Genomic DNA, 57,671 nt, shown 5'->3' on the forward strand with positions numbered 1-57,671 from the left:
CTAACTGGATGCCGACTGTCAAAACCTTATGAACAACTTTGCCGTTTTCATCGTAATAATAACCGAATGCCTCTCCTACAGCATTTCCATCTAACAGCTTCTTTAACATTTCTGGCGAAGAATTTCTTCTCTCTGCCATGGCCATGGCATCACCGATTCCATGAATGATCATATCGGCAGATTTAATTTGGGAAATCACTTCTTTAATTGCAGGTTCCTTCTGAAACGAAGCATAAACCTCACCGCTTAATTGATCGGGTACATATAACACTCTGTATGAGGCCTGTGCTTTCTGTGCCATTTTTTCGACAATCGTATTGGCCTGATTCTGCACTGCTTCACCAATTCCCCCGCGGGCAGGGACAAATATCAATTTCTTCGACGCTTCATCAGGTGACAACGAATTAGCCACTTCGGCCATTGTCGATCCGCCAGTAACCGCAATGATATTCTTTGAGTTCCATTCCCGTTTCATACGGTTTGCACAAGCTTTACCCAATTCTTTTTTCACCCATGGGGTCTCATCACAATTTCCTGAGACAATAATGACCTCATCCACTTGTAACAAATCCTGCAATTGCCGTTCCATTATGTCAATACCCATTACTTCACGCATTATTCCTTCTAACTTATCCAGGATTTCAATCCCTTCATCAGTCAGCGTCATACCAGAGCTGAATATGTTAACCAGGTTCTGACTTTTCAGAAAATCAACCTCGCCTCTAAGCGTCCGTTCTGTCAAATTAAGGCTCACGGACAGACTGCGCCTTCCAACCGGCTGCATCATTTTGATATAACGCAGGATATCATACCTTTTTTGCATAACCAGAAGGAAATCTGGTAATAATTTTCTTTGTACCTCGAGTAATGTACGCATATTTAAAACTCCTAAAAAGTTAAGTTGGACATTTAATGTCCCGCGTAGTCATTTTATGTCCCACTTAAAACAAAAAAATATTCCTGCTACATATTTTATTCTAGCAGGAACGGAATGTTTCTTCAAATGATTTGAAAAATTATTTTTCCAAAAGCCTATTTAGAGCTGACTTATCAACATTTCCGAATTGAACGATATCATCTTTCCATTCTACGACAGGAATCATCAGCCCGAATTTTTCTAGCAAATCATCATCGGTATGGATATCGATTTCCTTATAGCCTATGCCCGACTCCGCCTTCACTTCTTCAAGTACCTGCTTGGCTTTATCACATAACGGGCATTTATCCCTACTATATAAAACAAACGCATTTGATTCCAAACCACTCATCCTTTTCAATCATATCTTTTTCGTTTAGATGAAGAAGGGATCCCTAATTGTTCCCGGTATTTGGCAACGGTTCGGCGTGCCAAGATAATTCCATGCTCCTCTTTCAACCGTTCTGCCAGGTCTTGATCCGAAAGCGGCTTTTGTTTATTTTCCCCATTGATGGCTGCCTGCAGGCTCTTTTTTGCTTGCATGCCCGACATATCCTCATCAAGGCCGACTGACTGTAAAGAAGTAGTGAAAAATATCCGCATCTCTATCGTGCCAAATGGTGTCTGCACGTATTTCCCTTTAACCGCCCTGCTTACTGTGGACTCATGTATACCAATTTCATCAGCTATTTCTTTCATCGTCATCGGCTTCAAAAAGTTCAGGCCATGATGAAAGCACGCCGGCTGTTTTTCGACGATGCACTGAATGACCTTCAATATAGTTTCTTTTCTTTGTTGAATCCCTCTGGAGATCCATTGGTATTCCTGCCACTTATCCTGGATAAACCGTTGAACTCCCTGATCCTTATGGCTCTTCATTCGGTTTAAATACCCTTTATCCACATTAAGATTGGGTGTGTTACCATCATAATTCCCAACAAGCAGCATGCCATCCCGAACTTCCACGACCACATCCGGCACTATATAAGAAGGCTTTTCCTGAAAAAAGAGTGAAGCCGGACGCGGGTTCAACGTCTGGATATAATCAAAGACTTCTTGAATCTCCTTCATTGTAACACCGATTTTCTTACTTAGGTCTTTCCAACGCTTTTCAGCAAAATCGAGGAAATGATTTTCTATGATCGATTCTGCAAGCAGGTTCTCCGCTTCTGCTTTCACCTGAAGCAAAAGGCACTCTTGAAGGTTTCTCGCTCCAATGCCATGCGGCTCGAGTTCCTGTAATATCGAGAGACTCTCTTCCAAAACGGCCGGAGATATGCTTGGGACGCATATATCATCCAGTTGAGTCCTCAAGTAACCGTTTTCATCAAGGTTATGAATTAATAGAAGCATTGCCTTCTGCTGCTCACCTGAAAACTGCTGGTGATTCACCTGGGACATAATATGCTGTTCAAGCGATAAAGTATCTTCACTGATCTGTTCAATCCAATAGTTGGCATCATACGTATTTTTAAGAGTCCGTTTACCCTTTTTCCGGTCAAAAGTTGGCTGAAATATAGAAGATGTTGGCTGATCTATGGACAGTAATGGATTCTCCACCATTTTATTTTCTAGAAAAGCCGATAGCTCCTGCGAGGAGTATTGCAGCAATGTAATAGCTTGCATAAGCTCCTGGGTCATTGCCATCTTTAATGTTTGCTGTTGAAAAAGTCCTGCTTTCATATTCATACTCATCGATTCATCCCTCCCCCACTCCATTTTACATTATCAGGAGAAAATTCTACACAAAAACCCATGAAAACGCTTACGATTTTTTTCTGAATAGTTTATTTGTTTTAAATACTATATGTTAGAAACGCAAATTTAACAACTACTTTTATTGAAAAATCACCATTTTTCAATAGTATTGGCGATTATTTCCAAGAAAGGAATGACATAACAGGATTCGATGGAATATTACGGAAAACGAGTAAATTCACCAAAAATCTTATGGAACCTCTTAAAAATGCCCAATAAAAAATCCCCCACTTTATTAAGCAGAAGATTGGTAATGCCCTCGGCAGGAATCGAACCTGCATTTCAAGCTTCGGAGGCTTGCGTTCTATCCGTTGCACTACGAGGGCGTAATAGAAAATATTTTTTTAACAGACTTCATTATATGATAGAATCCCCTTCTTTGCAAGGGTTATCAGGTTTAAAACTTTGTCTTTTGGGTATTATGGGTAATGTGGAAATTCATCCCTGTGCGGCATAATATATAAAGTAATCTATCAGGAAGGAGCCTTAGCCAGAAAATTGTCGAACAAATTATCCATTATAGGGTTTGTTTTGTTTGACCTAAATTGACCAAAAAGTGTATCATACATACATAAAGAATTTAAATGATTCTCTTAATCGAAGGAGGAAATGAACATGAATTTAATTCCTACAGTTATCGAACAAACAAGTCGTGGGGAGCGTGCCTACGATATTTACTCCCGTTTATTAAAAGACCGGATCATTATGCTAGGAAGTGCAATTGACGATAATGTTTCCAACTCCATTGTTGCTCAATTACTATTTTTAGAAGCGGAAAATCCTGAAAAAGATATCACTCTATACATCAACAGCCCTGGTGGAAGCATCACTTCCGGTATGGCCATTTATGATACTATGCAATATATCAAACCTAATGTATCCACAGTTTGCATCGGTATGGCCGCTTCCATGGGCGCTTTCCTATTGGCTGCTGGCGAAAAAGGCAAACGTTATGCATTGCCAAACAGTGAAGTCATGATTCACCAACCGCTTGGAGGAGCTCAAGGTCAAGCTACGGAAATTGAAATTGCTGCCCGCCGTATCCTTCACTTGAAAGATAAACTGAACCAAATCCTGGCAGAACGTACTGGTCAACCTATTGAAGTCCTTCAAAGAGATACGGAACGTGATAACTTCATGACTTCCGAAAGAGCTCTTGAATATGGCTTGATTGACAAAGTCATCACGCGCAGCATCCTTGATGACAAAAAAGACTCTAAATAATTATGCAACAAAAGGCTCCGGAGATCGCCTTAAGCGACTTCCGGAGCCTTTTTTACATTATAAAAGAAAAGGATGCACTTTTAGGCATCCTTTTCTTTTAACCCTCTTGCTGAACGAACTCTTCCAATGCCTCTAACGCTTCTTTTTCATCGCGTCCTTCGACGATTAACTTCACGGACACGCCAGAACTGATGGCAAGGCTCATTAACCCCATTATACTTTTTGCATTCACTTTCTTTCCTTCTTTTTCAAGAAAAACATCTGAATGAAAGCGGTTAGCTTCTTGTACAAAAAGAGCCGCCGGCCGCGCTTGCAAACCCGTCTTCAATTTTACCTCAACTTGTTTTTCCACCATCTTGATCTCCCCTGTTAGCTTTATTTTTTCGCAGCAATAGCCTCTCCCCCACGGAGCCTGTCAGCTATTTCATCAATCTTTCGTAATCGGTGATTAATCCCGGACTTACTGATGGTTCCTCCGGATACCATTTCCCCAAGTTCCTTTAAGGTTATATCCTGAAACGCTATCCTAAGCTCCGCAATTTCCCGAAGCTTATCCGGTAAAATGCTTAGTCCTACCGTATCCCCGATATAATGGATATTTTCAACCTGGCGCAATGAGGCCCCGATCGTCTTGTTCAAATTGGCTGTTTCACAATTCACAAGCCGATTCACTGAATTACGCATATCACGGACAATCCGTACATCCTCAAACCTTAATAAAGCTGAATGGGCGCCAACTATACTTAAAAACTCGGCAATTTTTTCGGCTTCTTTCAAATAAATGATGTACCCTTTCTTGCGTTCAAGCGTCTTGGCCTTCAAGCCAAACTTATTCATTAGCTCACACAGGGCATCATTGTGCTCTTTATAAAGTGAGAAAATCTCGAGGTGATAGGAAGACGTTTCCGGATTATTTACCGAACCACCTGCAAGAAATGCACCTCTCAGGTAAGAACGCTTACAGCATTTCTTCCCAACAATAGTATCGGATATATCATGGAGAATTTCAAAGCCATCGCCTAAAATTTCCAAATCGGTTAAAACCCGCTGCCCTCCGGATGACATCCTGACAATATATACATTATTCTTTTTTAGCTTCATCTTTTTTCGGACCAACAGCTCGACCTGGACCTCATAACTTTTTTTCAGCAGCGTATAAATCCTTCTGGCAATCGCAGCATTCTCAGTTTGAATATCCACAACAAGCTTCCGATTAGAAAATGAAAGGGATCCGTTCATCCGGATAAGCGCACATAATTCCGCCCTACCGCAGCAATCCTTTCCCTCTAATGTAGTAAGCTCTTTTTTCGTTTCTGAAGCAAAAGACATCCATTTCACCCCCAATCGAACGCAAGTAATCTATTTTTATCAATCAAAAAAACGTCCCCGCTTATATCTACGGTATTATGGGGCTTTTAGTTTCATTTACAAGCATATTATAAAGCAAATCTGCCACCTTTTTCGTGTCATGGCGTATTACATTCCCCTCATAGCTGAAAATGCGTTCTTGTATGATTTCAAGACCCATCCGTTTTAAACTTTCCACATCATACATGACCGGTTTGGCATATTCAGCTTGATAGCGTTGCTGAATCTCGGTTGGTATTTCCTCATTATTAACAAGTATCCTGTCAATATATGCATTTCCCATATGGTCATATATCGCTTTTATATGATCGCTCGCACTATAATCCAGCGTCTCGCCGGCTTGTGTCATCAAATTGCAAATGTACACCTTCTTAGCCTTGGAACGGGCAACCTCTTCTCCTAGGCCAGGGACAAGTAAGTTAGGCAGAATGCTAGTATATAGACTTCCTGGACCTATGACAATAAGATCTGCCTGCTTGATTTCCTGGAGAGTTTCACTGAGCGGCTTTATATGATGAGGAGACAGAAAAACTTTTTTTATTTTCTTTCCTGAGAAGGGGATCTTGGATTCTCCTGTAACAATCGTTCCGTCATCCATCTCCGCATGGAGAACCACACTTTGGTTCGCAGCCGGAAGCACTTTACCGCGGACATTAAGAAATTTACTCATTTCCTGGATCGCATGGACGAAATCGCCTGTCAACGAAGTCATTGCCGCCAATATCAAATTCCCCAGCGAATGCCCGGACAACTCATTTTTACTCTGAAAGCGATGTTGAAACATTTGTTCAACAAGAGGCTCTACATCCGATAACGCAGCCAGCACGTTACGAATATCACCCGGAGCGGGGATATCCATATCCTCGCGAAGGCGGCCAGAACTGCCACCATCATCAGCTACCGTAACGATTGCCGTAATATCCACTGGATGCTTCTTTAACCCTCTCAACAAAACGGGAAGGCCGGTTCCCCCTCCAATGATCACAACCTTAGGTTGTTTCTTATTATTTAACATCTGCTTTCCCCTTACTTTTTTCGATATCGCGATGTGATACTTGAACCCTGTAATCCTTTTTGAAGTGGTTTGAAATATACTCCGTCAACGCTACTGAACGGTGCTGACCGCCTGTACATCCAATCGCAACAACAAGCTGTGCCTTCCCTTCACGTTTATAATATGGAAGCATGAATGCAAGCAGATCGGTCACTTTTTCCAAGAATTTTTGCGTCTCACTCCATTTTAAAACGTAACTCGACACTTCCTGTTCCAAGCCAGTCCTTGGCCTCATATGGTCAATATAATATGGATTTGGCAGGAAACGTACATCAAACACAAGGTCGGCATCTATGGGCAGGCCATGTTTGAACCCGAACGACATGACATTGACTGTAAAGCCGACACTTTTATCGGCAGAAAATTCCGAAGCGATTTTCTCCCTTAATTCGCGCGGTTTCAGTTGGGAAGTATTAAAGATCAATTGAGCCCTTCCCTTCAATTCGTCCAAAAGTTCCCGCTCCATTTTAATGCCTTCCAATGGCCGGCCTAATGGAGCAAGGGGGTGGGTCCTTCTCGTTTCCTTATATCTGCGTACCAAGGAATCATCATCAGCTTCAAGAAAAAGGATTCTTGGTGATACTGCAGCTGTATCCGTTAAATTATCCAGTGCAAGAAATAAGGAATCAAAAAACTCCCTCCCCCTTAAATCCATGACAAGGGCCACTTTATTCATCTTATTCCCGGAGTCCTTCATTAACTCCAAAAACTTTGGCAATAGCGTGGGCGGCAAATTATCGACGCAAAAAAAGCCGAGGTCTTCAAAACTTTGAACCGCCACTGTCTTACCTGCTCCGGACATTCCGGTAATGATGACCAATTGCGTTTCACTCATCTGCCCTGTACTCATAGTTTCTCCGCCCCCATTTATATCTTTTTTATATTTAAAAATTAACCTGGATCCAATCGGTAAGAAAGCAGCTTAAATTCAGGCGTATAGGTAAATGTTCCATAGATGATCCCACTTCCATGAACCATATAGTCCAGGATGTGAAAATCACCTTCAGCCATCATCAGCTTTTTAACATCTTCAACCGGATGCCAGCTAAGTTCCCCTTCTTCACAAACATCCACATTTACACCATCGGAATCCGTTGCAAAGAAAGTGAACATCATCCATTCTGACAAAACTTTATCCCCGTCCTTCATAATGAAGGTGAAAATACCTTTGATGGAGGGGTTTTTTAAATAAACGCCCGTTTCTTCGCGATATTCCCTAATGCAAGCATCGCGTACAGATTCCCCAGGTTCCATCTTGCCGCCTGGAGCTACCCACCATCCGCGTCTAGGCTTTTTCAATAAGAGGATTTGATTATCTTTTATCAATACACAGTTTGTGACACGTTGCACGTTCTTCACCTCAATTGGATCTGCTCGACTATAGAAACCTTCCCCCCATGTTGAAGAGGTTCAGTTTATATCCTTAAACCGCCGCTAGATATCCGTTTGGCGATTTCCAAATGCTAATAGTTCAAACAAGTTGTATTTTTCATCTTCTTACCATTATGAAAGATTATGTTTAGTATATCTTATCATTATACTATTTTTGAAATGAGCTAACAATAAAGTAAACTTCCTGCATTGGGGGAATATTCATTCGCAAGGAATCACATAGGTAAGCCTTTATCCTGCTTAACTCCTATTCTTCTCCGCTTTCGCTGCATAAATGCAAAGGGCTGGCTTACTTCACATTAAAAACCATTTAAAAAACACCCTAAAAATTGGAACCAAAGATATAGTCTCAAAGCCGGAAAACAAAAAAAAGACACAGAAACTCAATCTGTGTCCTTAAACGTTTATAATTAAAGGGGGTCAACTTCTACCCATACTATACCCAATTAATATTTCACGCGTGTTACAACGTCGTTAAAACGGAATTACGATTGTATATTCTTGAAATCAAGCCTTTGGCTGCAATTTTTCTTGAAGTTCCTCAACAAAATGCTGAGCGGATTGAGCGGCAATGCTTCCATCGCCTGTAGCTGTAACGATTTGGCGCAATGTTTTTTCACGAACGTCACCAGCAGCAAAAATACCAGGGACGCGTGTTTCCATCCGATCATTCGTTTCAATATAGCCTGTGGAATTCAAGATGCCCAAGTTCTCAAATGGTGTAGTTAGCGGAAGCATTCCGATATAAATGAATACACCGTCTGCGTCCATCACTGTCTCTTCTCCGTTTTCAGTGGACACTAGAGTGACACCGCCGACTTTGCCGCCTTTTTCATTGATTTCCTTCAAAGTATGATTCCAGATGAAGTTAATTTTCTCATTGGCAAATGCACGATCTTGAAGAATCTTTTGAGCACGAAGTTCGTCACGTCTGTGAACGATCGTCACTTTTGAAGCAAAACGGGTTAAGTACACACCCTCTTCAACTGCAGAGTCTCCGCCGCCGATAACGAACAGTTCTTTTTGCTTGAAGAAAGCACCATCACAAACTGCACAATACGATACACCGCGGCCGCCCAATTCTTTTTCGCCAGGAACGCCGATTTTCTTGTATTCGGCACCAGATGAAATGATGATTGAACGTGCTTTGAATTCCTTGGAACCGGCTTTGATCGTTTTATACTCTTCACCGTCAATGATTTCCTTAACATCCCCATAGGCATACTCTGCACCGAATTTCTTTGCATGGTCAAACATTTTCGTTGAAAGTTCAGGTCCGAGTATTGTATCGAATCCAGGATAATTTTCTACTTCCTCAGTATTGGCCATTTGCCCGCCCGGTACTCCGCGTTCTAACATCAATGTTGAAAGGTTCGCACGTGATGTATAGACAGCCGCCGTCATCCCTGCAGGACCAGCTCCAATAATAACAACGTCATAAATTTTTTCAGACATGTTTTCACTCCTCCATATTCCATTACAAATGGAACCTTCACTACGGTTAGTGTTCCCTACCTATTATCCTATATAACAAATAATTTTTCGTCCAAATATCTGCTCATCCCAGTAAGTTTTCAACCAACTTTACGTACTTCGATAAGGTGGACACCGATATGAAATGTTTGTCTGCGATTGCCTGTTTGCTCGCCTTCTCATTTTTAAGCTGATTCCACACGTACTCCACCGCAGATGCCCAGCCTGCTGGATTATTTAACTTCTGCTCGGATTTCACCGCTTCGATGAAGACGGAAAACCACATTAAATAGAGCCCGGCTTCATTTAATTGTATCGGTTGGAAATGCCGATATATTAACTCAGCTGTACGATCGGCAAAATCGATCGGTGTTAATTGGCGATCTTTAGCAGGAACTTGAACAAGTTCGGCATAATCACGTTCCAAATCAGTGAAATTCTGATTTAGGTTGAGGACCTGGTTTTTCAATAGCTTCTGTTTATGAACCGAATGTTTCAGAAGGAAAATGGCAAACAGCCTTTCTTCGATGAATTCACTTTCCAGTCTTTTTATAATAGAAGGAAAATGATGCTCAAAACCATCTGAAGTTGCATTCATATCTCCCCAAGGCTCCATGCCTTCCTTTTCCGGGTTCATTTCCACGACCTTTTTCCATGCCTTTTTGGCAGCCTGTTCATGGCCTAAGTGGTGAGCGGAAATGGTAAGCCAATAATAGAAGGTTCCATCTCCCTCGAACCCTTGCTTTTGGAGTCCTTTCAGCCATTTAAATGCAGAAGCATAGTTTCCGATCAAAGCAAAGGTCGCTCCAAGCTTGAAACGATGTTCAGATAGCATCGGCCGAATTTTCTCCAGCATCTGTATGAGCTCTTCAACCTTCGCTTCATCCTGTTGATAATGATGAAAAACAACAAGGTTACAAAGCGCATGCAGGTTTCCCGGACTTTTTTCCAGTACCTCATCAAGTGTTTCAAAAGCTTCATTTACTTGACCAAGATAGAAATAGGCAAGTGCCAGGTTATTATAAGCAGACCAGTAATCCTCGTACTCGGCAATCGTTTCTTTCAGGACTTCGATTGCCTTCGGGAAATTGCCTGATTCCAAGTACTCACGGGCTTGTTCCTGTTTGGTAATGAGCCCATCATGCTTAAAGGGGTTTTCTTCTGACTCATCCGACTCAAAAGTTATCAGTTCAAGCAGATCCTCTGCGTCATCGCTGAACTCCCCGTCTTCTTCTTTATCAAGATAAGCACTGGCGTGACGATAAGCCTCCTTGAACATGCCTAAGTGGGCATAATTATTCGCCAGGAAGTAATGACATTCCGACATATAGGGATCCATTACATCCAAGATGTTTTCCAATAGGTTGTTTGAATAATTATATTCACCGATTTCCGAGCAGGTGATTGCCAATTGACAGGCTATCATCGGTTCAGCCGGTTCAAGTTCCAGCGCACGTTCCAGGTATTTTTTTGATTTAGGTAATTCTCGTCTATGATAAGCTTTTAAACCCTTGGTGAAATAATACTCACCTGTTGGGTGAAAAGTTAGAATTTTTGCCTGTTGGCCAAATTTAGAGTCTTTACTCATGTAATCCTCCATCTACAAGTTGATTAACCATAGTATTATAACATATTGGAGAATATTTGCCGAACAATTCAAGAAAATGGAAAACGGTAATTACCATGCTTTCTTTAAGAAAAAATCGAATTATATCCCTAGCCAAATGGGGATTCAAGATTATTCGTAAATACAAAAAAGCCCTCCTATTGACGGAGGGCACAGTTAGTAGATAAAAGGGGGTGGAAAATATCTCTTTCATCAATGATGGTCCCGAACAAAGCAACACCTTCAAAATCTCAGGTATGGTATTCACCAAAATTTTGTAGCAGAAGTTGATTGGAGAGGAAGGTGCGAGATTCCTGCGGGAAAAGCGTCTAGGGGAGACCCCGCAGGCACAAGCCCTCCCGGATCGCCCGCGGAAAGCGAGTGCCTGGAGCGGAAATCAACGTCCAAATTGAACAAGCCATTAAAAAACTGAAGACAAACTTGATTTTCATCGAGTTTGTCTTCAGTCTGAGCACGGAGGGCGATCACCATTCATTCGGTTTCTTTCGGTTCGTCCTTATCGGCATGTCTAGCTTTCAATACATCAAGCACTGCTTGGAAAGGCAACTCCTGCTCCCGAAGAAGAACGAATAAGTGATAGAGGAGATCGGCGCTTTCCATCGACAGTTCCTCTGCATCCCGGTTCTTAGCAGCAATGATCACTTCTGCCGCTTCTTCACCGACTTTTTTCAGGATCTTATCAACGCCCTTATCGAATAGGTAGGTAGTATATGAACCTTCAGGCATTTCCGATTTTCTTTTTTCAATCAATCTTTCCAATTCCGTCAAGAAAGTCACATTCGCCTTCACATCTTGTCCGGCTTCACTGTTTCGGTAAATCGTTTCACTAAAACAGCTTGTTGCCCCTGTATGGCAAGCAGGACCTGCAGGAGCGACCCGAACGACCAATGCATCTTGATCGCAGTCATACTTCATTTCGATGATTTTCTGGGTATTGCCGCTGGTCGCCCCTTTATGCCATAATTCATTGCGCGAACGGCTGAAGAAGACCGTTTCACCTTTTTCAATCGACAATTGCAGCGATTCTTGGTTCATGTAAGCAAGTGTCAGCACTTCGCCGGTTCCTGCATCTTGAATAATTGCCGGTACCAGGCCTTTTTCGTCGTATTTAATTGTTTCAAGATTCATCGTACAACCACTCCTTGTTGTTTGAGAAACGCTTTGACTTCTTTGACGGATGTTTCTTTATAATGAAAAATCGATGCGGCTAATGCTGCGTCGGCTTTTCCTTCTTGGAAGGCTTCCTGGAAATGCTCGGCGTTACCAGCCCCACCTGAGGCGATGACCGGCACTGAAACGGCTTCAGATACCGCTTTTGTCAAAGCGATATTAAACCCTTTTTTCTCGCCGTCACAATCCATGCTTGTCAATAAAATTTCACCTGCACCGCGGATTACGGCTTCCTTCGCCCACTCGACCACTTCCCATTCAGTCGGTTTCCGACCGCCGTGGGTATAGACGCGCCATGACCCAAGCTCTTCATCATATCGGGCATCTATGGCGACAACGATACATTGGGAACCAAAATAATCAGCACCTTCATTTATTAAATCAGGGCGCAGAATGGCTGCTGTATTTAAGGATACCTTATCGGCGCCGGCTCGTAAGATCTTCTTCATATCCGCCAATGAATTTATGCCGCCGCCCACTGTGAACGGGATTGCCAAGCTGCCCGCTACCGCTTGAACGACGTCGACGATCGTTTCCCTGCCTTCATGTGATGCGGAAATATCCAGGAAAACAAGCTCATCGGCACCTTCTTGGTCGTAAAAGGATGCAAGTTCGACCGGATCTCCAGCATCCCTAAGGGAAACAAATTGTATACCTTTGACTACGCGCCCATCCTTTACATCGAGACATGGAATTATTCGTTTAGTGAGCATTTAACCACGCACCTTTTCTAGTGCTTCTTCTACAGTAAAGCGATTGGTATAAATTGCTTTGCCTATGATTGCCCCTGCAATGCCTTGGGCTTCATACTCTTTGAGGGTGACAAGGTCTTCGAGTGAACCAATGCCTCCTGAAGCGATCACGTTTTTACCAGTTGCCTCCGCCATGGCCAATATACCTTTCACATTTGGACCTGAAAGCATGCCATCCGTCGCGATATCAGTCACGATAAAGGTCTCTGCACCAGCATCGGCCAGTAATTTGCCAAGATCTATCGCAAGGGTTCCAGAAGTTTGAAGCCAACCATGAGTGGCTACCTTGCCATCTTTCGCATCTATCCCGATTGCGATATGGCTTCCATATTTCCTAATCATATCTTTAGTGAAATCAGGGTCTGAAACGGCCGTGCTGCCTAGAATGACACGTTCCACTCCATTATCCAGGTAATGGGCTATATCCCGTTCCGTACGGATGCCGCCGCCGATTTGAATGCGGGCCCCTAACTCACTTGCCGCTTTAATTACGTATGAATCATTGATGCGCACTCCCTCTTTAGCTCCGTCAAGGTCGACCATATGTATCCAATCGGCTCCTTGGTCTGCAAAGCTTTTAGCCATATCGAAGGGGGAGTCGCCATAAACGGTTTCCTGATTGTAATCCCCCTGGATTAAGCGGACGCATTTGCCTCCGCGCATATCAATCGCCGGGTAAATAGTAAAGTTGCTCATGCTTCTTCCTTCCCTTCTACTAATGACAGATAATTTCTCAAGAGTGACATGCCCATCTTCCCGCTTTTTTCCGGATGGAACTGCATGCCGAATACATTCCCTTTACCGACGATCGCCGGCACTTCCACATCATACGTCGCCGAAGCGGTAACGAATGATTCATCCGTATCGACGTAGTAAGAATGGACGAAATAAACATGTTCCTCTTCCAGTCCCTCATTCACTTGTGACGCCTGTTTAAATTCAAGGCGATTCCAGCCCATGTGCGGCACTTTATAAACCTGGTCATTCGCATCCACACCTTTAAAACGAACGACTTTACCCGGGATGAGGGATAATCCTTTTGCAGGTCCATTTTCCTCACTTTCATCAAAGAGAAGCTGCATACCAAGGCAGATGCCTAAAAGATACCCTCCATCGGCTACATATTCCTTCAGGAATTCATCCAGCTTTTGTTTTTCCAAGAGACTCATGGCATCCCTGAAAGAGCCAACGCCGGGAAGTATGATCCCATTCGACTTAGAAAGTTCTTTTGGGTCATCGGAAATGAATGAATCGGCACCAAGGCGCTCCAGCCCTTTGCTTACGGAAAATAAATTCCCCATGCCATAATCGACGATCCCGATCATTTACAACATTCCTTTCGTCGAAGGGATGCCTTTGACACGCGGATCGATGGTCGTAGCTTCATCCAATGCACGTCCAAGCGCTTTGAATATTGCTTCGATCATATGGTGTGTGTTGTGTCCATAATGTACGACTACATGCAGATTCATCCTGGCTTCAAGAGCGAATTTCCAAAGAAACTCATGCACCAGTTCAGTATCGAAGGTACCGACCTTTTGCGAAGGAAATTCAGCCCGGAACTCCAGGTGCGGACGATTGCTTAAATCGATGACAACCTGGGCGAGTGCTTCATCCATAGGTACGAAAGCATTTCCGTAACGCTTTATCCCGCGCTTGTCTCCAAGGGCCTCCAATAACGTCTGCCCCAAGCAAATGCCAATATCTTCAGTTGTATGATGATCATCCACGTCTGTATCCCCGTTTGCATCTACAGTCAAATCAAACTTCCCGTGTTTCGTGAACAAATCCAGCATATGCGTCATAAACGGAACGCCCGTCTTAATGGAGGAATTACCTTCCCCATCAACACCAAACTTCAAGCTTATTTCCGTTTCATTCGTCTTTCGCTCCACACTAGCAAAACGTTCCATTACAACTCCTCCTCAATTCCCAAGATGTAAAAGCATGTTCAAAAGTCTTTATATCAGTGGTTTCACTTATTTTTCAGGACTTTTTCCCGGATTCATTCACACCACGTGATTCAATGGCACGGGCGTGAGCCTCGAGTCCTTCCATCCGGGCAAATGCTGCGATTTTTTCTGCATTTTTGCGGAAGGCTGTTTCACTATACATGATGACGCTCGATTTCTTTTGGAAATCATCCACATTCAGCGGGCTGGAAAAACGGGCAGTTCCATTTGTAGGCAACACATGGTTGGGACCTGCAAAATAATCCCCGACGGGCTCCGAACTAAAGCGGCCAATGAAGATTGCCCCGGCATGGCGTATTTTAGCCATGATTTCAAGTGCATCTTTAGCCACAATTTCCAAATGTTCCGGTGCAAGTTCATTAATCGCTTCAACAGCTTCTGCCATATTCCCGCATACAACGATTCGTCCGTAATCCCTTATGGATGCTGCAGCAATATCATGGCGTGGAAGTAACGCCACCTGCTTGGTCACTTCTGCTGCCACTTCTTCTGCAAGTGACGTTGACGTCGTCACCAAAACACTGCATGCCCGGGCATCATGCTCCGCCTGTGATAGCAAGTCTGCCGCAACTTCTGCAGCGATGGCCGATTCGTCAGCCAATATCGCTATTTCACTTGGACCTGCTATCATATCAATGGCAACATCACCGAATACTTCGCGCTTCGCTAACGCCACATATATATTTCCCGGACCCACTATTTTATCCACTTTCTTAATTGTTTCCGTCCCATAAGCGAGAGCAGCTATGGCCTGGGCCCCGCCAACTTTATAGATTTCCTTCACCCCGGCAATTTTGGCAGCTGCCAAAACCGCTGGCGATAATTTCCCTTCTTTTCCTGGAGGGGAAACCATAACGATCCGTTCCACCCCCGCGGCCTTCGCAGGCAGCACATTCATCAATACTGACGAAGGATATGCCGCTGTGCCTCCAGGTACATAAACACCTACAGCATCAAGAGGTGTCAATTTTTGTCCTAGCATCGTTCCCGTATCATCAGTCGTAAACCATGAATTCCGAATTTGTTTCTCGTGAAACATTCGAATATTATTTGCAGCTTCTTGAATAATATCAAGTTGCTCAGCAGTTAAGGCCGCCGTCGCTTCTTCCATTTCCTGTTCCGATACAAGTAATTCCCCTGGGCTGACACCATCGAAACGTTCGGTATAGGTATGTAAAGCGGCGTTTCCGCTTTTCCTGACATCATAAATAATATCCTGAACTGCTTTTCTTTGATCGGCAGTACCTGCCTCAACCGAGCGTTTCAGTGAAATCCCTTCAGCAAACCGTTCTATTTTCATACCTTCACCTCATTAGCGATTCTTTACTATTCAATAATTTCTGCTAGCCGTTCCACGATTTCGGTAATCCTTGCTTCTTTAATTCGATAGCTGACAGGGTTTGCTACCAGCCTCGAAGTCACATTGGCGATTTTTGCATATTCCACAAGACCGTTTTCCTTCAATGTCCGCCCCGTTGAAACGATATCGACGATTCGTTCAGCTAAACCGATTAACGGTGCTAACTCAATTGACCCATTCAACTTTATAATCTCAACTTGCTCCCCCTGCTCGCGAAAATAACTGGAAGCAACGTTCGGGTATTTACTGGCAATTTTGGGGGCGATGTCACTTATTTTCGTACCAGGCAAACCAGCTACAGCCAAGTAGCAGGCACTGATTTTCAAATCAAGTAACTCATAGACATCACGTTCTTCTTCTAACATGACATCCTTCCCTGCAATTCCAATGTCAGCGACGCCGTGTTCCACATATGTTACGACATCCATCGGTTTTGCTAAAATGAACCGCAGATTCTCCTCTTCCACTTCTAGGATCAATTTCCGGGAATCATCAAACTCGGGAGGGAGACGAAAACCGGCCCTTCTTAACAGCTCTGCCGCTTCTTCAAAAATTCTCCCTTTCGGCATGGCAATCGTTAAAAAGCTATTATTCATCTTTTCCATTCCCCCCATTCCCTACGAATAAATGAACTTCAGAAAATGTCCGTGTAAAAGCATCGACATTCTGGACGACCGTAATATCTTGAATCGTTATCAATTTTCCTTCGGAGCGTCTTTTTCTTGCAAATTGTACTGCTTCCAATCTCCGTTCGGGACTGAATAAAATGCATTCTGGCGCGACAGGCTGGATCGGCTCCCCAAGAGCTTCCGCAAGACGATCCACCCGGATTGCAAAACCTGTGGCCGAAGCATTCCAGCCGAACTTCGCAAGCAGATTATCATACCGACCGCCATTGCCGATTGGCGAACCCACTTGCCCGGCATACACTTCAAATAAAGTTCCCGTGTAATAACTCATATGACTGACCAATGTTAAGTCGAAGCTCACATATTGTTCAACGTCAAATTCTTTCAGCTGCGCAGACAATTCCTTCAGTTCAGCCAAAGAATCTTGCCCTTTATTATTTTCAACCAACCCTAGCGCCTTGTTCAGGGTTCCTTCACTGCCCCTTAATGAGGTAAATTCGATAAGCCGTTGTTTATCAATGGATGAAAGCGGCAGTGATTTAACATGCTCGCGATAACCGACATAATTTTTTTCATACAAAAACTTCCTTAATATAGAGGCTCTTTCCTCCGTACCTAGAATGCTTAAGAAAAATTCTTGCAAAAATCCGATATGTCCAATGGAAATCTTAAATTCCTGAAGCCCTGCAGCCTTTAGAGCATCCGCAAGCAGGGCAATCATTTCAGCATCGGCACTTATAGACTTATTTCCGATACATTCAATGCCAATCTGTTCGAATTCTGCCGGCCTGCCTCCTTCACGCTGCTGTGCGCGGTATACATTCGCGGAATAGGCCAGACGAAGCGGAATTTGCTGTTTTAACAGTTTGGATGCTGCGACCCGTGCAATGGGAGCTGTCATCTCGGGACGGAGTACGAGCGTATGTCCCTGGGAATCAAGAAGTTTAAACAACTGTTGATCCAAGATTGCCGAAGCATCGCCAATTGTTTCATAATATTCCAAAGCAGGCGTTTCAATAAATTGATAGCCCCACTTCTTGATTTCATCACTCATTTTATTTCTGGCCGACACTTTCGTTTCATACAGCACCGGCAATGTATCTCTCATGCCTAATGGTTTTTCAAACATAAATGGCTTTGTCACGACTGCACATCCTTTTGAAATTTTGATTACTATCTATATCCAATCGGTCCGCCTATGGGCAAAAACCGATGCACCCATTCCTAATTTTGTTTATCCCTTTATCTTTCCAAGGTTTCACGCTTAAATCCAAATTTCGGACAACATATAAAAATAGTATCAAATAAACTGACATAATAATATAAATAATCGCAATAATCTATCAAAACGCTTTAGTTCGCTAATATGGTAGTAGGTTGAAGTTATTAATAGTTTACCCCTGCCCCCACCTTACGTCAAGGAAAATATGCCTAATCCCATTACTTCAATACAATGGCAATCTTGGATATTCTTCATGATCGGTTTAAGTCCAACCGGAAGGAGTTGTACCTTTTTACCCGAATATATCTTCTTATTTTTAGCCATTCATTGTTATTAATGTATACCTTTTGGTTTAGCTGTTTTATAATGTTTAGGAGTTTGGTAATATTAGAAAATTTTAGGGGTAAATGGGAGTGAAGAAATTTTTTTCATTTTTTGTGGCACTTATCGTTCTTTTTTCACTGGGTATAAGCGGAACGAAGGGTTTTGCGGCAACTAAGATCAACCAGGATGAGCTTAATGCATACCTTTCTGAAGTTTGAATGACGCAAGAAGAATTGGAAGAGTATTTATCCTATTACGGCTTATCATTAAATGAACTGAAATCGGTAGAAGAGTTGCGTGATACATTAGGACCGACCGTCACTCCTGAGACCATACAGAATCTACTTAAGCAATATGAAATGACAGAAGCTGAACTTACGGAATTATTAATAGAATACGGTGAACTGGAAGAGGGGGATTCCATCATCGATACCTTCCAGTTCATTTACGACATTGAGGATATCATCGATTTAGAAATGGATTATGATGAGGAAGAGATGGAATATGATGATGAAGAGATCATCGATTTAATGGATGGTCTCTTTACTGAGATTGGCCTTACAGACGAAGAGCTGAACATAAAACGGAAAAAGGCGGAGTGCTTCCTAAAACGGCTGGTAATTACTTATTCGGTGCTTTAATCGGTTTAGTGTTGATGGGTATCGCTTTCGGATTAATCAGAAAAGCGAGACTCACTAATTAAGATGACCAAAAATAGGCAATCCAGGCATAAGAAAAAAACGTTGCTTATCACTGCTTTTTGCATTTTAACCTTAGGTTTTTATTTTACAACGACAAATGCCTATACGCTGTTAAAAGGCTATGCCCTATATAAATGGAATAAATCTGACACAACGGAAGCGACGGCTAAGCTACCCGAACCGAAGACGAAAGCTGATATTCCCGTTGGGCTTGAACTATATGAAGAACGACCGGAGACAGGTGATTTGATGGGTGAGCTTTATGTTCCAAAAATCGAGGCAACACTTCCAATTTATCACGGAACGGACGAAGATGAACTCGAAAAGGGCGTCGGTCATTATGCGGGGTCCGTCCTCCCCGGTGAAAAGGATAATTCCGTTTTATCCGGTCACCGAGATACAATTTTCAGAGATTTAGGTGAAGTCGGCGAAGGTGACTTGCTGATTGCCAAGACAGAAGCCGGTACGTTTACATATAAAGTGAGGAAGGTTCGTATCGTCGATGCAGATGACCGTACCGTGATCGTTCCCAAGCCTAAAGCCACACTTACAGTAACAACCTGTTATCCTTTTTCATATATTGGTAGTGCACCGGAACGATACTTATTGGTTGCCGATTTATTGAAATCGGAGATAGGTAAATGAGATACGGGGCTGAAGTTGTTCTGCCCCCTCTTCATAAATCTTTAATAGATGATAGGAGGACAAGCTCAACATGGATGAACAGGCACAGCAAAGGTTTTTTCAAATTTTAAAAGAAACGTATGAAGCAACGGTGAACCAGGAAAATGTATCAATCAACGAAGTGATAGAGCATCTAAAGAATGAACTGACTCCGTTATACCCAAAATGCCATTAAAAAGGACTTGCCGCATATATGGGCAAGTCCTTTTTTTCATAAGGAAGTTTGCTGCTCTCTCTCAAGCATTTCCTCTTTAGTATATATGATTTTCATTGGATTTCCCCCGACGAAAGCTCCCTCCGGAACATCCTTATGGACAAGCGTCCCCGCAGAGACAATCGCCCCATTACCAATTGAAAGTCCTGGAAGAATGGTCGAATTGGCTCCAATCAACACTTCATCACCAATGACTACATCTCCTAAACGATATTCATGAATCAAATATTCATGAGCAAGGATTGTCGTATTATAGCCAATGACAGTATTCATTCCAACCGATATTTTTTCCGGAAACATCACATCCGGCATGACCATCAAGGCAAACGAAGTATGCTTTCCTACTTTCATATGTAAAAAAGTCTTGTATAGCCAATTCTTCATGCCCAGAAAAGGCGTATAACGCGCTAGCTGTATCACCACAAAATTCTTTACGACTTTCCAGAATGGAACGGTCTTATATACATGCCATAGTGAATTAGCCCCTTCAACTGGATAGCGGGACGTGCGTCTCATTTTCTTGCCTCCGTGAGTTTTTCAACCTCAACGATATTCAATATATCCGCCATCTGCTCAAGCATATAATCAGGGTGATAACTTTCCAAGAACTCACGGCCTTTAATGGACCATGAGACCCCTGCCGTTTTTGTACCTGTATTTTTACCGCCCATAATATCATGATAACTGTCGCCAATCATGATCGCTTCTTCAGGAACCGAACCGAGTTGATTTAAAGCTTTTACCAAAGGCTCTGGGTCCGGCTTTGCCTTTTCCACTTCATCCAGTGTGACCACCACTTCAAAGAATTGATCCAGTTTGCTTAAACGCAGGCCCTTTTCGACGACATCACGCTTCTTTGTCGTAACGACTGCCAATTTATAACCGCTCTGCTTCAACGTTTGAACAGTTTCAAACACCCCGTCAAATTGTGTGACAAGCAAATCATGGTTCCTCCAATTATGCTCCCGATAGTAAGCGATCATTTCATCCACTCGTTTTGGATCAATGGAAGAAAAAGTATCGACCAAAGTCGGTCCGATAAATGGAATGATATCTTCCCGATTGAACTTTCCAGGACAAAAGTGGTTTAAAGTTTCCGTAAAAGAGGCAATGATCAATTCATTTGTATTGATCAACGTCCCATCGAGGTCAAATAATAATGTAGTTATGTTACTGTTCATATACAGCTTCCTTTCTCTGTACCCTGTCAGTCCGATTCCATATATACGCAACGGCCATCGTTAAAACAATGGCAGTGAGTAGCCGAATAAGCAACAACGGCAAGACTGGAATCCCCAGCGGAATAAAAATCAGTGTGTCTTCTACAACAGCATGGCAGGCAACTAAAAAGATGAATGCAATCGTCATATCCTTCTTCGAAACATTATCTTCTTTAGCGGCTTGAATCATTACGCCCGCCCCATATGCCAAACCGAGAGTCAGGCCTGTAACGAAAGGCATGGAAGCATTCGGCTTCATCCCCAGGACCTTCATGAAGGGAGCAAGGGCTTTCGAGAAAGCTTCCAGCCATTTTAAATCTTTCATGATTTGAACCGCCACCATGAGCGGAATAACGATGACCGCCAGCTGACCGATTCCTGAAAGGGCCTTGATGACCCCATGTAAGAGGATGGCACCTGCTCCGTTAATCTCTGCAGCCTCCCCGATAGCCACTCCTTGGGCCATTTCAGATCCGCCCTGCCAGACAAGATTGATGACGATCGCTGATAAAAGGGCAAGCCCGATCCGTACTGTTAAGATGATCCACAGCTTGACGCCGGTTTTCATCGCCACACCTGACTCGATCAATAAATTATGTGAAAAAGATAGCATCATAGCGATAATAAAAACTTCTTTCACAGTCAAATCAAGTGTTAATATGCCAGCGATCGCCGCGTATAAATTCAGGAAATTCCCTAACACAAGCGGAATTGCCGCATCCCCTGGAAGACCGATGAGATTCATCAAAGGAGCTATCAAGTTAATGATGAATGGCAATACAGGCGTATATTGAAGCACAGTGACGATCAAAGTGACTGGAAATATCACTTTCCCCAAAGACCAAGTTGTATTCAAGCCTGAAAGAAGTCCCTTTTTAATCGAATCTACTATCACTATGCCCTCTCCCTTTACACATATTACCTATGCATCTAAATATCGTTTGTTTGCATGCCCGCGGACCCTTCTATAGACCACTAAAGCAATGGCTACAGCTACCAACACAATCGAGATCACTTGTGCGATACGCAGCGATTCCGTCAGCATCAAACTATCCGTCCGCAATCCTTCAATGTAATAACGGCCGATGGAATACCATATTACATAGGTTAAAAATAGTTCACCCCTGCGCAAGTTCACTTTCCGTAAACTTAAGAGGATAATGACACCGGCGATATTCCAAATCGATTCATACAAAAAGGTCGGGTGATAATACGCACCGTTTATGTACATTTGATTGATGATGAATTCAGGCAAATGCATATTTTCCAGGAATGACCTTGTTATTTCTCCCCCATGTGCTTCCTGATTCATGAAATTACCCCAACGGCCAATTGCCTGCCCCAACAATAAGCTCGGTGCAGCAATATCAACCAGCTTCCAGAATGAGACCTTCTTGACCTTGGCAAAGACGATCGCAGTCAGCACCGATCCAATCAACGCACCATGTATGGCAATTCCGCCATTCCATATTTTTATGATATCCCCCGGGTTTTGTGAATAGTACTCCCATTGGAAGATCACATAATAAATACGGGCACTAATGATCGCGATTGGGACAGCAAACAAAATCATATCCGTAAATATTTCCTTATCAAGACCTCTTCGCTCAGATTCTCTCAAAGCGATAATAAGACCCAATAACACACCGAAACCGATGATCAGTCCATACCAATGTACCTGGATGGGCCCTAGATCTATCGCGATTGGATTCAGCGGCTGTATTCCTTGTTCCATTTTGTCCCCTCTTTTCCTATAACCTTTTAAAATTCATCATGTTCCGGATCTGCAATGGCATGGTTCAAGCGATCTGAAAACTGTTCCGCAGCATTTACACCCATTCGTTTCAGTCGGTAATTCATGGCTGCCACTTCAATGATAACAGCTAAATTTCGCCCTGGACGGACAGGTACGGTAATTTTCGTCACTTCCGTATCGATGATTTTCATTTTTTCTTCATCAAGACCAACCCGGTCATACTGCTTGTTTTTTTCCCATAGTTCCAGATTGATGACGATTGAGATCTTTTTATTGCTCCGGACTGCACCAGCTCCAAAAAGTGTCATTACATTAATGATTCCCAATCCCCTTATTTCAAGAAGATGTTCGATTAAATCCGGGGCATTCCCTACTAGCGTATCTTGGTCTTCCTGCCTGATTTCGACGCAGTCATCGGCTACGAGACGATGCCCCCGTTTCACCAATTCCAGGGCTGTCTCACTTTTACCGACTCCGCTTTTCCCGGTGATCAACACCCCTAACCCATAGATATCCACCAATACACCATGAACAGCAGTAGTTGGTGCCAACCTGCTTTCAAGGAAATTGGTCAGACGGCTGTATAACCTTGTTGTCTTCATATTAGATCTCATCACAGGAACGGATTCCCGCTCAGAAGCTTCGATCAATTCTATCGGCACTTCCTGACCACGCGTAATGATGATGCCTGGAGTAAAGTCCCTGCACAACTCTTCCATCCTCTGTATTCTCTCCGGTTCATTCAACCGATTAAAAAAGGACATCTCCGTCATACCTAAAAGCTGTACTCGATCCGCGGGATAATAATCAAAAAAACCGGCTATTTCAAGTCCGGGACGAGATAAATCACTCGTGACTATTGGTCGGTTAATTCCTTCTTCCCCACTGATAAGTTCTAGACCGAACGCATCTACTATATCCTTTGTACGGACTTTTGCCATATATCTTTCCTCCTTTTGGAGCGTTGCTATTTTTCGAGATACTTTTTCTATTTTAGCATTTTTCTGTTAATAACCAAACAAAGCATTATCGATTTATTGTTTTTTTATTCACTGCACCCGGATGATGAAGCGCGAAGGTCTCCGTGAACAGGAAAGAGATGAGATGAAACTGCATGAATCCTGAGAAAGCCCGCAAGTTTATACTGGCGGGGTCACTTTGTACACAAAAGGGATCAGAAAACGTATCTTTCATCAAATGATATTCCTGAACCAACTCCAAAGCAACACCTTCAACTCCTTAGATATAGTTTCTACCCAAATTGTACAAGCCCTAAAAAAAATGTAGGCAAACTCGATTTTCTCCGAGTTTGCCTACATTCTGAGCCCGCCAGTTATATCAGCGGGCTTTCTTTTTCTTCAGGAAACCGTTATCGCTGCAGTCTTGGTTTCTGCAAAAACATGAAGCACAGGAACCTCTTCCTTAACCGTCTTAAATTTAAGGACCTTCTGAACCACATCACTTTTCTCTTCGATGATGGTCATCCCTTCCAAAGTTACATTAAAGCTTCCTAAATTTGATTTCAACTCTCCTTCAATCGCCTTACCTGTTGGAAGGTTCAACTGGACTTTTCCAGTGATTGACTTAGCATGGATCGAATCGCAATCCATCCCCGAATTCGTACAGATGATTTCCCCATTGAAAGTTTGGACATCCAATTTCTTGAAGTATCCATCGGCATTAATCGCTCCATTCAGGGTCTCGGCTTCCAAGTCATTAAAGTTGGTATCCGCAATGGTGATCATCCCGTTGGCTGTTTCAAGCTCACACGAATCACCCGTACCCTGCATGATATGAATGGCACCATTCGCCGTCTTCGCTTTAAGGTTCTCTGATTTCAATGATTCAGTCGTGATTGCGCCATTGAACATCCTTATATGGATATCCTCATATTCCTTCCTTGGAATGTACATGATCGTATCAACCTTTATGGATTTTTCACGAACCTTGAACCTCAATTTTCCATTTTCAATCGTGAAATCGACTTCTTCCAAAAAGTTCTTCCTGGCTTCTTCTATATCTTCCACACGATATACCTTAGCTTCGCATTCAACCCGGACATCATTATGGTCCCATGCGGCGATTTTTATTTTCCCATTTGCTATATCCACATCAACTTCATTCAGGAAATCATGATCATGCTGGAAAATATGACTGACCTCCACAGATTTCCCAAAATTGAAATCAAGGTCCGTTTCTTTGATTTTCTTAAAAGCACTTTCAACGAAATCAATAATCTTTTCTTTCGATGACTGGATATTCTTCTTAAACGTATCCTGAGTGCTTCCCTCACTTTTCTTATCCACGACTACCGTCGATAATTCATTTTGCAATTTCTGCTCTTTAGCTTCACTTTCCTGACTGGCTTTATCTAATTCTTCCAATAAGCCCATGGCTTCTTCCGCTGATAACTTTCCATCCTGAATCATTTCTAAGATTTTCTTTCTTTCCTCCTGCATGAACATTCCTCGCTTTCTTCTATCATTTTATTCATACATACGCCCAGATATCTAAAAAGTTTCATAAATACCGTTTTTCCCATCATTCGACAAAGGGAAATGACAATTTCCGAAACGGAAGATGTATGATTTCCCCGGAAATATCTTGTTTTCCTATTCATTAATCAAATGATTGATTAAATGCGCACCGTCATTTTTCTACAAAAAAACAAGCCTGATGGCTTGTTCTTTTAAGCATGTTCATGCTGAGTTTCTTTTTCTTCAATCCAATTTTCCATACGAATTTGATCACGGGTAAGTACAGGTTTTAAGTATTTTCCCGTATACGATTCGGAAACTTCACATATTTTTTCAGGTGTTCCATAAGTGACGATTGTTCCGCCCTTATCTCCGCCTTCCGGTCCCAGGTCAATAATATGGTCCGCCGTCTTGATGACATCCAGATTATGCTCGATCACCAGAACTGTATCCCCATTGTCAACCAGCCGCTGCAGAACCTGGAGCAGCCTTGCTATATCGTGGACATGAAGTCCGGTAGTTGGTTCATCCAAGATATAAAAGGAGCGCCCAGTGGAACGGCGATGCAATTCAGAAGCAAGTTTCACCCTTTGCGCTTCACCGCCTGATAAAGTGGTAGCAGGCTGCCCAAGCTTGATATAACCCAAACCAACATCATAAATCGTTTGTAGCTTCCGTTTGATTTTTGGGATATTTTCAAAGAAACTAACGCCTTCCTCAACTGTCATATCGAGGATGTCGGAAATGTTTTTCCCTTTATATTTCACTTCAAGAGTTTCCCGGTTATAACGTTTCCCATGACAGATTTCACATGGGACATAGACATCTGGAAGAAAATGCATTTCAATCTTGATAATGCCATCACCTCGGCATGCTTCACAGCGACCGCCCTTCACATTGAAACTGAACCTTCCTTTTTTATAACCGCGGATCTTCGCTTCATTAGTCGAGGCAAATACGTCACGAACATCATCGAATACACCCGTGTAGGTAGCTGGATTCGATCGTGGGGTTCTGCCGATCGGTGATTGATCAATATCAATGACTTTATCTAAATGCTCAATTCCCTTGATCTCACGGAAATCGCCTGGTCTGGCTTTTGCCCGATTCAGCTTTTGAGCCAACGATTTATGGAGGATCTCATTCACTAATGTACTTTTCCCTGATCCAGAGACTCCTGTAACGGCTGTAAAGACCCCCAGTGGGAATTTCACATTAACGTTTTTCAAATTATTTTCCTTGGCACCTTTTATTTCAATGACACGGCCATCATTTTTCCGGCGTTCCAATGGCAATGGAATGAATTTCTTCCCTGCTAAATATTGGCCCGTTAAGGATTTAGGGTTATTCATGACCTCTTCCGGAGTACCAGCGGCCACTATTTCCCCTCCATGCGCTCCTGCTCCAGGACCAACATCGATCAAATAGTCCGCAGCAATCATCGTATCTTCATCATGCTCGACAACAATCAGGGTGTTCCCGATTTCTCGCATATTCTTCAATGTTTCGATCAATCGATCGTTATCCCTCTGATGCAGCCCTATTGAAGGTTCATCCAAAATATAGAGTACTCCCGTCAATCGGGAACCGATCTGCGTAGCCAATCGTATACGCTGCGCTTCACCGCCTGATAATGTTCCCGCTGCCCTGCTCAACGTCAAATATTCCAAACCTACATTAGCCAGGAAACCGAGCCGCTCACGAATTTCACGTAAAATCAATCTCGCAATTGCAGCTTCCTTTTCAGTCAAATCAAGCTCATCGAAAAATACTAACGCATCTTCTACTGATAAAGCTGTCGTTTCACTTATATGGACCCCTTGAATGAGCACGGAAAGACTCTCTTTTTTTAATCGATGACCCTTACAGGTCGGACAGTGATGTTCTGACATATATTTCTGCATTTGCTCACGAATATAGTCTGAACTCGTCTCCTTGAAGCGCCTTTCGATGTTTCTTAAAACTCCTTCAAAAGGAATATATCCTTCTTGCACTCTTCCAAAATCATTTTTATAACGGAAATATATCTTATCTTTACCTGAACCAAGCAAGACCTTATCCATCTTTTCTTCCGGTAAATCTTTAACGGGCACATCCATATCTATCCCATAATGGTTGGCTACCGCTTCAAGGAGCTGCGGATAATATTGAGAACTCGTCGGCTCCCATGGCGCAATCGCATGTTGGCGGAGGCTTAATTCGTTATTCGGGATGACCAGATCACGGTCCACCTCAAGCCTCGCCCCCAAGCCATCACAATCCGGGCATGCCCCAAATGGGCTATTGAAGGAGAACATTCTCGGCTCTAACTCTTCAATCGAAAATCCGCAGTATGGACAAGCATGATGTTCACTGAACAGCAGCTCTTCCTCACCCATGACGTCGATGATGACTTTGCCTTCGCCAAGCTGCAAAGCACTTTCCAATGAATCTGCGAGCCTCGCCATGATACCCTCTTTAATGACGATCCGGTCTATGATGACTTCAATTGAATGCTTTTTATTTTTTTCGAGAGTGATCTCCTCGCTGAGATCATGCATTTCCCCATTCACACGAATGCGGACATATCCTTGTTTCTTAACTTCCTCCAAGACTTTTGCATGTGTCCCTTTTCTGCCCGAGACAAGCGGCGCCAATACCTGAAGCTTGGTTCGCTCAGGGTAATTAAGAATACGGTCCACCATTTGCTCAATCGTTTGTGAGGTGATTTCAATATTATGGATCGGACAGGTCGGCCTGCCGACCCGTGCAAATAACAGCCTTAAATAATCATAGATCTCCGTAACAGTCCCAACGGTTGAACGAGGATTTCGACTGGTCGTCTTCTGGTCTATGGAAATGGCTGGTGACAAACCTTCGATCGCATCGACATCCGGTTTATCCACTTGGCCTAAGAATTGACGAGCATAAGCGGACAGTGATTCTACATAACGTCTTTGCCCTTCTGCATAAATCGTATCAAAAGCCAAGGAAGACTTTCCAGATCCGGATAATCCGGTCAGCACAACAAGTTTGTCTCTCGGTATCGTGATATCAATATTCTTTAAATTGTTGGCCCTGGCGCCTTTTATCACAATTTTATCCATTGCCATGTTTCGTCACCCTTCCGCTTTCAACTCTAGTAATAAATCACGCAGCTCGGCAGCTCGCTCGAAATCCAGTGCCTTTGCCGCTTCCTTCATTTCTTTTTCCATGCTCTCCATCACTTTTAAACGCTCTTTTTTAGGGAGCTTCGCGAGGCTTGGTGCAAGGTCTTCTTTATACTCTTCGCCTTCTTCGGCAACATGAGTTGCCCTTATGGAGTCACGGATATCCTTTTGAATGGTTTGAGGCATTATTCCATGCTCTTTATTATAATCTTCCTGGATTTCACGGCGCCGCCTCGTTTCATTGATGGCAAGTTCCATCGAATTCGTGATGCGGTCTGCATACATGATGACGTGACCGTTTGCATTACGGGCTGCACGGCCCATCGTTTGAATAAGCGAACGTTCCGAGCGAAGGAACCCTTCCTTATCGGCATCCAGAATGGTCACCAACGACACTTCCGGTATATCCAGGCCTTCCCTTAAAAGGTTGATTCCAACGAGTACATCATATTTGCCCATTCGAAGTTCCCGGATGATTTCTATCCTTTCCAAGGTCTTCACTTCAGAATGAAGATATTGGACCTTGATGCCGATTTCCTTTAAATAATCAGTTAAATCCTCGGACATCTTTTTCGTCAAGGTCGTAATGAGCACACGCTCGTTCTTTTTGACGCGCTCCTGTATTTCACCGATCATGTCATCTATCTGCCCTTCAATCGGCCGCACTTCTACCGTCGGATCCAGCAATCCGGTAGGACGGATGATCTGCTGAACCATTTCTGGCGTATGTTCGAGTTCAAATGGTCCCGGAGTTGCCGAAACGAATATGGATTGATGTACCTTTTTTTCAAATTCTTCAAATCTTAGCGGGCGGTTATCTTTTGCAGACGGCAGACGGAAGCCATGATCGACGAGCACTTGCTTCCGCGCCTGATCTCCATTGAACATTCCGCGGATTTGCGAAAGGGTTACGTGTGATTCGTCCACGACCAATAGGAAGTCCTCTGGAAAATAATCCATTAAAGTGTATGGTGTCGCACCTGAGGGACGAAGGGTTAAATGGCGGGAATAGTTCTCGATCCCTGAACAAAAGCCCATTTCCCGCATCATTTCCAAATCATAACGGGTCCGCTGCTCCAAGCGCTGTGCTTCAAGGAGTTTTTCATCTTCCCTTAATTCCTTCAATCGCTCTTCCAGTTCCGTTTCGATATTTTGAATGGCTATCCGCATTTTCTCTTCGCGGGTTACGAAGTGGGAAGCCGGGAAAATAGCAATATGTTCCCGTTCACCAGTAATTTCACCAGTCAGGGCATTGACTTCACGGATGCGGTCAATCTCATCCCCAAAAAACTCGACCCGTACGCAATGTTCATCACGTGAAGCCGGGAAAATTTCGACCACGTCGCCGCGAACGCGGAAGGTCCCCCGTTGGAAAGCAATATCATTCCTCTCATATTGAATATCCACGAGTCTGTGCAGCAAGGCATTCCGGTCTATTTCCATGCCTGTTCGGAGGGAAACAACCATCTCCCGGTACTCTTCAGGGGAACCGAGTCCATATATGCACGAAACGCTGGCAATGATGATGACATCTTTCCTTTCGAACAAAGATGAGGTTGCCGAGTGACGCAGTTTATCGATTTCATCATTGATGCTTGCATCTTTTTCGATGAATGTATCCGTGGATGGAACATAAGCCTCTGGCTGGTAGTAATCATAATAGCTAACGAAGTATTCAACGGCATTATTAGGGAAGAACTCTTTGAACTCACTGTAAAGCTGCCCCGCCAACGTTTTATTGTGGGCAATGACAAGAGTCGGTTTATTGATTCTTTGAATCACATTGGAAACGGTGAACGTTTTCCCTGTCCCCGTTGCCCCCAATAACGTCTGCATTTCCTTGCCTTCCTTAATCCCTTCGACCAGCATTTCAATCGCTGCCGGTTGATCTCCTTGAGGAGAGTATTTTGAGACTAACTCAAACTTATCCTTCACCAAGCATAGCCTCCTATTGAAATATTTTTATATGAAAACGGGACATGCCAATATCCCTTATATTTATTCCGGTTTAATAAAGCATATATACACATTCTACCACATTAGCCTTAAAACAAACCAGCAATAAGCGAACATCCATTCTATTTTTGTTTTATGGACTTCATGATGTGTTGAGGGGAAATGACATGTTTGAGTACAAAAAAAGCACCTTTAGTGTCAGGCGCTCTTGGATGTACGTTTCATCATTCTTTTTGATAACCAAAATCCCACTGTCAGGGATAAGGCATCGACGATGATCAATAAGTTTGTATGCGTATAACCTTTATATGCGGAAGCTGTAATCAAGGCAACAGTTAAAACAAGGCCCACGACATTGTTATAGGTGACTCTTGAAAATAGCATGACAAGTAGGCAAGGAAGGAAAAGGGCAGAAAGAATTTTAATCATTTTTTCATCTCCTTTATAAGAGAAAAATAGAGTAGTTTCAGTTTAAATGATTATCAAGTTTTTTGCCAATCAATTTCCTACTTGATTTTCAAGGCATCATCAGAATATCATTCCACACATCCTCCAATTATGCCCATAAAAAAAAGAGGCAAACCCCTTAAAGAGAAGTTTGCTTCTTTTCATCCCACTCAATATGGATCCGCTTCATGTCCTTTTCTAACGGCGTCCTCAGGGTTATCCGTCCCGCCCAGAGGTTTTGAAGAGTCCGTATGTTCAGAAGCCGCAGCCAGTCCCTCTTTCAATCTGCGGCCATACTCTTCATCGGCCTCTTCGGCAAGAGCTATCATTTTTTCCTGAATGCGCTTGTCGGCAGGAGCCAATGCCGCCACTAAATTGGAAATTAAATCGTCTTTTTCCCAATCCTCGAATTCACGGAATGTTTCACCAGCCTGTTTCGTATTGTTTTGGCGATCGATTGTCTCACGAACAAGTTTCCCTTCCACCATAGGTGTATACTCCTTGCCCGTTTGCTTGGCTTCTTTCAAGCCGCCGACAGTTGATGGTTCGTAGTTGATGTGGGGGTTTTGGCTGCCTCTGCCAACTTCATATTGCATCTGTCCGCCAGTCTGATTCGTGGCAGTTGGTTTCTTTGGCGCATTAATCGGCAATTGCAGATAATTCGCACCAACACGGTGACGCTGTGTATCGGAATAAGAGAATGTACGTCCCTGTAACATCTTGTCATCAGAAAAGTCCAGTCCATCCACTAGGACACCGGTGCCGAAAGCAGCCTGTTCGACTTCAGTGAAATAGTCTTCAGGGTTTTTATTCAAAACCATCGTACCTACATGCAGCCATGGGAACTCATCTTTCGGCCAGATTTTCGTATCATCCAGCGGATCAAAATCCAACTCAGGATGCTCATCATCACTCATGATCTGTACGTTGAGATCCCATTCAGGATAGTCCCCGCGTTCGATCGCTTCAAATAGATCCTGTGTGGCATGATTGAAATTCGTAGCTTGAATTTCATTTGCCTCTTGCTGTGTCAGGTTCTTGATCCCTTGTTTCGGTTCCCAATGATACTTGACAAGCACCGCTTTCCCTTCCTCATTCACCCATTTATAAGTATTGACCCCTGACCCTTGCATCATGCGGTAGTTAGCTGGAATGCCCCATGGGGAAAACACAAAGGTAATCATATGGAATGTTTCAGGTGAGCTCGAGCAAAAATCGAAAATCCTCCTGCCGTCCTGAATGTTCGTGACCGGATCGGGTTTAAAGGCATGAATCAAATCCGGGAATTTCATGGCATCACGGATAAAGAAAATTTTCAGGTTATTGCCTACAAGATCCCAGTTCCCATCCTCCGTATAAAATTTAACCGCGAATCCCCTGGGATCACGTAACGTTTCCGGGGACGTCCCTCCATGAATAACAGATGAAAATCTCACGAATACCGGGGTTTTTTTACCTTCTTCCTGAAAAACCTTTGCTCTCGTATATTTTGAAATAGGCTCGTCCCCCGCTTTACCGGTCGGAACGAAATAACCATGTGCACCTGCACCACGGGCGTGCACCACCCGTTCAGGGATACGCTCCCTATCGAAGTGGCTGATCTTTTCCAGGAAATCATAGTTCTCAAGTGTACTAGGTCCTCTGTTTCCTACAGTTCTAAGACTCTGGTTATTCGTTACCGGGTGCCCTTGCCTGTTCGTTAATGTTTCTTTCGATTCATCATTTGGTTTTTTGGATTTATCAGACAAAATATCCCTCCTCTGTTAATAAAAGCCACAATACTACTATACTTTCCCCTATTCCCTATATTTCACTCTTCAATCTTCAAATTTAATTGAAATTAGTTAAATTTCCCCTATATATCGCTGATCATATGTTAATGCCATTAACAACTGGTGTAAATCATATAATGATAAGAAAGCTTTGAAGCATTTAGTAGAAGCATGGAGGAAGCATACCCATTTTTGTATATGACAACAGCGCTCCATTATAATGAACTAAGGATAAAAAATTCAAAAAGCGGGGTGCCTTCATTGGACGAATCAATATTAGGAAGACTTGGCAGGATGATGACTGGAAAATCCGGTCGTTGGGTTGTCATTGCTGTATGGATAATTGCAGCAATCGCATTAACCTTCACATTGCCTGCCGTAAATGATCGAACAGCAAATAATGCCGCAGACTTGCCCGAAGACTCACCTTCTGTCGTGGCTGATGAACTTATTAAAGAAGAGTTTCCAAAATCCTCTGGATTACCTGCCCTCCTTACATGGCATCGGGAAAGTGGACTGACAGAGGCCGACTTGGCTGAAATCCAGTACCTTTCCAAAGAACTGACAGATAACCCATTGACACAGCAATCTTTTTTACCGCCGCTTCATGAAACTCCGTTGCCTGCTCTTCAAGGATCGGTTTCAGAAGATGGAACGACTTTCGTACAGCCGATTTTCTTTAAGGAAAAGACCGAGACTGAAATTCTCGAAAAAAATCTTGAAAGCATTAATGAGCAAGTCTCGGAACGCATTGGATCGGACCCATTCAAGGTCCCGACAGATTCAAATGAATTATCCCTTCGAGTGACAGGCCCTGTAGGGATATCCGTCGATGCAACGGGTTTATTTTCAGGTGCTGATTTCAAATTGCTATTAGCGACAGTAATACTTGTACTTGTCGTCTTATTACTCATTTACCGCTCCCCGCTTTTAGCCCTCATTCCTCTAATCGGAGTAGGCTTCGCCTATATTGTCACGAGCCCTATCCTTGGATTCATGGCAGACCATGGTTGGATTACAGTCGATTCACAGGCAATTTCAATCATGACCGTATTATTATTCGGTGCCGGAACGGATTATTGTCTATTTTTAATTTCTCACTACAGAAGTGAATTAAGGAATCATAAAAGCAAACGGAAAGCCATGATCGCCGCATTTAAAGATTCATCAGGCGCCATTGCGATGAGCGGACTTACTATCGTCATCTCCCTGCTTACATTGCTTGTAGCCAAATACGGAGCCTACCACCGTTTCGCTGTCCCATTCAGCTTGTCCATTTTAATCATGATGCTGGCAGCTTTAATACTTGTACCGGCATTGCTTTCTATATTCGGAAGGGCTTCCTTCTTCCCGATCGTTCCGCGTACTCCTGAAATGGAAGAAGCACGGGCTAAGAAAAAGGGAAAAGCCGTCAAAAAGCATAAAGATGGCCGCATCGGTATATGGATTGGTCATATCGTCACGACCAAGCCATGGACTGTCATTCTTACATGCCTGATCATCTTCAGTGTTTTAGCTGGCTATTCTTCACAAATAAAATATTCATATGATATTCTCTCTTCCTTCCCTAAAGATATGAACTCCCGTGAAGGCTATTCTGTCATTTCCGACTCGTACTCACCGGGCGAACTGGCACCAGCCACAATGGTTATCGATACGAATGGTGAAGATATCGATTTAGCGCTGGCATTAGAGAGGATGAATATTGTTGAAAGTGTGGCCGATCCAGTCACAAGTAAATCCAATAAAGATCTGCAATCCTATGAGGTCACATTCAACTTGAACCCATATGCTATCGAGGCCATTGATTCCATTCCGGAAATCCGCACAATGGCGGAGAAAGAATTGAAGGCCGCCAATATATCTTCCGTTGATGAAAAGGTTTGGATTGGCGGGCAAACTGCAACGCAATTCGATAAAAGGGATACCGTAAAATCCGATGAGTTCATAATCATCCCGATCATCATCGTCCTGATTTCCCTGCTCCTCTTAGCCTACTTGCGATCTGTGACAGCCATGGTGTATTTAATGGGGACAGTCATTCTCTCATTCTTTGCAGCAATGGGCTTAGGTTGGATAATCCTGCACTATTTCATGGGTGTCGATGCCATAGAGGGGACAATTCCACTTTATTCTTTCATATTCCTGGTTGCGCTTGGAGAGGATTATAACATTTTCATGGTTTCGAGCATTTGGCGTAAGAAAGAAACGATGCCAATCAAGCAGGCCATCAGAAAGGGCGTTGCCGAAACAAGCGGTGTCATCACTTCCGCAGGAATAATCTTGGCAGCGACTTTTTCCGTTCTAGCCACACTTCCGATTCAAGTATTGGTTCAATTCGGGCTCATTACTGCTCTTGGTGTGTTAATGGACACATTCATTGTGCGCCCGTTCCTTGTTCCTGCAATCACCACCCTACTTGGCCGCCGTGCTTTTTGGCCGAGTAAAGTGACCAATCAAGAAGAGAAAGAGCATGCCAATTAATATAGGATATTCTTCATGAGAAAAAACCCTGTGCCCAATAAATGCACAGGGTTTTTCATGTTTTCAAAATTAAGGAAAACTTTCAGTTGACACTATTGCTTCCACCTCTTATAATTACATTAAGTTAAAACATCTCAAATTAAAGATATATAAATTCAAGATTAATAATTAGGAGGAATAACCATGACAAATACAAAATGGACAGTCGACCCGACTCACAGTGCTATTGAATTTTCCGTAAAACATATGATGATTGCTAAAGTAAAAGGAAGTTTCAATAAGTTCGAAGCAAGCATTCTAGCAAACCCATTGGATTTAACAACTGCAGAAATCGATTTTACCGTTGATGTGGCCAGTATTGACACACGCAATGCAGACCGGGATAATCACTTGCGTTCCGCTGATTTTTTTGATGTAGAAAACAATCCTACATTAACATTCAAATCAACAAAAATTGTGAAAACGGATGAAGATGAATACGATGTAACTGGAAATGTGACTCTTAATGGAATCACACAAGAAGAAACTTTCAGCATCACCTTCGAAGGCCAAGGGAAAGATCCATGGGGAAATGAAAAAGCTGGATTTAGCGGAAAAGGGAAAGTCAAACGCAGTGATTATGGGCTAACCTATAACGCGGCATTAGAAACAGGCGGCGTACTGATCGGCGATCAAATCACGCTTACCATCGAAATCGAAGCAGCTAAAGAAGCTTAACGAAAAGAAGCAGCAGCCATCCATAGGATGACTGCTGCTTTCTACATTTATCGGATTTACGAATTCCTCGTTTTATATAGTAAATAAATGAAGTATGGTGCCCCGATGCTCGCTGTGAAGACACCAGCCGGTATTTCCAAAGGTGAGAATAAGGTCCGTCCAATTAAATCCGCCACCATAACCAGGATGCCGCCAAGCAAAGCTGAAGTGGGCAGTAACACTCCAAAACTCGAACCAACCAGCCTTCTGGCCATATGGGGTGCCATTAATCCCACAAACCCTATTCCGCCGGCAAATGCCGTGGAACCACCAATCAAGGCCGTGCTGATCATCAATAATGCAAACCGCTGTTTTTGGACATGTCCCCCAAGCCCCGTTGCAAGGTCATCGCCTAGCTCCTGTAAATTAATATTCCTGGCATAAAGGAAGGCGATTAACAGGAATAGTATCGTCCATGGTGCCAGTACAGCGATATTATTCCAGGTGGAGTTAGACACTGACCCCGTGATCCAAAGGTTGGCCTGGCTCGCTTGATAGACTGGGCCAAGAATCATCATCATTGTAGTGAGTGCCTTCATTAAAGCCATCACCCCAATCCCGATCAACACAAGCCTTATCGGGGGAACTCCATTTTTCCAGGCTAATGAATAAACAAGAAAGGCCACGACCGTCGCACCAATGAATGCAGCTAACGGCAGCCAATTGATGCTCACCGTTAAAGAATGATTCTTATCGCTAAAAATGGCCAGGAATCCAACGACCGCCACTGTCGCTCCTCCTGTTATCCCCAAGATATCCGGGGAAGCAAGCGGATTCCGAATCATCCCTTGAAGGATCCCTCCAGCTACAGCAAGGCCCATCCCTACCAGCAGGGCAACAATTATTCTAGGCAGTCGGAAAGATTGGATAATAAGCCGATCGCTCTCCGTCCCCCCTCCGATAAAGACCTGGAGGACACTTAACGGATTTATATTCATTTCACCCACTCCAGTACTGATCACAAACACTAGTGAAGTGACTAAAAATAATATGAAAACCACGATCATAGCTTTTTTATCCATCAAGAATGATATTTTTTCATTAAACAAACGAAAGCTCTTATATGACTTCATCGACCGCTGAACCCCTTTCTAGCTATATAAATAAAGAATGGGGTCCCGATTATGGCTGTCATGACTCCAACCGGAACTTCTCGAGGCATCAGGATATACCTGGATATGACATCGGCCGCAATCAAAAGCACCGCCCCGAAAAGTCCAGAGAAGGGAATCAACCAGCGATGATCGATTCCTACTATTGAACGGGTAAGATGCGGAACGACGATTCCTATAAAGCCAATCGGACCCGCAACCGCCACTGATCCGCCAGCGAGCAGTATGATTGCCAGTCCCAGGACCAGTTTAAGGAAAACTATATTCAGTCCAAGGCCCTTCGCAACATCTTCACCCATTGATAACACATTCATTTTACCGGACATGATCAAGGCAAGGCCCCATCCTGCGACAAGATAAGGCAGGACGGCAACTAAATTATCTAGACTTCTACCGGAAACGGATCCGGCAAGCCAGAATAGGACTTGATCTAAAAGAGCCTCATTAGAAACAAGAAGACCTTGTGTAAGTGAAGCTACCATGGCCGTCATGGCTGCACCTGCCAATGTCAGCTTCATCGGTGTCAAGCCGCCGCGTCCCATGCTTCCAATCATATATATGCTTATCGCGGCTATGGCCGCCCCTATGAATGAGAGCCATGTGAATACTTGAAGATTGCTTATCCCAAACACGGTGACCCCAGTGACAACCGCCAATCCCGCCCCGGCGTTGACCCCGAAGATATCTGGAGAGGCCAGGGGGTTTTTAGTTAGCGTTTGCATCAAAACCCCCGAGATGGCTAAACTTGCACCAATTGCCGAAGCAATCAGGGCACGCGGAAGTCTTACTGATTGAATGACAATGTGTTCATTCGTCCCATTGAAATGGGTAAAAGCATCGATGGCCATTTTCCATGTTGTATCTGTATAACCGTATACAATGCTTGAGCACAGTAAAAACAGCAGCAAAAGAATGGTAATGAACAGCCCCATCCATTTCTGCCATGTATATTTTAATAACATATCCAGTTACCTTTCCAATCACGTTTGTATAGTAATATTTTACTGGTGGTAATGGGATTATGTCAACGAATTTGAGAATCATTTTCATTTATATATTGACAGAAAAGTATATTCATTTTATGATGATGCTGTTAAGTGCGAATGATTATCATTTGCTGAAAAATCGGGAGGGGTACATAGATGTTTAGATTTAAGTCATTATTAACGATTTTTACAATATTTGCAGTCTTTCTTCTAGCAGCTTGCGGGAATTCGGATGATAAAGCCGATGGAAATAAAGCTGAAGACAAGAAAGAAGATAAAAGCTACACAATTGAGCATGCCATGGGCACTACCGAGTTGAAAGAAACGCCTAAAAGAGTGGTCGTTTTAACGAATGAAGGTACTGAGGCATTGCTTGCTTTAGGAATTAAACCTGTTGGTGCCGTTCAATCATGGCTTGGTGACCCTTGGTACGACCATATTAAAGATGATATGGATGGGGTCGAAGTTGTTGGTGTTGAACATGAAGTTAACTTAGAAAAAATCGCATCACTGAAGCCTGACTTGATTATCGGAAGCAAGATACGCCAAGAGGCTGTTTATGATAAATTATCTGCGATCGCCCCTACCGTTTTCTCGGAAACGCTAAGAGGAGATTGGAAAGAAAACTTTAAACTATATGCAAAAGCCTTGAACCTTGAAGAAAAAGGTAACGATGTAATTGCAGAATTCGATAAAAAAACAGCAGATCTTAAAGCTAAATTGGGTGATAAAGTAAATCAAGAAGTTTCCATTGTTCGTTTCATGGCTGGAACTACTCGTATTTATTACACAGATTCATTCTCTGGAGTGATTTTCGATCAATTAGGATTTAAACGTGCAGAACAACAGAAGGAACTTTTCACTGCAGATAATAAATTAGGTAACCTTGCCATTGAGGTTGGGAAAGAAGTCATCCCTAAAATGGATGGAGATATTCTCTTCTACTTCACGTACGCTCCTGAAGGGGACAAACAGGCCCTAAGCACAGCAAAAGAATGGACTAATGATCCACTTTGGAAAAACCTTGATGCAGTCAAAAATGGAAATGCCCATGAGGTTAGCGACGCAACATGGAATACAGCTGGCGGAGTAATTGCAGCTAATAAAATGCTGGACGATATAGAAAAGATCATGCTTGAAAAGTAATATTTTAAAAAAGGCCTTTCTCGATACAAATCGAGAAAGGCCTTTTTATTTTATATTAATGTGTCATTAACCCACTTGTCCGCTTTCCTTTAATTGATCGTCTACGAACAAGATGCCCAATTCGTAATGCTCCCCGTCAAAAAGAGCTCTTTGCACAAAACGTATCTGTTCATTGTTATCGATGACCTCAAGCTTGCAATGTGCCCGGTTTATTTGGAGCGCCCTGTATAACTCTCCTTCTTCCCTGACGACGACCCCATTTATTTTCGAAATGACCTCGCCTTTTTGCAACCCCATTTTATCTGCCGGAGATTGAGGGATAACGCCTAAGATCTGGACACCCAGCTTACTTTTCGAAAAATAAAAAGGAAGCCTTTGATCCATTGCCTTCTGGGTATAGTGCAGGAATTCACGACCAAGGATTGCTAAAACAGCCGTTATGATTGCAAATGGGGGGTACCAGTAACCAACTGCCGCCAATATCGTAATCACAATTCCCAATGCTCCTACCTTTTTGCCTTGCGCCCTAATGGCCAGTTCCGGAAGCGTCCCATGAACTTTTTGCTTAAAGCCGATTAAAATGGGCAGTACGATCGGCGATAGGGACATGTCCCCGATTGAAAAAACTGGATACCATTCGAAAGGCACTGGAAGTTGTCCGCCAGGAATCATAACGAACATGGGAATTAGCCAGATTCGCTGTGAAACATACACACCTATCGGCTGCCCCCTCTTGGATACCTCCAACTGAGGAGAGACCTTTTCACTTCCATTGCCAGCAATCAAAAACCCTTCAGCAATCAGTAATAATCCTATCAAAATAACAAGTGTCGGATATACGGACCGATCCAGCTGATTAAAGGCATCCTGAAATAAAGTCAGCTGGATATCACTATCATATAAAAAGAAAAGGATAAAGAAGGTGAGTCCCACTGTATAAACGGGGGAAACAAACCTCTTTTTCATGGATAGCATGGACAAAACCGTAACCACTGCCATGATGAACAGAGCCGCCAAAGGAATGGCTAGTCCAGTAGCCAGCGTGACGAAGGAAAGGATCAATCCCCATATCAATCCTTGAGGTAACATGGAACGCAGCTCCATGGAAAAACTGTAAATCTTCGTATTGAAATCATGGCGTTCCCGTTTAACGCGAAGATAGCCGATGAATAAACAATAGGCAATCGAAACATAAAGCAAAGGATGAAGGAAGAGTTTTCCTAATCCCATTAAGCATGCAGTCAGCCAATCCGTTGTCAATTTCTTTCCACCATCCTCAAAAGTAATCAAAATTTTGTCAAATTTCGTTCTGGTCAGTTACCTCCTATTCTATCAAAAATGTAACCTTCATGCCTATTAAGATGCAGAAAAAGTAGCTTTATCTTAAGTTTCCCCTATACTGCCTTCATGTTCGCAGGCGGGGCTCGATCAAATGCAAAAGAGGCACCGCTCCAAGGGGAACGGTGCCATCAATTTATTTCACTAAATAATTCAAAGCCGTGCGTAACTGAATATCATTATCTTCATCCTGGATCTTATCCAGAATGGCGGACTCCAGATGTGCTGCGGTTTTAGCGTCCAGTTTACCAGTCACATCCAGGCCAAATTGTTTTTGGAATGCTTTTACTGCGATTTCTGTACTCCAATCATAATATCCATCCTCACGACCCGGTTCAAATCCAAGTCCTTTCAGAATGCTTTGGGCATACTGGATTTGTTCATCATTCATATCCCGTTGCAATACCTTCTCAACGGCCAGCTGATGTGCATCAAAATACTCCGGTTGTTTCACTTTGATTGTCGGTTCGATCCCTTTTTTATGGATCCAGTTCCCTGAAGGCGTCAGCCACTTATATAACGTAAGTTTAATCTTACTGCCATCACCCATTGGTACAGCTTGCTGTACTGTACCTTTCCCGAAGGTCTTCTCACCGACCAATGGATAGTCTCCCGCCTCATGCATCGCGCCAGCCAGGATTTCCGAGGCTGAGGCGCTGCCTTTATCCGTCAAGACGGCAATGGGATAACTTTTCGCTTTCTTTAGGCTTGTAAAAAACGATTGTGTTTCTCCTGTTCTTTCCGCAATTTGCAAATAGGGTTTGTCTTTCGTGATAAACTCGCCAAGAATCATTTCCACACTGGAAAGAAGACCTCCTGGATTGCCGCGTACATCTATGACCAAGCCCTTGATTCCCTGCTTTTCCAGCTCCTTCAACTGCCTTTTGAAATCAGTCGCAGTATTTTCCGAGAATGTGGTCAACTCGATATAACCGATTTGTTCTCCGGTGACTTCCTTAATTGATGAAAATACGGTATCCAACGGGATTTCGGCACGTACCATACTGAATTCTAGAGGATTGTCCACACCGGCCCGCTTTATTTCCATTTTGACGGGTGATCCTTTTTCGCCACGGATTTTCAGGCGTGTCTCATACAGATCCAAACCTTCTACACTCTCGCCATTCACCTTAAGGATTTGATCTTTCGGCTTTAATCCTGCTTTTTCAGCAGGTGAATCTTTGTAAGGAGAAACGATGATGACCTTACCATCTTCCATTCCGATTTCAGTCCCAATCCCTTCAAAAGAAGAGTCCAGGGTTTCATTGAATTGCTTAGCGGTCTCCTTGTCCATATATACGGAGTAAGGATCTTTCAACGCTGACAGCATGCCTTGGATGGCACCCTCGACCAGTTTGGAACCGTCGACCTGTTCTACATACTGACTTACGATCAAACCGTAGGCTTGTTCAACTTTTGCCCATTCCTTATCCTTTGATATTTCTTGGCTTTCATCCTTTGCTTCATTCTTGGCCGGAAGGCTTGTCCAATATATGCCCCCCACTGCTCCAATGGCTAGTGACATGATGATTGCTAGAGGAAGTACCCATTTTTTGACCATATTTATCCCCATTTCTGACCTGATATGTATTTCACTATATGAAGGGAATGGTAAGAATATGCTTATAGAAAATGGTGACACCACACAAAAAAACAGACAAGGAATTTATCCTTGTCTGTTTTTCCATTGATATATTGGGTATTAAATATTTATATAGTTTAATGGATTAACAGCATTTGACTTGCTATAATTCCATGGGCCTTTATGTAGCTCAAAGTGTAAATGCTGACCGAAGGAATGTCCTGTGTTACCCATGATGCCAACTTGTTGACCTTTGGCAACTACAGCACCTTCGCCTACTTGTCTAGAACTTAAGTGTGCATACACAGTAGTCCATTGCTGACCGCCGATTGAATGGGTAACGAAGACGACGTTACCGTATGTACTTGATAAGTAAGAACGGCTTACGACTCCGTCGGCTGCCGCTACAACTGGAACCGTTCCGCTAGCAGCTATATCGATACCGGCATGCTGTTTATTCCAACGTTCACCCATTGTTGAAGATATATATCCTGCACTAGGTCTAGTGAAAGTACCAGATGATACAGCCGGCGCTTGACTTACATTAGACGAAGATTGTGAAGATGATGATGAGCTGTTGCTTTTTGCACTATATCCTGAAGAAGTGGATTGTTTTTTTGTTTCGGTTGCCTGTGATGCTTGAGAAGCTGCTTGTGCTGCAGCTTGCGCAGCTTCTTGCTCTGCACGTTTTTTCGCTTCGGCTGCCGCTTTTTTACGGGCTGCTTCCAATTCAGCAAGACGTTGATGCTCTAAGCTGATGGCTGATTTGATCGCTTTTTCTTGAGCGGCAAGATTCGCTTTCTCTTCCTGTAGACCCATCTTCTCGTCTTCATGCTTTTTAGTTTGTTGCTTTAATTTCTTAACCAAAGCATCCTTTTCTTGCTTCTGCTGTTTTTGTTGCTTTTGAATTTCCAATAGTTCAGCTTTTGCCACTTCTAAACTGGCTAACTTCGTTTCAACGGCTTTTTGCTTTTCTTCCAGATCCTTTTTATCCAGCTCATGCTCTTTTAAAATATCGCGGTCGGCTTCAGCGATTGTCGCTACAGCTCCGACACGGTCAACTAAATCCCCAAAACTGGATGATCCGAATAATACTTCAAGGTAGTTCACGTCCCCGCCAGTCTCTTGGAAAGAAAGGGCCCTTTCCTTCAATACTTCATTACGTTTGGCGATCCGCTCTTTTAATACTTTAATCTCTTCTTTCAATGCCTCGATCTCTTTTTTCGTTTGAGTAATTTCAGCATTTTTAGCATCGATCTTTTTTGCAGACTCGGCAATTTTCGCTTCAATGGCAGCGATTTGATCTTCTGCTGTCATTTGCTTATCCTGCAGGTTATCGATTTTCTTTTCCGTTTCGGAAATATTCGATTCAACACCCGAACGTTTATCCTGGATGGATTCTTTCTGTTTTTCTAAATTCGAAATCGACTCAGCATAAACCGAAGGTGCCGCTAGAATGCTTCCCAACCCGATCATGATGGAGGCATTCATGGCAATGATATTTTTTTTCAACGTTTCATTTCCCCTTTCAACCCGTTACATCCATGCCTTGTAACGTCTCTCTATGTCTGGCTTCTTTTGGCTTTCGAGTAAAGATACACTTTTATACTTTCAAGAACTTCCTGACGGACATCAAGCTGCCCCATATCCCGATAACGGCACCAATTACGATGAGGATGGCCGAAACTTGATAAATAAATGGATTTGCAGGCAGGAAATCTATGAATTTGAACGTGATTTGCGGTGCTGCATATTTATATAGATTGTAGTAGAGTACTGCTATCAGACCTATCGGAACGATGGAACCGAGGATTCCCAACCAGAGTCCCTCCAAGAAGAATGGCCAACGGATGAATGTATTCGTTGCTCCTACCAATCTCATGATCTCAATTTCTTTTCTTCTGGCTACAATGGTAATTTTAATCGTATTCGAAATCAGGAACATTGCAGTAAATAGTAAGCCTACAATAAGAACGATTCCTATGTTTCTCGCAATATTTACGAAGCTGAACAGTTTCTCGACGTAGCCTTGTCCATATTTAACACTTTGGATATACTCAAGGCCTTCGATTTCCTTTGCCACCTTGATGACATCTTGCGGTGATTTCGTTTTGATGATATAAACGTCCCTTAATGGGTTGTCCTGTTCAAATGGTTTAAAAGCATCACCATTATCGCCTAAATCATCTATTAAATTCGTAAGCTCTTCATCTTTTGGAGAGAAGACCACTGATTCAATGCCGTTCATCTCCGTAATTTGCTTACCGATAGCTTTTATATCGTCATCATTCGCTGCATTATCAATATGTGCACGAACTTCGACATCTTTCTCCACATTTCCCGCGATATGATTTAAATTCATCATGAGCACTAAAAAGACGCCAACCAATGATAGAGTGACCGTTACTGCACTGACTGAAGCAAACGTCATCCATCCATTACGGCCAATATTTTTAAAACTTTCACGGAAGTGACGGAGCAATGTTCTAAATTTCATATCCGTAATCACCTCGATGTTCATCGCGAACTATTTTTCCACTTTCAATGGCAATGACACGTCGTTTGATATTGTTGACGATGTCCCTATTATGAGTGGCCATGACAAGTGTAGTTCCGCGTTTATTAATTTCTTCAAATATGTTCATGATTTCCCATGATGTTTCAGGATCAAGATTCCCTGTAGGCTCGTCGGCGATGACCACCTTGGGATCATTTACGATCGAACGGGCTATCGCAACCCTTTGCTGTTCCCCACCAGATAATTCGGAAGGCAGCATTCTAGCTTTATGTTTAATGCCAACCAGATCAAGAACTTCCATGACTCTCTTTTTGATTTCTTCTGGTTCCTTTTCGATAACTTCCATGGCAAATGCTACATTTTCATAAGCAGTGAATGTTTGAAGGAGTTTAAAATCTTGGAATACCATACCGATATTTCGGCGGAATAGAGGAACTTTCGAATTGCGGATACTTGGCAGGCTAAGGCCATTGACCAAAATATTACCGCTTGTAGGCTTTTCTTCCCTATACATCATTTTGATGAAGGTCGATTTTCCGGCACCACTGGGACCCACTACATAAACGAACTCGCCTGGCTTTATTTTCACATTGATTCCATTAATGGCAATTACGCCATTTGGATATGTCTTTTTCACATCTATCATTTCTATCATTCTAAAACCACCTAATTTGCTTGTATTATCACTATGTACCAACAGCTTTTTCGACAATTTTCACTGAAATCTGACAGGAATCTCTCTTACTTGAGCACAGAAACATTATAACATCATATTTTGTCAAATTAAGCTTAAAAAATATTACAGTTTCATTTCAGTTAGACATATATCAACATCATATGTAATATTTCAAGGGTTTAATTGCTTGATAAGGGATTGAATGTGAGTTGTTTCGAGGTTTTAAAGGAGGCTAAAAAAACGTCCTGCTAAAAGCAGAACGCTCGTTAATATTACTTATGTCCAGCAAGCCATTCTGCAACCATGCTCGCTTCCTTGCCCTGGATTATCCCTTTTGGCATTCCACCTTGGCCATTCGCTATGACTTTTTCGATGTCTTCTTTCGAAAGCTTAGAACCGACCTTCGTTAAATTCGGTCCCACACCGCCTTCAAGATTCACTGCATGACAGCTTGAACATTTGTTTTCATAAATTTTAGCGGCATCACCGGCACCTGCCGTAGTCGTTTCATTATTTTCACTTGAAGGCTTTTTATCTGCAGTATCATCGTTCCCACCGCATGCAGCCAAAGCCAAAGAAGTACCCAAAATTAAGGCTAACGATTTCAATTTCATTGTATTTACCCCCTCTGATTTATTCCATCACAAGAACATTATACCAATTTCAATCCAGTTTAAAACCCTCCCCAAGTACCTCCGATGCGTCCATTACAATTACAAACGCTTTAGAGTCAACGAGTTTCACCAATTGTTTCAATTTGGTGAATTCCGACTGGTCTATTACGCACATCAAAATTGGACGAGTATCATCCGTATAGCCGCCATACCCGGATATGCCTGTTACACCCCGGTCCAGCTCATGTATGATAGCATCCCTTACTTCCATTTCTTTATTCGTGATAATGAAAGACATCTTCGAACGGTTCAATCCAATTTGGACAAGGTCGATCGTCTTGCTTGTCACATATAGCCCTATTAATGCATAAAGCCCTTTTTCAATATCAAAAACGATGGCAGCACTTAAAACGATGATTCCATCAATGACAGCCACACAGGTTCCCAATGACAGATGGGTATACTTATGGAAAATCTGTGCCGCCAAATCGGTCCCCCCTGTGGAGCCCTTCCCGCGAAAGACGATCCCCAGCCCAAGTCCGACCATCATCCCCCCGCAAATCGAACCAAGCAATGCATCATTCGTCCATGCATCCCAATCCTTTGTCAGAAATACCACTAAAGGCAGAAACAAGGTTCCAATCAGGCTTTTGGCTCCGAAATGTCTTCCAAGGATAATAAGCCCCGCAATGAACAATGGGATATTAAAACCCCAAAGTACATAAGCCGGCTCCCAACCGAGAGTTGAATCGAGAATCGTGCTAATCCCGCTGACCCCGCCAGATGCAACCTGGTTTGGCAGTAAGAATACGTTAAAACCAATGGCAATTATGGCCGAACCCACAATCACCAATCCATACTCCTTTAACTTTTGAATTAAAGGGTGCTTCTGCTCCCGGTATCTTTTCTTCATTTTGCATAAGTCTCCTCGAACCATCATTATTAACTAGTATTGGCCGAACGAGGTAGAGCATCCCTTTTCCATCCTGTAAATGTCAGCCAGAAGATTCGTTAAAAAGGCAATCATAAAAAAAGCCGAACCGGGGATACCGGTCCGACTGGCTAATCTTATAATTTTGAACGCAAGTACGCATCAATGAACATATCGATATCCCCGTCCATGACCGCTCCCAAGTTTCCGGTCTCCGCACTGGTACGGTGATCTTTAACCATGGAATACGGGTGGAAAACATAAGAACGAATTTGGCTTCCCCAGCCAATTTCCTTTTGCTCACCACGGATTTCATCCAAATCCGCTTGTTGCTGTTCAATTTCACGTTGATACAATTTGGCTTTCAGCATATTCATGGCTTGGGCCTTGTTTTTGATTTGAGATCTCTCGTTTTGGCACGTTACCACGGTGTTCGTTGGTATATGGGTGATCCGGACTGCCGAGTCAGTTGTATTGATATGCTGACCGCCTGCACCACTTGCCCGGTACGTATCGACTTTCAAATCTTCCGTGCGGATTTCTATGTTGATCGTTTCATCGAATTCCGGCATGACTTCACATGAAACGAATGAAGTATGGCGTCTCCCTGAAGAATCGAAAGGAGAAATACGGACAAGACGGTGTACTCCTTTTTCCGCTTTCAAATAACCATAGGCGTTATGGCCTTTGAAAATTAAAGTGACACTCTTGATTCCAGCTTCATCACCTGGAAGGTAGTCAAGGGTTTCCACTTTAAAGCCTCTTTTTTCACCCCATCTTGTATACATACGAAGCAGCATGGAACCCCAATCCTGGGACTCCGTTCCGCCTGCACCAGGATGCAGTTCAAGAATGGCATTCTTCGAGTCATATTCTTCACTTAGTAAAAGTTGAAGTTCAAAGTCATTCATCTTTTGTGAAAGAATCGTGATTTCTTCTTCCAGCTCAGCCAAAAGTTCTTGATCATTCTCCTCTTTCACTAATTCATATGTCAAATCCAGATTTTCATATGATTCATTCAGATCGGACAATTGATTGACTTGTTCTTTCAAAGCATTCGTTTCATTGATGACATTTTGTGCTTTTTGCTGATCATTCCAAAAATCGGGGTGTGTCATCTCATTTTCAAGCTGTGCGATTCGTGCCTCTTTTTCATCTAAGTCAAAGAGACCCCCTAAAGTCCGTTAATCGTTGCGCTGTCCGTTCAAGTTCATTTCTTATTTCTGCTAATTCCATTTCTCTTCACCTCATTAAGTATGTTAAAAAAAATCCCTGAAGAGGGATTCCCTTCATTACAAATAAACCTCTTCAAACTATATGCAAATATATTGCTTTATGCAAACTAAACATGAAAAGAGGCGGCAAGCCTCACACTTAACCGTCCCATAATCATTATACACCTAACTTTAGCCTAAATTACCATGGCAATTCTTATATTTTTTACCGCTGCCGCATGGGCATAACGCGTTTCGGCCAACGTCTTCCTTTTTACGGGCAGGGGCTTTTTTCACTTTTCCCCCGTCTTCTTCCTTCGGATTGACCGCTTGCCCTTTTATGACTTCCTTACGCTCCAAATTGTTACGGATTTCAGCCTTCATGATATATTTGGCGACTTCATCTTCCATTGAAGCAATCATGGCTTCAAACATTGCGAAACCTTCAGATTGATATTCACGTAACGGATCGATCTGGCCATAAGCACGAAGGTGGATCCCTTGGCGCAATTGCTCCATTGCATCAATATGGTCCATCCACTTACTATCGACTGCACGAAGAACGATTACTTTTTCGAACTCACGCATTTGTTCTTCGGATAGCTCTTCTTCTTTTTGGTCATAGCTTTCTTTCACTTTTGCTAAAATGAAATCAACCAATTCCGTTTCATTTTTCCCTTCCAATTCAGCTACAGTGATTGAACCTTCATTAAATAGGTTACCATTCAGGTAATCCACAAGGCCTTGTAAATTCCAGCCTTCCTCATCACCCATTGGTGCAAAGGCGACAACATTTCGCTGGATGGATGCCGTAATCATCGTTTCGACGATTTCACGTAAGTTTTCACTTTCCATGACATCAAATCGCTGTTTATATATAATTTCCCGTTGTTGACGGAGAACATCATCATACTGCAGTAATTGCTTACGTGAATCGAAGTTATTGCCTTCGACCCGTTTCTGTGCGGATTCAACGGCTCTTGTCACCATTTTACTTTGAATTGGCTGAGAATCATCCATTCCAAGGCGTGCCATCATGTTTTTCATGTTATCCGAACCGAAGCGGCGCATCAATTCATCTTCCATTGATAAATAGAATTGAGTGACCCCTGGGTCTCCCTGACGGCCGGACCGACCACGCAGCTGGTTATCTATACGCCTGCTTTCATGACGTTCCGTGCCGATGACAGCAAGGCCTCCAAGCTCCTTGACTCCTTCTCCAAGCTTGATATCCGTACCGCGCCCTGCCATGTTCGTAGCAATCGTAACTGAGCCTTGATTACCTGCATTCGCAATGATTTCCGCTTCACGCTCATGGTTCTTGGCATTCAAAACATCGTGAGGGATTCCTTTTTTTGATAAATAGGCGGATATGACTTCAGATGTTTCGATGGCAACCGTACCGACAAGCAAAGGCTGACCCTTTTTATAACGCTCGGCGATGTCTTCCACAACAGCCTTGAATTTCCCATCAGTTGTCGCGTATATAAGATCTGCCCTGTCATCCCTAATGATATTCCTGTTTGTCGGGATCGCAATGACATTCATATTATAAATATTGCGGAATTCCTCTTCTTCCGTTTTGGCTGTACCGGTCATACCTGAAAGTTTTTCATACATCCTGAAATAGTTCTGGAATGTAATCGTCGCAAGAGTCATGCTTTCATTTTGGATTTCAAGTCCTTCTTTCGCTTCGATCGCCTGGTGGAGACCTTCACTGTAACGGCGGCCTTTCATCAAACGGCCAGTGAATTGGTCAACGATGACTATCTCGCCTTCCTGGACCACATAATCCACATCCAAATGCATGGAAACATGCGCCTTTAACGCCTGATTGATATGATGATTCAAAGTAACGTGATTAATATCGAACAAATTATCGATATTAAACGCTTTTTCAGCTCGATTCATCCCATCTTCCGTCAGCTGAACTCCTTTTGTCTTTTCATCATATGTGTAGTCCGTTTCTTTTTTTAAGGTTCTAACAAACGCATTGGCCTGGATATAAAGCTGAGCCGATTTTTGTGCGGAACCGGAAATGATCAATGGCGTTCTCGCCTCATCGATCAAAATCGAATCGACCTCATCAATGACAGCAAAGTGCAGCGGGCGCTGTACCATTTGTTCTTTATATAACACCATATTGTCACGAAGGTAATCAAAACCTAACTCATTATTCGTACTGTACGTAATATCCGCATTGTACGCCGCCTGCTTTTCTTCTTTAGAATGACTGTTCAAATTCAATCCGACGGTCAAACCAAGGAAATCATACAATACACCCATCTCGGTGGCATCACGGTGTGCCAAGTATTCATTTACAGTAACGACATGTACACCTTTACCGGTAAGCGCGTTTAAATAAACAGGCATGGTGGATGTCAAGGTTTTACCTTCCCCTGTTTTCATCTCGGAGATATTTCCATCATGAAGGGATGCCCCACCCATGATTTGAACACGGTAAGGATATAAGCCCAGAGCACGCTTTGCACCTTCACGCGCAACCGCAAAAGCCTCGACAAGCAAATCATCAACGGTTTCCCCATTTTGATAACGCTCCTTAAACTCCTCCGTTTTGGCACGCAACTGTTCATCCGATAGCGCAGCCGTCTCATCAGCCAATGCTTCGACCTGATCGGCGATTTTTTCTAATCGTTTGATTTCTCGCTTATTCGGATCAAAAACTTTATTTAATATATTAAGCATTCAATAACGCTCCTCTATTATGGTAATGATCGTTCAATGACTAAATTCATATAAGTAAGAAGAAACACAACTTCTATTATTACTAATGCACGCTTAATTTTACCACTTCTATTCTAGAGGTACAACTTCATGTCACTTACCTGGTATAGACCTGAATTCAATTCTTGCGAAAAACAATGGATAAATGAGGAGTAAAACTGTTAAAATAGAAGGAAGTATAAAAAATATGTTGCAACCCCCCCACTATTCCATATGTAAATGAGAATTATCCATAACCTTCCATTACTAGATGCTGTGTCCCCTCTAGCGATAGCATGTCAAGGTAATCCAACCTTACAGGCGTCATGTTTTGAATGATAAGGTGGGCTACTGAAACTTAATAGCGGAAGATAAATAGAACATGTTTCGAGGTGGTATTGATGATTGGTGAACGTGTAAAAAAACTGCGAGAAGAAAAGAAAATGTCGATGACTGAACTTGCCGATAAAGCGGGTGTGGCAAAGTCTTATTTAAGTTCGCTCGAGCGGAACTTACAAACGAATCCTTCTATTCAATTTCTTGAAAAAATCTCCGCCGTACTTAACATTCCTGTAGATGCCCTGCTTTATGATGCACCAAACAAGGAAACCTTGGACACTGACTGGATGAAAATCGTTGAGGAAGCCATGAATTCAGGTGTTTCAAAACAACAATTCAGGGAATTCATCGAGTTTAATAAATGGAGAAAAGATAAAGAGGAGTAGAGTGGTAGTGCACTAGTTTACCTACATAATCCTGAAGAATACAGTTTGAATAAGCTAGACTCGCTAAAATCTCAAGGAGAAATAAACCCTATAAACAGCTAATGGACCGAACCACTGTTTATAGGGATGTTCTCGATCTTGTTCGAAACCTATTTTCCATCGTTCTCCTCAAAAGATACCTCAAGGCTTTCCCTTTTTAAAAAAGCACTGATTTCCTCTTTTTTGAAACCCAAGCTCCTTGCTTCTGAAATCAATTTCACCCATTCTTGATCCATTGCCACATTAGCCACCTCTTCTACCTCCTAAAATACTCTTTGTATTTCAGGCAGACCAGCCATCATAGTCACAAGGACCTTAGACCTGTGCCTTTGCGCCCCAATCTTTCAATAAGTTTGCCTTTGTCATGGTATTTATTACCAAATACAATACCTATAATCATATTATAACGGATACATACTCCATATATTGCTATTTTATGTCGGTAATCCACATAAAAGCAAAAACTTTTATCCGACAAAATATTACAAAATTAAGAAAATTCATAGTGCAGGTAATTTATCATTGACTAATTCAATTTCGCTTTTTTGTATAATGGTAAATATTGCTTCTCTTAATATTTCGTTGGGGTATATTGATTCTCTCAATTATAAGTGCATCCATAAATAACTAGTTGTTCTTTTTAAAGAACTAAAAATTCGAGTATAGTGCAAAAGTTAGGGGTATTTAAATAGAAAAAACTGACTATTTATCTTAATAAAGAACATTTTTTGTTCTTCGAAATGAACTTTCCGATGTTTTAGAGAACAAAATTTTAAAAACAACAGCCAACGAATTCTATTAAAAAAGCACAACCCAGAGACTGGGTTGTGCTTTTGATCTTAGATTAATAGTTAACTAGGTTCAATTAATCCATAGCGCCCATCTTTTCGGCGGTACACTACGTTTGTTGTATTAGTATCCGCATTCGTGTAAACGAAGAAACTGTGACCAAGCATATTCATTTGTAAAATCGCTTCTTCACTGTCCATCGGCTTTAAATCAAAGCGCTTATTGCGGACCACTTCAATATCATTATCGTCTTCGAATTCATCCACCACTTCGTCAACATCCATATTGAAGGCGAATGCATCGGGTGTTGTCGATAGATTGTTCCGGAACTTACGGTTGACCTTCGTTTTATGTTTACGAATTTGGCGTTCAAGCTTATCATTGATCAAGTCAATGGCAGCATACATATCCGCATTTTCCTCTTCAGCGCGAAGAACCAAATTCTGCATAGGAATCGTCACTTCGACCTTAGATGTATTATTGTTCACTTTTAAATTCACTAACACATTTGCATCTGGTGTATTGTTAAAATATCGTTCTAACTTGCCAATTTTCTTTTCGACGTATTCTCGAATTGCTGGAGTTACCTCAATGTTTTCACCGCGTACGTTGTAATTCATAAAGTGAGTCCTCCTTAAATTAAGACTATACAGTTAGATTCTACAATACCCCTCCGGTTCCCTTTAGAAACACATCATGAAATATGTCGAAATAATGAAACAATTGTCGGAAGGTTTGGAAAGGGTTGATGTCTGCCCTAGCTTCATTATATCAAATGCTATGCTATAAAGAAAAAATTAAGCCTATATTATTTACAGAAAATTTAAAAATATTTAACATAAAAACCGTTTGGAATCCAAAAGGCAGGGTAATCAGTTTCTTTTATCATAAAACATGCCATCCACTGACAGACTTTCATACGGGTCCGTGTATTTACTGGATGATCGTTTCTTCTTATTTATTTCCTGGATATCCCGCTGTATCTCCTGCTTTTGGAGCTTTAGCAAGTGATCGACCTGTTGGTTGAGCAACAGTACTGCACGGCCCAGCTGTTGCTCTTCACCAGTAAAAGGCGGTTTGATTTGAGAAAGAAGCCCATCCCGCTGATCAATCAGCTTTGTGATCCTTTCTATTTTATCATCACGCTCTGTGATCGTGCGATCTTCCAGAACGGCAAGCAATTCAGCAGTCAAATCATGAAAGGTTCTAATTATCATTACACTTGACCGCTTTGGGTAAATTGTTTTTTCCGATTGATCTGAATTACTTCCTTCCAAGTATTCCGGAGCTCAGTAACAAGTCCTTCCACTTCTTCCAAGGTAGAAAGGTCATTTTTCATATTCGCTTTGATCAGACGCCGGTTCATGAAATCATACAGACTCATCATATCTTTGGATACATCCGTATCCATATTCAGCGTCACCATCAATTCGCGGATAATATTTTGCGCCTTGATGATGTTCGTATTCTTCGCTTCGATATTTCCTGCTTCAATGCCCTTCTTCCCAAGCATGATGAACTTCAAACAGCCATTATAAAGCATTAATGTAAGCTCTCCCGGGGATGCTGTATTGACTGAATTTTGCTGATACGATTGATATGGATTATTTATCGCCATACTTAACTTCCTTTCCAACTTACCTTAACTAAAATAAGAAGCTAACGTTGCACTTTGGCTGTTTGCCTTTTGAATCGCTTTTTCCATCGCCGTGAACTGGTTGTAGTAACGTGATTCCAATTTCGTTAACTTTGCTTCAAATGTTGAGATCTTCTTGTCCAGCCCGTCAACCAATTTTCCGATTGTAAAATTGTTATTAACATAGCCGGCCTTTCCGGCTTTTTCAGTAATCATCTTCATCGATGATTCTATATCATCCCTCAACCGGCGCGCGAGGCCTTTGTCGCTCTTTTCCGAACCATTGGCCATGAACATATCATAAATCGCATTGGGATCCTCACTAATGGCTGTCCGGAGCTTGTCCTCATCAATCGTTAATTTACCGCCCTCCAAATAATTCTTGGTCGTGGTGATCCCCAAACTGCTGAGATTGTTTTTTCCAGTGATTCCATCCACCGAGGTGTATAGAGATGACCTCATTGTGGTCAGGAGACTTTTTAATGTCGAATCGCTTTTTAACGTTCCGCTCTTCGCCTTTTCTTCCCACAGCTTCACTTCATCCTCTGTCATTGCCTTCTTTTGCTCAGAGGTAAGCGGCGTAAAGGATCGATATTTCGCTTCACCCGTTTTATCTTGAACCTTTTTAATGACTTCATTGTATTTATTCACAAACTGAGTGATTGTATCCAGGATGGCATCCACATCAGCTTTTGATGAGAATGTGACTGTATCGGTCGTTTTTTGCTTTACCGTTATTTCCGCTCCATTAATCTGAAACGTATTCGAAGGCCGGGAAATTTCCAGTCCATTATAAACTATGGACGCATTTTCCCCTTTTGAGCCGCCAGCCCCTTCATTGTTACTGCCCATTTTTAACGTATCGAAAAAATCTCCGGTGCATCCCAATTCAATTTCAGGCCGACCTTTAACATCACCGGTATTTTTAGCAGTGATGGAAAACTGCTGGGACGTTTCATCGAAAAATAGAGTCACTCCCGAGTTAGCGTTAATTTTATTTATCACACTCTCTAACGTATCGTCCGCATTAAGGGTAAGCGTGTACGGTTTTTCCACTGTCACTCCATCTTTTACTTCCGTATCAAAACCGCCATCTTTATTGATGGCGCGTATCGTAATATCTTGTGGTGTCGTAAAACCCAATTCCGAAAGTTTCTTTTTGGGGTCAATAACAGCTGATTTTTCCGTACTTGTCATGGTTGCTGCTTTGGCAAGTCCATTCACTTGTATATTCCCGGAAAAATCACTGGTCGAATTCACATTTCTCACTGATACAGCATCTGGATTCGATACCGACACCTTCTTTTTAATGAAAGAAGACTGCTTCCCAATTCCATCACGAATGAGCGTATCCAATTCTGATAAAGCTGTATTTATCGAACGGTAATCATCCCGCTGCCACTCGGAATACTGCTTTTTCTGTGTTAATTTATCCAACGGCACCCGTTCTGCCTGCATCATGCTCTTAACTAGTTCATCGATGTCCATCCCGCTTGCTAAACCACTGATTCGTACCAAAATAAATCACCCGCTTATATTTTTTCATCCACCATTATGCCGACAAACTCCGTCATTGCCGCATAGAAATCCAATAACTTCTTCGGTGGAATTTCCCTGATCGTCTCATCCGTCACGTCATCGACTACCTTGACAAAGTACTCATTCAGCTTCTCGTGATATTCAAAACGAACGGCCGTATGTGTCGGATTCAGGAAGGTGTTCAAACTATCCACCATTTCCTGCACCTTTTCTTTTGAAGGCTCATCAGTAGATTCCACACTTTGCTCCGAATAGGCAAGCGTATTCATTTCCCGCTGATAATATGAACTAATTCCATCTGAGATGGCTGTTCTAAGTTGTGAGGAAAGAATATTCGTGGACAAAGTCTCCAGCATCTAAATAGCCCCCAATATGTCTGTTTACTTTTTATATCGGTTCTTACAGTTTTATATTTAGTCAAGCGTTGATTTTGGTTTCAACTGTAGACTTTCATGAATGACCTTTTTCTATAAAAGAGATTCTACTAAAAAACTCCAGAAGAATAACTGGAGTCTAGTTGATTTCCACTCCAGGCACCCGCTTTCCGCGGGGTCTCCCTTGGACACTTATCTCCCGCAGGAGTCTCGCACTTGCCGTTCCAATCAACCTTGTTTTAACATTTAGATAGAAATCCTTTTATCTACAGTCTTTTTTTAAAATTAGAAAGATTAAAACTGAGGGTGATAATCACTTCTCTACGTTCGAAAAAAATTATGACTGATGATTTTAATTTATAGAACTCCCTTTTTATTCAAATGAATTTGCGAACATACTAGGAATGGATATATCCCATCCAGCTTGGGATTGATAGCTGTGTTCACCAGTCATTTCACCATACACAGTAATCACATCTTCATCTACGTATTTTGTAGTCCCATCATACTCAATGAAGATAATATCATTAGGATTGTAGTCATAAGATTCCTTGGTGGTAGATAAACGGATGGTCCCTTTTTAAGGGTCAGTAATCCCTTTTTTCTGCATCGTAGTGTTCCTTGCACCCTTAAATCAGTACAAATAAAAGAGCCTAACACAAAGTGTCAGACCCTTTATTAATAGGCTAACTATTTAATTACCGAAGTAACTGAAGAACGCCCTGCGGTTGCTGATTTGCTTGTGCGAGCATTGCTTGAGATGCTTGCGCCAAGATGGAGTTTTTAGTTTGCTCCATCATTGTTTTAGCCATATCTGTATCACGAACACGTGATTCAGCAGCAGTCAGGTTTTCAGAAGAAGTACCTAAGTTATTGATCGTATGCTCTAAACGGTTTTGGTTAGCACCTAGTTTAGAACGTTCTGCTGAAACAGTGTCAATCGCAGATTGAATTTTTGTAATAGCAGCTGATGCGTTTTTAGCGTTAGAAACATCCAGGCCAGCTTCTTCAGCGGTAGAATTAGTACCGTCACTTACGCCATTAGCAGCTGTGAACCCAGCATCACCAGCAGTACCAGTCAATCCAAGAGCACTTGCACGCATATCACCAATTTCAAGTGTCAGGCTTTGATTTTCGTTTGCACCGATTTGGAATTGAAGACCTGCTCCAGCTTCAACAGCTTCTTTGGCTTTTACTTCAGCAGACCCATCTACAGTTTCAGCAGCATCTACAGATAGACCGCCAGTTCCAGTGATAGTTACTGCAGTTGCAGATTCAGCTCCAGTCTTTTGTTCTAGTTTAAGTTGTCCGCCATCATTAGTTGCAGTGTACTTAGCGCTTAATTCAGCATCTGCTCCAATAGCAGCAATTAATCCATCAAGATCTGTGAACTCTCCAGCAGCGGCATCATTAGCAGCGGCAACTTTAAATGTTTTTCCATCGACTACTACTGTGTCGCCTGCAGTTGTACTTAATGTTCCTGTTGATGTTACGCTACCGGCCTTAGCAGGAGAAGCTGGTACTGCGGGTTGAGCTGCAGTTGCTGAATCCTTAGAACCATTCAATAATTTCTGTGTATTGAATTCAGTCGTATTACCGATACGGTTGATTTCAGATGTTAATGAATCGATTTCCTTTTGGATTTCTCCACGGTCACTAGTTGTATTAGTATCCGTTGATGCTTGGGTAGCAAGCTCACGCATGCGTTGAAGGATGTCAGTCGTTTCGTTTAATGCACCTTCAGCAGTTTGGATCAATGAGATGGCATCTTGTGAGTTACGGGAAGCTTGGTCCAATCCGCGGATTTGTCCACGCATTTTTTCAGAGATTGCAAGACCGGCTGCGTCATCGCCTGCACGGTTGATGCGCA

57 protein-coding genes, 1 tRNA gene and 1 riboswitch (2 of these 59 only partly in view) are annotated in these 57,671 nt (G+C 42.6%); of the genes, 10 read left to right on the plus strand and 48 right to left on the minus strand.

From position 1 onward, the window contains the following. The 4 genes from J7J00_RS13725 to J7J00_RS13740 form a co-directional block, all read right to left on the minus strand. Positions 1 to 877, minus strand: the 5' portion of a protein-coding gene (locus tag J7J00_RS13725; protein WP_098371545.1) for a sugar-binding transcriptional regulator. 158 nt of this gene lie to the left of the window's left edge; the window shows 877 of its 1,035 coding nt (coding positions 1-877); it begins with the start codon at positions 875 to 877; its stop codon lies off the left edge, out of view. A 139-nt stretch (positions 878 to 1,016) separates the two neighbouring features. After that, the gene (locus J7J00_RS13730; RefSeq protein WP_214791326.1) at positions 1,017 to 1,268 is read right to left on the minus strand and encodes a glutaredoxin family protein; all 252 of its coding nucleotides are present in this window, start codon (positions 1,266 to 1,268) and stop codon (positions 1,017 to 1,019) included. Positions 1,269 to 1,273: 5 nt separating this feature from the next. After that, positions 1,274 to 2,611, minus strand: coding sequence for an RNA polymerase factor sigma-54 (gene rpoN / locus J7J00_RS13735; RefSeq protein WP_309487168.1), 1,338 nt, complete (start codon positions 2,609 to 2,611; stop codon positions 1,274 to 1,276). Between the two features lie 317 nt (positions 2,612 to 2,928). Next, a tRNA-Arg gene (locus tag J7J00_RS13740) sits at positions 2,929 to 3,000 on the minus strand. 289 nt (positions 3,001 to 3,289) lie between these two features. Here J7J00_RS13740 and clpP point away from each other — a divergent pair. Then, positions 3,290 to 3,898, plus strand: coding sequence for an ATP-dependent Clp endopeptidase proteolytic subunit ClpP (gene clpP, locus J7J00_RS13745; protein ID WP_063233960.1), 609 nt, complete (start codon positions 3,290 to 3,292; stop codon positions 3,896 to 3,898). Positions 3,899 to 3,995: 97 nt separating this feature from the next. Here the strand turns inward: clpP and J7J00_RS13750 are convergent, their stop codons facing one another. From J7J00_RS13750 to J7J00_RS28050, 16 genes are all read right to left on the minus strand, one after another. After that, positions 3,996 to 4,253 (minus strand): HPr family phosphocarrier protein, encoded by a 258-nt coding sequence (locus tag J7J00_RS13750; protein WP_048688029.1) that lies wholly within the window; start codon positions 4,251 to 4,253, stop codon positions 3,996 to 3,998. A gap of 20 nt (positions 4,254 to 4,273) precedes the next feature. Next, on the minus strand, positions 4,274 to 5,227 hold the full coding sequence (gene whiA / locus J7J00_RS13755; protein ID WP_214791327.1) for a DNA-binding protein WhiA: 954 nt from the start codon (positions 5,225 to 5,227) through the stop codon (positions 4,274 to 4,276). A 67-nt stretch (positions 5,228 to 5,294) separates the two neighbouring features. Next, a complete protein-coding gene (locus tag J7J00_RS13760) occupies positions 5,295 to 6,281 on the minus strand; it encodes a gluconeogenesis factor YvcK family protein (protein ID WP_214791328.1) in 987 nt (328 codons plus the stop codon). Then, positions 6,271 to 7,170 carry an RNase adapter RapZ gene (gene rapZ / locus J7J00_RS13765; RefSeq protein ID WP_141992821.1) on the minus strand — a complete coding sequence of 300 codons (900 nt, stop codon included), beginning with the start codon at positions 7,168 to 7,170 and terminating at the stop codon, positions 6,271 to 6,273. Before rapZ ends, J7J00_RS13760 begins: the two co-directional genes overlap by 11 nt. A 41-nt stretch (positions 7,171 to 7,211) precedes the next feature. Next, positions 7,212 to 7,670: an NUDIX hydrolase gene (locus tag J7J00_RS13770; protein WP_063233957.1), complete on the minus strand. Its 459-nt coding sequence runs from the start codon at positions 7,668 to 7,670 to the stop codon at positions 7,212 to 7,214. A gap of 549 nt (positions 7,671 to 8,219) precedes the next feature. Then, entirely contained in the window at positions 8,220 to 9,167 is a 948-nt protein-coding gene (gene trxB / locus J7J00_RS13775) for a thioredoxin-disulfide reductase (RefSeq protein WP_141992819.1), read from the minus strand. Positions 9,168 to 9,270: 103 nt separating this feature from the next. Then, on the minus strand, positions 9,271 to 10,773 hold the full coding sequence (locus J7J00_RS13780; protein ID WP_214791329.1) for a tetratricopeptide repeat protein: 1,503 nt from the start codon (positions 10,771 to 10,773) through the stop codon (positions 9,271 to 9,273). A gap of 510 nt (positions 10,774 to 11,283) precedes the next feature. Further along, the gene (hisIE, locus tag J7J00_RS13785) at positions 11,284 to 11,940 is read right to left on the minus strand and encodes a bifunctional phosphoribosyl-AMP cyclohydrolase/phosphoribosyl-ATP diphosphatase HisIE (RefSeq protein WP_214791330.1); all 657 of its coding nucleotides are present in this window, start codon (positions 11,938 to 11,940) and stop codon (positions 11,284 to 11,286) included. Continuing rightward, positions 11,937 to 12,695, minus strand: a complete 759-nt coding sequence (hisF, locus tag J7J00_RS13790; RefSeq protein WP_076368250.1) for an imidazole glycerol phosphate synthase subunit HisF — start codon at positions 12,693 to 12,695, stop codon at positions 11,937 to 11,939. The genes hisIE and hisF overlap by 4 nt, the downstream gene beginning before the upstream one ends. Beyond that, the gene (gene hisA, locus J7J00_RS13795) at positions 12,696 to 13,430 is read right to left on the minus strand and encodes a 1-(5-phosphoribosyl)-5-[(5-phosphoribosylamino)methylideneamino]imidazole-4-carboxamide isomerase (protein ID WP_214791331.1); all 735 of its coding nucleotides are present in this window, start codon (positions 13,428 to 13,430) and stop codon (positions 12,696 to 12,698) included. Then, positions 13,427 to 14,059: an imidazole glycerol phosphate synthase subunit HisH gene (gene hisH, locus J7J00_RS13800; RefSeq protein WP_144549397.1), complete on the minus strand. Its 633-nt coding sequence runs from the start codon at positions 14,057 to 14,059 to the stop codon at positions 13,427 to 13,429. The genes hisA and hisH overlap by 4 nt, the downstream gene beginning before the upstream one ends. Continuing rightward, positions 14,060 to 14,647 carry an imidazoleglycerol-phosphate dehydratase HisB gene (gene hisB, locus J7J00_RS13805; protein ID WP_063233950.1) on the minus strand — a complete coding sequence of 196 codons (588 nt, stop codon included), beginning with the start codon at positions 14,645 to 14,647 and terminating at the stop codon, positions 14,060 to 14,062. Between the two features lie 73 nt (positions 14,648 to 14,720). Beyond that, entirely contained in the window at positions 14,721 to 16,007 is a 1,287-nt protein-coding gene (gene hisD, locus J7J00_RS13810; protein WP_214791332.1) for a histidinol dehydrogenase, read from the minus strand. Between the two features lie 26 nt (positions 16,008 to 16,033). Continuing rightward, complete coding sequence (gene hisG / locus J7J00_RS13815) at positions 16,034 to 16,663, minus strand: ATP phosphoribosyltransferase (RefSeq protein ID WP_034311625.1); 630 nt, start codon at positions 16,661 to 16,663, stop codon at positions 16,034 to 16,036. Beyond that, positions 16,656 to 17,840: an ATP phosphoribosyltransferase regulatory subunit gene (locus tag J7J00_RS13820; RefSeq protein WP_214791333.1), complete on the minus strand. Its 1,185-nt coding sequence runs from the start codon at positions 17,838 to 17,840 to the stop codon at positions 16,656 to 16,658. The genes hisG and J7J00_RS13820 overlap by 8 nt, the downstream gene beginning before the upstream one ends. Positions 17,841 to 18,107: 267 nt before the next feature. Next, positions 18,108 to 18,242, minus strand: a complete 135-nt coding sequence (locus tag J7J00_RS28050) for a hypothetical protein (RefSeq protein ID WP_286201339.1) — start codon at positions 18,240 to 18,242, stop codon at positions 18,108 to 18,110. An 89-nt stretch (positions 18,243 to 18,331) separates the two neighbouring features. Between J7J00_RS28050 and J7J00_RS28055 the strand changes: the two genes are divergently transcribed. The 4 genes from J7J00_RS28055 to J7J00_RS13835 all read left to right on the plus strand — a co-directional run bounded on the left by J7J00_RS28055 (position 18,332) and on the right by J7J00_RS13835 (position 19,802). Beyond that, positions 18,332 to 18,460 (plus strand): hypothetical protein, encoded by a 129-nt coding sequence (locus J7J00_RS28055; protein ID WP_286201340.1) that lies wholly within the window; start codon positions 18,332 to 18,334, stop codon positions 18,458 to 18,460. Further along, a complete protein-coding gene (locus tag J7J00_RS13825; protein WP_214791334.1) occupies positions 18,461 to 18,883 on the plus strand; it encodes a processed acidic surface protein in 423 nt (140 codons plus the stop codon). A 63-nt stretch (positions 18,884 to 18,946) separates the two neighbouring features. Then, positions 18,947 to 19,588, plus strand: a complete 642-nt coding sequence (locus J7J00_RS13830; RefSeq protein ID WP_214791335.1) for a class D sortase — start codon at positions 18,947 to 18,949, stop codon at positions 19,586 to 19,588. Between the two features lie 70 nt (positions 19,589 to 19,658). Beyond that, positions 19,659 to 19,802 carry a YwzD family small protein gene (locus J7J00_RS13835; protein ID WP_214791336.1) on the plus strand — a complete coding sequence of 48 codons (144 nt, stop codon included), beginning with the start codon at positions 19,659 to 19,661 and terminating at the stop codon, positions 19,800 to 19,802. Between the two features lie 36 nt (positions 19,803 to 19,838). On the opposite strand, the gene J7J00_RS13840 is transcribed toward J7J00_RS13835, so the two are convergent. From J7J00_RS13840 to J7J00_RS13885, 10 genes are all read right to left on the minus strand, one after another. Continuing rightward, positions 19,839 to 20,357, minus strand: a complete 519-nt coding sequence (locus J7J00_RS13840; RefSeq protein WP_214791337.1) for an acyltransferase — start codon at positions 20,355 to 20,357, stop codon at positions 19,839 to 19,841. Further along, entirely contained in the window at positions 20,354 to 21,022 is a 669-nt protein-coding gene (gene ppaX, locus J7J00_RS13845) for a pyrophosphatase PpaX (RefSeq protein ID WP_214791338.1), read from the minus strand. Before ppaX ends, J7J00_RS13840 begins: the two co-directional genes overlap by 4 nt. After that, complete coding sequence (locus J7J00_RS13850) at positions 21,012 to 21,956, minus strand: nucleoside recognition domain-containing protein (protein WP_214791339.1); 945 nt, start codon at positions 21,954 to 21,956, stop codon at positions 21,012 to 21,014. Before J7J00_RS13850 ends, ppaX begins: the two co-directional genes overlap by 11 nt. 27 nt (positions 21,957 to 21,983) lie before the next feature. Further along, positions 21,984 to 22,796 (minus strand): prolipoprotein diacylglyceryl transferase, encoded by an 813-nt coding sequence (gene lgt, locus J7J00_RS13855; protein ID WP_214791341.1) that lies wholly within the window; start codon positions 22,794 to 22,796, stop codon positions 21,984 to 21,986. A gap of 26 nt (positions 22,797 to 22,822) precedes the next feature. Next, on the minus strand, positions 22,823 to 23,758 hold the full coding sequence (gene hprK / locus J7J00_RS13860; protein ID WP_192207115.1) for an HPr(Ser) kinase/phosphatase: 936 nt from the start codon (positions 23,756 to 23,758) through the stop codon (positions 22,823 to 22,825). Positions 23,759 to 24,175: 417 nt separating this feature from the next. Beyond that, on the minus strand, positions 24,176 to 25,276 hold the full coding sequence (locus tag J7J00_RS13865) for a DUF4097 family beta strand repeat-containing protein (RefSeq protein ID WP_214791342.1): 1,101 nt from the start codon (positions 25,274 to 25,276) through the stop codon (positions 24,176 to 24,178). 230 nt (positions 25,277 to 25,506) lie between these two features. Next, positions 25,507 to 28,386, minus strand: a complete 2,880-nt coding sequence (uvrA, locus tag J7J00_RS13870) for an excinuclease ABC subunit UvrA (RefSeq protein WP_214791344.1) — start codon at positions 28,384 to 28,386, stop codon at positions 25,507 to 25,509. 6 nt (positions 28,387 to 28,392) lie between these two features. Beyond that, on the minus strand, positions 28,393 to 30,378 hold the full coding sequence (gene uvrB / locus J7J00_RS13875; protein ID WP_214791346.1) for an excinuclease ABC subunit UvrB: 1,986 nt from the start codon (positions 30,376 to 30,378) through the stop codon (positions 28,393 to 28,395). 219 nt (positions 30,379 to 30,597) lie between these two features. Beyond that, on the minus strand, positions 30,598 to 30,828 hold the full coding sequence (locus tag J7J00_RS13880) for a CsbA family protein (RefSeq protein ID WP_034309928.1): 231 nt from the start codon (positions 30,826 to 30,828) through the stop codon (positions 30,598 to 30,600). Between the two features lie 188 nt (positions 30,829 to 31,016). Then, positions 31,017 to 32,594 (minus strand): catalase, encoded by a 1,578-nt coding sequence (locus J7J00_RS13885; RefSeq protein WP_286201341.1) that lies wholly within the window; start codon positions 32,592 to 32,594, stop codon positions 31,017 to 31,019. A gap of 285 nt (positions 32,595 to 32,879) precedes the next feature. On the opposite strand from J7J00_RS13885, the gene J7J00_RS13890 reads away from it, so the two are divergent. Together J7J00_RS13890 and J7J00_RS13895 are read left to right on the plus strand one after the other, a co-directional pair. Further along, the gene (locus J7J00_RS13890) at positions 32,880 to 35,102 is read left to right on the plus strand and encodes an MMPL family transporter (protein WP_396020551.1); all 2,223 of its coding nucleotides are present in this window, start codon (positions 32,880 to 32,882) and stop codon (positions 35,100 to 35,102) included. Positions 35,103 to 35,285: 183 nt separating this feature from the next. Next, positions 35,286 to 35,819, plus strand: coding sequence for a YceI family protein (locus J7J00_RS13895; RefSeq protein ID WP_214791350.1), 534 nt, complete (start codon positions 35,286 to 35,288; stop codon positions 35,817 to 35,819). Between the two features lie 56 nt (positions 35,820 to 35,875). Here the strand turns inward: J7J00_RS13895 and J7J00_RS13900 are convergent, their stop codons facing one another. Further along, entirely contained in the window at positions 35,876 to 36,931 is a 1,056-nt protein-coding gene (locus J7J00_RS13900) for a FecCD family ABC transporter permease (RefSeq protein ID WP_214791351.1), read from the minus strand. Beyond that, on the minus strand, positions 36,928 to 37,932 hold the full coding sequence (locus tag J7J00_RS13905; RefSeq protein WP_214791352.1) for a FecCD family ABC transporter permease: 1,005 nt from the start codon (positions 37,930 to 37,932) through the stop codon (positions 36,928 to 36,930). Before J7J00_RS13905 ends, J7J00_RS13900 begins: the two co-directional genes overlap by 4 nt. A gap of 59 nt (positions 37,933 to 37,991) precedes the next feature. Here J7J00_RS13905 and J7J00_RS28060 point away from each other — a divergent pair, with 59 nt between their 5' ends. Together J7J00_RS28060 and J7J00_RS13910 are read left to right on the plus strand one after the other, a co-directional pair. Next, positions 37,992 to 38,120 (plus strand): hypothetical protein, encoded by a 129-nt coding sequence (locus J7J00_RS28060; protein WP_286201342.1) that lies wholly within the window; start codon positions 37,992 to 37,994, stop codon positions 38,118 to 38,120. Next, on the plus strand, positions 38,113 to 39,102 hold the full coding sequence (locus J7J00_RS13910; protein ID WP_214791353.1) for an ABC transporter substrate-binding protein: 990 nt from the start codon (positions 38,113 to 38,115) through the stop codon (positions 39,100 to 39,102). The genes J7J00_RS28060 and J7J00_RS13910 overlap by 8 nt, the downstream gene beginning before the upstream one ends. Positions 39,103 to 39,168: 66 nt before the next feature. Here the strand turns inward: J7J00_RS13910 and J7J00_RS13915 are convergent, their stop codons facing one another. The 9 genes from J7J00_RS13915 to secA all read right to left on the minus strand — a co-directional run bounded on the left by J7J00_RS13915 (position 39,169) and on the right by secA (position 50,681). Then, positions 39,169 to 40,392 (minus strand): PDZ domain-containing protein, encoded by a 1,224-nt coding sequence (locus J7J00_RS13915; RefSeq protein ID WP_286201343.1) that lies wholly within the window; start codon positions 40,390 to 40,392, stop codon positions 39,169 to 39,171. Positions 40,393 to 40,576: 184 nt separating this feature from the next. Then, complete coding sequence (locus J7J00_RS13920; RefSeq protein ID WP_214791354.1) at positions 40,577 to 42,001, minus strand: S41 family peptidase; 1,425 nt, start codon at positions 41,999 to 42,001, stop codon at positions 40,577 to 40,579. A 141-nt stretch (positions 42,002 to 42,142) separates the two neighbouring features. After that, positions 42,143 to 43,534 carry a murein hydrolase activator EnvC family protein gene (locus tag J7J00_RS13925; protein ID WP_214791355.1) on the minus strand — a complete coding sequence of 464 codons (1,392 nt, stop codon included), beginning with the start codon at positions 43,532 to 43,534 and terminating at the stop codon, positions 42,143 to 42,145. Positions 43,535 to 43,625: 91 nt separating this feature from the next. Then, a complete protein-coding gene (gene ftsX / locus J7J00_RS13930) occupies positions 43,626 to 44,519 on the minus strand; it encodes a permease-like cell division protein FtsX (protein ID WP_214791356.1) in 894 nt (297 codons plus the stop codon). Further along, positions 44,509 to 45,195 (minus strand): cell division ATP-binding protein FtsE, encoded by a 687-nt coding sequence (ftsE, locus tag J7J00_RS13935; protein ID WP_061141190.1) that lies wholly within the window; start codon positions 45,193 to 45,195, stop codon positions 44,509 to 44,511. Before ftsE ends, ftsX begins: the two co-directional genes overlap by 11 nt. Positions 45,196 to 45,488: 293 nt before the next feature. Next, positions 45,489 to 45,830: a cytochrome c551 gene (gene cccB, locus J7J00_RS13940; protein WP_214791358.1), complete on the minus strand. Its 342-nt coding sequence runs from the start codon at positions 45,828 to 45,830 to the stop codon at positions 45,489 to 45,491. A 49-nt stretch (positions 45,831 to 45,879) separates the two neighbouring features. After that, complete coding sequence (locus tag J7J00_RS13945) at positions 45,880 to 46,743, minus strand: YitT family protein (RefSeq protein WP_214791360.1); 864 nt, start codon at positions 46,741 to 46,743, stop codon at positions 45,880 to 45,882. Positions 46,744 to 46,898: 155 nt separating this feature from the next. Next, positions 46,899 to 47,997 (minus strand): peptide chain release factor 2 gene (gene prfB / locus J7J00_RS13950; protein WP_286201344.1). Its coding sequence is split into 2 segments (ribosomal slippage): positions 46,899 to 47,933 and positions 47,935 to 47,997, totalling 1,098 coding nucleotides; the frame shifts between segments, so codons are not numbered across the junction. A gap of 170 nt (positions 47,998 to 48,167) precedes the next feature. After that, the gene (gene secA, locus J7J00_RS13955; protein WP_214791364.1) at positions 48,168 to 50,681 is read right to left on the minus strand and encodes a preprotein translocase subunit SecA; all 2,514 of its coding nucleotides are present in this window, start codon (positions 50,679 to 50,681) and stop codon (positions 48,168 to 48,170) included. Between the two features lie 419 nt (positions 50,682 to 51,100). Here secA and J7J00_RS13960 point away from each other — a divergent pair, with 419 nt between their 5' ends. Next, positions 51,101 to 51,424, plus strand: a complete 324-nt coding sequence (locus J7J00_RS13960) for a helix-turn-helix domain-containing protein (RefSeq protein ID WP_063233922.1) — start codon at positions 51,101 to 51,103, stop codon at positions 51,422 to 51,424. A gap of 149 nt (positions 51,425 to 51,573) precedes the next feature. Here J7J00_RS13960 and J7J00_RS13965 read toward each other — a convergent pair whose 3' ends face one another. From J7J00_RS13965 to J7J00_RS13995, 7 genes are all read right to left on the minus strand, one after another. Continuing rightward, the gene (locus tag J7J00_RS13965; RefSeq protein ID WP_286178586.1) at positions 51,574 to 51,714 is read right to left on the minus strand and encodes an anti-repressor SinI family protein; all 141 of its coding nucleotides are present in this window, start codon (positions 51,712 to 51,714) and stop codon (positions 51,574 to 51,576) included. 31 nt (positions 51,715 to 51,745) lie between these two features. Further along, positions 51,746 to 51,831: riboswitch (cyclic di-GMP riboswitch) on the minus strand. A 483-nt stretch (positions 51,832 to 52,314) separates the two neighbouring features. After that, positions 52,315 to 52,872 (minus strand): ribosome hibernation-promoting factor, HPF/YfiA family, encoded by a 558-nt coding sequence (gene hpf / locus J7J00_RS13970; RefSeq protein WP_214791366.1) that lies wholly within the window; start codon positions 52,870 to 52,872, stop codon positions 52,315 to 52,317. A gap of 252 nt (positions 52,873 to 53,124) precedes the next feature. After that, a complete protein-coding gene (gene fliT / locus J7J00_RS13975; RefSeq protein WP_214791369.1) occupies positions 53,125 to 53,469 on the minus strand; it encodes a flagellar protein FliT in 345 nt (114 codons plus the stop codon). Next, on the minus strand, positions 53,469 to 53,870 hold the full coding sequence (fliS, locus tag J7J00_RS13980) for a flagellar export chaperone FliS (protein ID WP_214791371.1): 402 nt from the start codon (positions 53,868 to 53,870) through the stop codon (positions 53,469 to 53,471). The genes fliT and fliS overlap by 1 nt, the downstream gene beginning before the upstream one ends. 24 nt (positions 53,871 to 53,894) lie before the next feature. Continuing rightward, on the minus strand, positions 53,895 to 55,406 hold the full coding sequence (locus J7J00_RS13985; RefSeq protein ID WP_214791373.1) for a flagellar hook-associated protein 2: 1,512 nt from the start codon (positions 55,404 to 55,406) through the stop codon (positions 53,895 to 53,897). 14 nt (positions 55,407 to 55,420) lie between these two features. Then, complete coding sequence (gene flaG / locus J7J00_RS13990; protein ID WP_286201345.1) at positions 55,421 to 55,783, minus strand: flagellar protein FlaG; 363 nt, start codon at positions 55,781 to 55,783, stop codon at positions 55,421 to 55,423. A gap of 716 nt (positions 55,784 to 56,499) precedes the next feature. Beyond that, positions 56,500 to 57,671 carry the 3' portion of a flagellin N-terminal helical domain-containing protein gene (locus J7J00_RS13995; RefSeq protein ID WP_214791375.1) on the minus strand. The gene runs 100 nt beyond the window's last position, so only the last 1,172 of its 1,272 coding nucleotides appear in the window; its start codon lies off the right edge, out of view; the stop codon is at positions 56,500 to 56,502.

It is taken from the genome of Bacillus sp. ISL-4 (assembly GCF_018613275.1).
Taxonomy (GTDB): domain Bacteria; phylum Bacillota; class Bacilli; order Bacillales; family DSM-1321; genus Peribacillus; species Peribacillus simplex_E.

What these genes read in the sequence shown, in the direction of transcription:
- J7J00_RS13730 (WP_214791326.1), bottom strand. Translation starts at nt 1,268, where the DNA reads ATGAGTGGTTTGGAATCAAATGCGTTTGTTTTATATAGTAGGGATAAA.
- rpoN (WP_309487168.1), bottom strand. Translation starts at nt 2,611, where the DNA reads ATGAGTATGAATATGAAAGCAGGACTTTTTCAACAGCAAACATTAAAG.
- clpP (WP_063233960.1), top strand. Translation starts at nt 3,290, where the DNA reads ATGAATTTAATTCCTACAGTTATCGAACAAACAAGTCGTGGGGAGCGT.
- J7J00_RS13750 (WP_048688029.1), bottom strand. Translation starts at nt 4,253, where the DNA reads ATGGTGGAAAAACAAGTTGAGGTAAAATTGAAGACGGGTTTGCAAGCG.
- whiA (WP_214791327.1), bottom strand. Translation starts at nt 5,227, where the DNA reads ATGTCTTTTGCTTCAGAAACGAAAAAAGAGCTTACTACATTAGAGGGA.
- J7J00_RS13760 (WP_214791328.1), bottom strand. Translation starts at nt 6,281, where the DNA reads ATGTTAAATAATAAGAAACAACCTAAGGTTGTGATCATTGGAGGGGGA.
- rapZ (WP_141992821.1), bottom strand. Translation starts at nt 7,170, where the DNA reads ATGAGTACAGGGCAGATGAGTGAAACGCAATTGGTCATCATTACCGGA.
- trxB (WP_141992819.1), bottom strand. Translation starts at nt 9,167, where the DNA reads ATGTCTGAAAAAATTTATGACGTTGTTATTATTGGAGCTGGTCCTGCA.
- J7J00_RS13780 (WP_214791329.1), bottom strand. Translation starts at nt 10,773, where the DNA reads ATGAGTAAAGACTCTAAATTTGGCCAACAGGCAAAAATTCTAACTTTT.
- hisIE (WP_214791330.1), bottom strand. Translation starts at nt 11,940, where the DNA reads ATGAATCTTGAAACAATTAAATACGACGAAAAAGGCCTGGTACCGGCA.
- hisF (WP_076368250.1), bottom strand. Translation starts at nt 12,695, where the DNA reads ATGCTCACTAAACGAATAATTCCATGTCTCGATGTAAAGGATGGGCGC.
- hisA (WP_214791331.1), bottom strand. Translation starts at nt 13,430, where the DNA reads ATGAGCAACTTTACTATTTACCCGGCGATTGATATGCGCGGAGGCAAA.
- hisH (WP_144549397.1), bottom strand. Translation starts at nt 14,059, where the DNA reads ATGATCGGGATCGTCGATTATGGCATGGGGAATTTATTTTCCGTAAGC.
- hisB (WP_063233950.1), bottom strand. Translation starts at nt 14,647, where the DNA reads ATGGAACGTTTTGCTAGTGTGGAGCGAAAGACGAATGAAACGGAAATA.
- hisD (WP_214791332.1), bottom strand. Translation starts at nt 16,007, where the DNA reads ATGAAAATAGAACGGTTTGCTGAAGGGATTTCACTGAAACGCTCGGTT.
- hisG (WP_034311625.1), bottom strand. Translation starts at nt 16,663, where the DNA reads ATGAATAATAGCTTTTTAACGATTGCCATGCCGAAAGGGAGAATTTTT.
- J7J00_RS28050 (WP_286201339.1), bottom strand. Translation starts at nt 18,242, where the DNA reads ATGGCTAAAAATAAGAAGATATATTCGGGTAAAAAGGTACAACTCCTT.
- J7J00_RS13825 (WP_214791334.1), top strand. Translation starts at nt 18,461, where the DNA reads ATGACGCAAGAAGAATTGGAAGAGTATTTATCCTATTACGGCTTATCA.
- J7J00_RS13830 (WP_214791335.1), top strand. Translation starts at nt 18,947, where the DNA reads ATGACCAAAAATAGGCAATCCAGGCATAAGAAAAAAACGTTGCTTATC.
- J7J00_RS13835 (WP_214791336.1), top strand. Translation starts at nt 19,659, where the DNA reads ATGGATGAACAGGCACAGCAAAGGTTTTTTCAAATTTTAAAAGAAACG.
- J7J00_RS13840 (WP_214791337.1), bottom strand. Translation starts at nt 20,357, where the DNA reads ATGAGACGCACGTCCCGCTATCCAGTTGAAGGGGCTAATTCACTATGG.
- ppaX (WP_214791338.1), bottom strand. Translation starts at nt 21,022, where the DNA reads ATGAACAGTAACATAACTACATTATTATTTGACCTCGATGGGACGTTG.
- lgt (WP_214791341.1), bottom strand. Translation starts at nt 22,796, where the DNA reads ATGGAACAAGGAATACAGCCGCTGAATCCAATCGCGATAGATCTAGGG.
- hprK (WP_192207115.1), bottom strand. Translation starts at nt 23,758, where the DNA reads ATGGCAAAAGTCCGTACAAAGGATATAGTAGATGCGTTCGGTCTAGAA.
- J7J00_RS13865 (WP_214791342.1), bottom strand. Translation starts at nt 25,276, where the DNA reads ATGCAGGAGGAAAGAAAGAAAATCTTAGAAATGATTCAGGATGGAAAG.
- uvrA (WP_214791344.1), bottom strand. Translation starts at nt 28,386, where the DNA reads ATGGCAATGGATAAAATTGTGATAAAAGGCGCCAGGGCCAACAATTTA.
- J7J00_RS13880 (WP_034309928.1), bottom strand. Translation starts at nt 30,828, where the DNA reads ATGATTAAAATTCTTTCTGCCCTTTTCCTTCCTTGCCTACTTGTCATG.
- J7J00_RS13895 (WP_214791350.1), top strand. Translation starts at nt 35,286, where the DNA reads ATGACAAATACAAAATGGACAGTCGACCCGACTCACAGTGCTATTGAA.
- J7J00_RS13900 (WP_214791351.1), bottom strand. Translation starts at nt 36,931, where the DNA reads ATGAAGTCATATAAGAGCTTTCGTTTGTTTAATGAAAAAATATCATTC.
- J7J00_RS13905 (WP_214791352.1), bottom strand. Translation starts at nt 37,932, where the DNA reads ATGTTATTAAAATATACATGGCAGAAATGGATGGGGCTGTTCATTACC.
- J7J00_RS28060 (WP_286201342.1), top strand. Translation starts at nt 37,992, where the DNA reads ATGTCAACGAATTTGAGAATCATTTTCATTTATATATTGACAGAAAAG.
- J7J00_RS13910 (WP_214791353.1), top strand. Translation starts at nt 38,113, where the DNA reads ATGTTTAGATTTAAGTCATTATTAACGATTTTTACAATATTTGCAGTC.
- J7J00_RS13920 (WP_214791354.1), bottom strand. Translation starts at nt 42,001, where the DNA reads ATGGTCAAAAAATGGGTACTTCCTCTAGCAATCATCATGTCACTAGCC.
- ftsX (WP_214791356.1), bottom strand. Translation starts at nt 44,519, where the DNA reads ATGAAATTTAGAACATTGCTCCGTCACTTCCGTGAAAGTTTTAAAAAT.
- ftsE (WP_061141190.1), bottom strand. Translation starts at nt 45,195, where the DNA reads ATGATAGAAATGATAGATGTGAAAAAGACATATCCAAATGGCGTAATT.
- cccB (WP_214791358.1), bottom strand. Translation starts at nt 45,830, where the DNA reads ATGAAATTGAAATCGTTAGCCTTAATTTTGGGTACTTCTTTGGCTTTG.
- J7J00_RS13945 (WP_214791360.1), bottom strand. Translation starts at nt 46,743, where the DNA reads ATGAAGAAAAGATACCGGGAGCAGAAGCACCCTTTAATTCAAAAGTTA.
- secA (WP_214791364.1), bottom strand. Translation starts at nt 50,681, where the DNA reads ATGCTTAATATATTAAATAAAGTTTTTGATCCGAATAAGCGAGAAATC.
- J7J00_RS13960 (WP_063233922.1), top strand. Translation starts at nt 51,101, where the DNA reads ATGATTGGTGAACGTGTAAAAAAACTGCGAGAAGAAAAGAAAATGTCG.
- hpf (WP_214791366.1), bottom strand. Translation starts at nt 52,872, where the DNA reads ATGAATTACAACGTACGCGGTGAAAACATTGAGGTAACTCCAGCAATT.
- fliT (WP_214791369.1), bottom strand. Translation starts at nt 53,469, where the DNA reads ATGATAATTAGAACCTTTCATGATTTGACTGCTGAATTGCTTGCCGTT.
- fliS (WP_214791371.1), bottom strand. Translation starts at nt 53,870, where the DNA reads ATGGCGATAAATAATCCATATCAATCGTATCAGCAAAATTCAGTCAAT.
- flaG (WP_286201345.1), bottom strand. Translation starts at nt 55,783, where the DNA reads ATGCTGGAGACTTTGTCCACGAATATTCTTTCCTCACAACTTAGAACA.